This is a genomic window from Streptomyces sp. NPDC111802, from assembly GCF_055634335.1.
The window spans coordinates 1-54694 of record NZ_JBVKCZ010000047.1 but is presented as its reverse complement, the minus strand read 5'-3'; the positions used below and the strand labels follow the sequence as shown (position 1 = coordinate 54694).

The following is a 54694-nucleotide window of genomic DNA, read 5'->3' as shown; positions in this document are numbered from 1 at the left end:
ACCACCGCGTCCGGGCCAGCCACGCCCGGGGCCGGGTGGTGGCCTTCGCCCACGCCATGGCCTCGGTCAACGAGTCCTTCGGGGAGCGGGGCCTGTCCACGCAGGGCGGCTCGCGCGCCCCCGCGGCGGCCCCGCTCCCCAGCGAAAGCGGCCTGTACAACTTCGGCCGTCTCTCCGGCGACTCGGGCTCGGTCGAGCTGGCGATCCCGCTCGGCGCCTGGCGGTCGGTGGACTCCGGCACCGTACGCACCGCCGAGGAGATCGTCGTCGACGAGGTCGCCAGCAGCCTCGGCCAGGACCCGGTCGCCTTCCGCCGTACGACACTGCGGAGCAAGACCGTCAGGGCCGTACTGGACAAGGTCGCGACCGCCGGGAAATGGGGCCGGACCATGGCACCGGGCCACGCGCAGGGTGTCGCCGTGCACGAGGAGTACGACTCCTGTGTGGCCTGCCTTGTGGAGATCGACGCCGTCGATCCGAAGAACCCCCGGGTGACCAAGGTGGTGATGGCGGCCGACGTCGGAACGGCCGTCAATCCGCGCGGACTTGAGGCCCAGCTCATGGGCACCGCCGTCGACGGCATCTCCACGGTGCTGCGCGCCGGGCTGCACATCGACAAGGGTGCCGTCCGTGAGAGCAGCTTCGCCGACTTCCACTACGCCCGCGGGCGGCACGCTCCGCAGCACTTCGAGGCGCACATCATGCCGTCCCGGCGGGCCCCCGGCGGAGCCGGTGAACTCGGCGTCCCGGCCGCAGCGGGAGCCGTCGCCAACGCCTACGCCCGCGCGACCGGCACCAAGCCGCGCCGCTTCCCCCTCAACTTCTGAACCTGCCGAAAGCCTCGGAACCGCCCGAAAGCTTCTGAACCACCGAAAGCTTCTGAACCACCCGAAGAGAAGGTCTCGATGCCCTCCTACACCTTCACCCTCAACGGGAAGCAGGTCACCGTCGAGGCACCCGCCGACATGCCCCTGCTGTGGGTGCTGCGCGACCTGCTGCATGTCACCGGCCCCAAGTACGGCTGTGGCGTCGGCGCCTGCCGCGCCTGCACCAGCCATCTCGACGGCGACGAGATCCAGCCCTGCGTGGTCCCGGTCGCCGACTGCGCGGGCCGCGAAGTCACCACCATCGAAGGCCTGGCCGACGGCGACCGGCTGCACCCCGTGCAACAGGCCTGGCTCGACTGCGACGTCGCCCAGTGCGGCTTCTGCCAGCCGGGCCAGATCATGGCCACGGCCGCCCTGCTGAAGAAGACTCCCCGGCCGACGGACGCCGACATCGACGGCATCGAGAACGTCTGCCGCTGCGGCACGTACTCCCGGATCCGCGAGGCGATCAAGAAGGCCGCCGCCAACACCTGACCCGGTCGCTCAGGGCACGGCGGAGGGCCGCCGTACCCTGAGGGCCGTGCACAGCAGTTTCGAGACCCCGGGCGCCATCGCGGCGCGCTTCACCGGGCGTCCGGTGACCGGTGAACGCCGCCTTTCCGGAACGCTCGCCGAAGTCACCCTCGACGGCGGGCAAGTGGTGATCGTCAAGCGCGGCGAGGGCGACCGGGCCGCGTGGGCCGAGGGGGCCGGGCTGCGTTGGCTGGCCGAGGCCGGCGCGGTGCGTGTCCCGGTCGTGCACGGGCGGGACGCGCGGTGGCTGGTCATGGATCGGGTGGCGACCGGCCGGCCCGGTGCCGGTGCGGCGGAGCGGTTCGGCCGCGACCTGGCCGCCCTGCATGCCTCCGGCGCCCGCGCGTTCGGCGCCCCACCACCCGGCGGCCCCGAGGACGCGTACATCGGGCGCGCCCCCATGCGCAACATCACCGGGCCCGACTGGCCCCACTGGTACGCCGAGCACCGGGTCCTGCCGTATCTGCGCCGCGCGGTCGACGACGGCACGATCCACGGTTCCGAGGCACCTCTGATCGAGCGGGTCTGCGAGCGGCTCCCCGAACTGGCCGGTCCCGCCGAGCCGCCCGCCCGGCTGCACGGCGACCTCTGGAACGGCAACGTCCTGTGGGGTGCCGACGGGCACGCCTGGCTGATCGACCCGGCCGCGCACGGCGGCCACCGCGAGACCGACCTCGCCATGCTCCACCTCTTCGGCTGCCCCCACCTGGACCGGATCCTGGCCGCCTACCACGAGGCCACGCCCCTCGCCGACGGCTGGCCCGACCGCATCGGCCTCCACCAGCTGTTCCCGCTCCTGGTGCACGCCGTGCTCTTCGGCCGCGGCTACGCCGAACAGGCCCTGGCGGCGGCGGAGTCGGCGCTGACGGCATGAGGCACCGGAAGGCTTGAGGACCGGTGGCTCACACGGCGCCGCGCACCGGACGGCCCGTGAAGGCGTCCAGCAGGATCCGGTCGCCGAGCGGGCGGTCCAGCTCGACCGTGACCTTCTTGGCCAGCAGTTGCGCCGTGCAGACACCGTCCTTCGTGCCGGTCATGTAGCCGGAGAGCACCACACTGCCGTCCGTCTCCAGCACGTCCACGGCGGGTCCGTCGTCGCATGCGCCGTGGTGGGCCAGCACGGTGACGGACCGGCCGTCGGCGCCCATCTCGACCACCTTGTCGAGCTCCCACAGCTCGCCGCTGAGGGAGTCGGCCGGTCCGATGGGCGGCTTGGGCGGCTTCGAGGGGTTGAGGGCGAGCCGCTTGAGCGGGGTGTCGTAGCCCTTGATCGTGAACAGCCAGGCCGGGACGGTGGCCGGGCCGCGACTGGTGGCCAGCGTGGTCTCGCCCAGCTTCGCACCGGTCACTGTCAGGCGCGGCCCGGGGCCGTTGGTGCCGCCCAGCTTGTCGTACGCCGCCCGCGCCTCCATGAGCGGCAGTACGAGCGACTCACCGTCCCGCCATGTCACCTCGGCTTCCTTCCGCGGGGCCTTCGGGAGGTCGCCGTGCAGTTGGAAGTTCTGGGTGATGTAGGCCTCCTTGTCGGCGTCGTTGTGGAAGGCGTCCTCGGGCAGCTGCGCCGGGTCTCCCAGGGGGTGGTAGCCCTTGCGCCAGGTCTCCGCGGCCGTTGAGCCGTCCCAGGCCCCGGCCACCTTGAGCGCGCGGGGCCTGGTGTCCGGCGCCGGCTCGGATTCGTCGGCGCCTGACGTGTCGGCGCCGCATCCGGCGGCCAGCAGGGCGGTGAGCAACAGGACGGTGCGGGAAGCGGTCGTACGCATGGATACCCCCGAGCGGACGGCGATGAGCCGGGCAGGGCGGCGTCGGCGCCGCCCGGCACTGAGACGCACGAAGGACCCGCCGGGTTCGGTCAGACCAGTGACTGGGTGCCGAGTACGGCGAGCAGGGCGAGGCGTTCCGCGTCCGCAGTGCCGGGGGCGGCCGTGTAGACCATCAGGCGCAGGTCGCTGCCCGCGACCGTGAGGATGTCGCAGTCCAGGGTCAGGGGGCCGACCTGCGGGTGGTCGATGATCTTGTGGCCGGCCTCGTGGCGGCCGACCGTGCCGGTCTCCCACAGTTCGGCGAAGCGTGGGCTGTGCGTGCGCAGCTCCGCCACCAAGCGCCGCAGTCGGGGATCCGACGGATACCGGCTCGCGGTCGCGCGCAGGTCGGCGACGATGCCGGCCTCGAACGCGCGCCTGACCCGCGAGGTCTGCCGCACCCGGCTGTTCGGGGCGAGAAAGGCCCGCCACACGCCGTTGCGTTCGAAGCCGTGCCATCCGGACGGGTCGCCCATGAGCGCGGCGTAGTGGGGGTTGGCGAGGAGCAGGGTCCAGGCCGCGTCGTAGACCCCGACGGGCGTGCCGTTGAGACGGTCCAGCAGGCGCTGCACGCTCGGGGTGATGTGCGCGGGGACCTCCTCGGGGCCCGGCGGTGCGAGGCCCGCCAGCCGGAACAGGTGCCTGCGCTCGTCCGTCGACAGCCGCAGCGCCCGCGCCAGGGCCTCGACGATCTGACCGGACGGATTGCTCGCCCGGCCCTGTTCGAGACGGGTGACATAGTCGACCGAGATCCCGGCCAGCAGCGCCAGCTCCTCACGGCGCAGCCCCGCCGCACGCCGCTGCCCACCCGTCGGCAGCCCCACTACCTCGGGTGCGACCCGGTCGCGCCACCGGCGCAGGGCCTTCCCGAGTTCCGTCGCCGTCATGCCCCCAGTGAACACCGCTCCGCGGACACGTGCCTGGTACCAGCGGTCCCAGGAAGACGGGACGGCTGGCTGACGCGCTCGCCGCCGAGGACGCTGAGGACATGACGACAACACTCATCACCGGAGCGAACAAGGGACTCGGCTTCGAGACGGCCCGCCGGCTCGTCGAAGCCGGGTACACCGTCTACCTCGGCGCCCGGAACGCCGAGCGGGGCCGTGCCGCCGCCGAACGGCTCGGGGCACGGTTCGTCCAGCTCGACGTCACCGACGACGCCTCCGTGCGGGCCGCCGTGAAGACCGTCGAGGCCGAGGGCGGGCTCGACGTACTGGTCAACAACGCCGGAATCGAGGTGCGCGGCGAGAACAACGCCATCCCCGCCGCCGCGGACACCACCGCCGACGAGATGCGAACGGTGTTCGAGACGAACGTCTTCGGCGTCGTCCGCGTCATCCATGCCTTCCTGCCGCTGCTCCAGCGGTCCGAGGCCCCCGTCGTGGTGAACGTCAGCAGCGGCCTGGCCTCGCTGTCCCGGCTGTCCGACCCGGATTCACCGTCTCACTTCTACCAGGCCGTCACCTACCCGACCTCGAAGACGGCGGTCAACATGATCACCGTGCAGTACGCGAAGGCGTTCCCGAACATGCGGATCAACGCCGTGGAGCCCGGCTTCACCGCCACGGACCTCAACGGGCGCACCGGCACCCAGACCGTCGCGGAGGGCGCCGAGATCATCGTCCGGATGGCACAGGTGGGCCCCGACGGCCCGACCGGCGGCTATGTCGACGTGAACGGGCCGCTGCCCTGGTGACACCGGGCCTTGTCGGACCGCTCAGACGACGCCGTCGGCTCGCAGGGCCTCGATCTCCTGGCCGCTACGGCCGAGTTCGGCGAGGATCGCCTCCGTGTGCTCGCCCACCGCGGGCACCGGGTCCATCCGCGCGGGCACTCCCGCGAGGTCGGCCGGCGGCAGCAGGGCCTGCACCGTCGCCCCGCCGGGCACCGAGACGTCGCGCCAGCGGCCACGGGAGGCCAGGACCGGGTGATCGAGGAACGCGGCGACGTCGTTGACCCCCGCACAGGCGATGGCGACGGCCTCCAGGTCCTTGAGGATCTCCTCGGCGTCGGAGCGGGCGCAGCGCTCGGCCACGACCGCGTTGAGCTCGTCCCGGTGGGCCACCCGCGCGGAGCTCGTGGCGAAGCGCGGGTCGTCGGTCAGCTCGGGCCGGCCGAGGAACTCGGCGCACAGCACGGCCCACTCGCGCTCGTTCTGGATGGAGAACAGCACCTCCTTGCCGTCTGCGGCGGTGAAGGCGCCGTACGGAGCGAGGGTGGGGTGCTGGGTGCCCAGGCGCGGGGGCTGGACGCCGCCGTACCGCGTGTAGTTGGCGGGCTGGCCCATCCACTCGGCCAGCGCCTCGAACAGGGACACCTCCACCGGGTGGGCGGTGCCCGTGATGGCACGGGTGTACAGGGAGGTGAGGATCCCGCTGTACGCGTACATGCCGGCGGCGATGTCGGCGACGGAGATGCCGACGCGCGCGGTCTCGTCCGCGGTTCCGGTCAGTGACACCAGCCCGGTCTGGCACTGGACCAGCAGGTCGTACGACTTCCGGTCGGCCCACGGCCCGGACGTCCCGTATCCGGAGATCGTGCACGGGATGAGCCGCGGCCACCGCTCGCCGAGCGCGTCCACCCCCAGGCCGAGGCGGTCGGCGGCGCCCGGCGCCAGGTTCTGCACGAACACGTCGGCGCCGTCGAGGAGTTGGTGCAGGATCTCCTGACCCTTCGGGGCCTTGAGATCCAGCGTGAGGGACTCCTTGGACCGGTTGAGCCAGACGAAATAGCTGGACTGCCCGTGCACGGTCGTGTCGTACCGGCGGGCGAAGTCCCCGTCTCCCGGTCGCTCGACCTTGATCACCCGCGCCCCGAGATCGGCGAGCTGCCGAGTGGCGTACGGGGCGGCCACGGCCTGCTCAAGGCTGACGACGGTGACACCGGACAGGGGAAGGCGGGGGGTGCTCATAGGGGCCATGTGTACGGCCCCAGCGGAGATCACGTCAACGGCGTGGCTCCTTCGTACGACCGCTCCGCGCTGAGCCCGTGATCTACAGCGACGGCCTGGCCGACCGGATCCGCGGGCCGCGTTGCCTCAGACGGGCAGGCGAAGCGTCTCGACGGCCCTGACTAGCGGAGCCAGTTCGGGATTCTTCGCGGCCTCGTCGAGCGCCTCGCGCAACGCCGACTCGTTCGTGGGCCGGGCCTCTGCCAGGAGTTCGAGGCCGGCTTCGGTGACGTCGGTGTAGATGCCGCGGCGGTCGGTGGGGCAGAGGTAGCGCGAGAGCAGGCCGCGGTCCTCCAGGCGGGTCACGAGCCTGGTGGTGGCGCTCTGGCTGAGGACGACGGCGTCGGCGACCTGCTTCATCTGGAGGTGGCCGCCTTCGCCGTTGTGCTGGCGGCTGAGGACGTCGAGCAGGGAGTACTCGCGCACGCTCAGGTCGTGCTCGGTCTGCAGGGCGCGCTCGATGTGCGTCTCGATCCTGCCGTGCAGCAGGGAGAGGGCGCACCAGCCCTGGGCGAGGGCGGTGAGTGCGGGGTCCGTGGCGGTCATGGCGCCGGTGTCCTCCGTCCAGATGTCAATGACACTCAGGATAGGGCATCAGCGAAATTTCCAGCGGATGCGTTTATCGGGCGCCTGCAAGCAGTGCTCCGCGCGTCCGCGAGCGCGGAACCGCGCGCAGCAAGCCTCGCCTCGCCGTAAACTCCGTGGCCGCCGCCTCGGTGACCTGACTATCGTCGGCGCCCATGATCAGTCAGCCCTCCTCCACCACCACCCTGTGGCGACCCACCGGCCCCAAGGAGCTGGACCTGGTGCGCGAGCTGAACTGGCGCGCCTGGCCGCCGCGGCTGCCCGAGCAGCCGATCTTCTACCCGGTGCTCAACGAGGACTACGCGGTGAGGATCGCCCGGGACTGGAACGTCAAGCACGACGGCGCCGGCTACGTGACCCGCTTCGAGGTCGAGTCGGACTTCCTGAGCCGGTACCCCGTCCAGCAGGCCGGCGGCGAGACGATCCTCGAACTGTGGGTGCCCGCCGAGGAGCTCGACGAGTTCAACGCCCACATCGTCGGCACGATCGAGGTCGTGCACGAGTTCCGCTGACGACAGGCCCTGGGTCTCTCAAGTCCACGTCAAGTGCCGCATGGCCAGCGCCGGCCCCAGCCTGAACCGGCGCTGGGGAGTGCGCAGGGGCCGGCCCAGCAGGTGCTCGGCCTGCGACAGGCGCTCCGGTCGGAGTGATCACGGCCCTGCCGCTGCGCCACCGCCGGTGCGCGGTGCCGCCGTGCTCGCCGGGGTGCCGGCCCGGCCCGGGACTCGGCGAGCGCGCTTCGAGGAGGCAGGAGCGGGCAGCGGGCGGATGCGTGGGATCAGATGGCGGGCGAGTGCCACGGCGGTGAGCCCCGCGACCAGCGCGCACACGCCGGTCCACCCGAACCGGCCGTAGGCCCGGGCGCCCAGCCAGGAGCCCGCCGTGCCGCCGAGGTAGGCGCAGGTCATGTACGCGGTGTTGAGGCGGCTGCGGACGTCGGCGCCGAGGTCGTAGATCCGCACCTGGTTGGCCACCATCCCGGACTGCATGCCGACGTCGAGCAGCAGTGTGCCGACGACCAGCGCGGTCAGCCCGGCGGCGCCGCCCAGAGCGCCGAGCGTCAGCACCACCGCCGACGCGCCGACCACGAGGAAGCACACCAGGTTGACCCGGTCCGCGCCCCGGCGGTCCACCAGCCGTCCCGCGACCGGCGTGCACAGCATCGTCGCCGCGTTGACGAGGGCGAGCAGCCCGGCCGCCTTCGCGTCCATGCCGTAGACCGGGCCCGTGAGCAGCAGCGCCACGCCGGTCCACACGGCGGAGAACCCGGCGAACACCGTGGCCTGGTACAGGCACGAGCGCCGCAACTCCGGCTCGGTGCGCAGCAGTCGCAGGGGCGCGGCCAGCAGCGCCGGGTAGGGCGCCGAGGCGGCCGGAGGCAGCTGCGGCAGCAGCCGGGCCAGCAGGGCGGCGACCGTGAGGGACACCGCGGCGGCGAGCACGTACGGCGCCCGCCAGCCCAGCCAGTCGCCGAGGGCGCCGCCGACGGCGCGGGACAGCAGCATGCCGGCGAGACAGCCGCTCAGCAGGGTGCCGCTGACGACACCGCGCTGCTCGGCGGGCACCAGGCCGGCCGCCAGCGGTCCCGCGAGCGGGGCGATCACCGTCGCGGCGCCGACGAGGATGCTCGCCGCCACCAGCGGCCCCAGCGCCTGCGCGGTGCCGGCGGCGAGCAGACCGAGGCCGGTCAGGGTGAGCAGGGCGACGATCAGCCGGCGTGGCCGCAGCCGGTCGCCGAGCGGGACGAGCAGGAAGATTCCGGCGGCGTAGCCGAACTGGGTCGCGGTCACCACCGTGGCGGCCGCGTCGGGGGAGACACCGAGGCCCGAGGCCACCAGCGGGCCGATCGTCTGCGGGAAGTACACATTGCCCACGGCGACGCCGCACGCGACGGCGAGCAGCGCGATGGCCGAGGTAGTCTGCCGGTGGTTGTGATCCGTCATATGCCGAAGTCCACGGCAGTGACGGGCGGTTGCCAAAGGATGAAGCGGGGGGCTTAATGATCAGCTTCCTGCTCGACGTCGACGACCTCGCGGACACCCGGTTCGCCATCTCGCCGCTGCGCGAGGTGATGGGCAGCCTGCGGGCGCTGCGCGCCCCCGCCCTCTACCCCCTGCACGCCCCCTGGCGGCGCTCGGTGCTCGTCCGGCTCGACCCCGCCGACGCCCGGCTGCTGCAAGCCCTGGTGGGGCCGACCCTGACCATGCCCGACTTCCTGACCCCACGCCCGACGACCTTCGCGCCCGCGCTGGAGGACCAGCTCGCCGTCGTACGGGCGACACCCCTGGATCTCGTACGACGCGACCTGCTCGCCACCCATGCCCCGCACCCCCTCCCGGCCGCCCTGCGGCCGATCACCGCACCCGGCGAGGCGCCCGTGGCGGAGCTGCTGGAGGAGCTGTGTGAACTCCTGCTCGGATACTGGGAGTTGGCCGTACGACCGGACTGGCACCGGATACGGCTCGTGCTGGAGGCGGACATCACGCACCGCGCCCGGCAGTTGGCCATGGGCGGAGCCCAGCTGCTCTTCTCCGACCTGCACCGCAACGTGCGCTGGAACGACGGCGTGCTGCGGGTCGACCGGATGATCGGCCGGCATGAGGTGGACGGATCCGGGCGCGGACTGCGCCTGGTGCCGTCCCTGTTCGCACACAAGCCGGCGCCCCCGGTCAGCGCCGACGAACCCCCGATGCTGGCCTATCCCAGCAGGGGCGCCGCGACCCTGTGGGAACCGGAGCCCGAGCCCGACACGTCCGCCCTCACCGCGCTGCTCGGCGCACCCCGCACCACCGTCCTGCGGCTGCTCGCCGAACCGTTGCCCACGGTCGAACTCGCCCGCCGCCTCGCCGTGACGCCCAGCGCGGTCTCCCAGCATCTGAAGGTGCTGCACGCGACGGGACTGGTCACCCGGGCCCGTGACGGACGGCGCGTGCTCTACCGGCGCACCGCGCTCGGCGACCAACTGGCCGCACGGGCTTGACTTCGAGAGTGCTCGAAGTTCTAGCGTCGTCAGGGACGGGGCAAGGTCCGGGTGAACGGAGACAGGACATGCGGGTCGGCGTGCACATCAACCGGTTCGACCATCCCGGAGGAGGTCCCGCGCTCGGCACCGAACTCGCCGCCGCGGGCGCCGCCGCCGAGGCCGCCGGACTGAGCTGGCTTTCGGTGATGGACCACTACTTCCAGATGGAGTTCAACGACCGCGCCGAGGACCCCATGCTGGAGGCGTACACCACCCTCGGCTACCTCGCCGCCCACACCTCCACGGTCCGCCTCGGCGCCCTGGTGACCGGGGTGACCTACCGCCACCCCGGTCTGCTCGCCAAGATCGCCACCACGCTCGACGTGCTGTCCGGCGGCCGGGCCGCCCTCGGGATCGGCGCCGCCTGGTACGGCCGGGAGCACGAGGGGCTCGGTGTGCCCTTCCCGCCGGTCGCCGAGCGCTTCGAGCGACTGGAGGAGGCCCTGCGGATCTGCCTCCAGATGTGGGACCCGCAGGCCAACGGCCCGTTCGAGGGCAGGCACTTCCGACTGGCCGAGACCCTCTGCGTCCCGGGGCCGGTCAGCGCACCGCACCCCGAGATCATGATCGGCGGGGGCGGCGAGAAGAAGACGCTGCGGCTGGTGGCCCGGTACGGCGACGCGTGCAATCTCTTCACCAGCTCACCCGAGGAGGTCAGGCACAAGCTCGACGTGCTGCGCGGCCACTGCGACACCGAGGGGCGCGACTACGACGAGATCCGCAAGACCGTGCTCTACTCGGGCGAGGCCGCAGCGGCGGGCGACCTCGACGCGTTCACCCGGGACATCGCGGGCTACACGAAACTCGGTATCGACACGGTGATCCTCGGACCGCGCACGGGCGGACCGGCGGCGTTCATCGAGAACTTCGCGGCCGGCGCCGTGCGGCGCCTCGCCGGGCTCGACTGAGCCGCGGCGGTCAGCGGCACGGCGCGTCCCGCCGGGCATCGGCGTCGGCGGGGCGGCTGCGCGAGACGATCCGCATCCCGCGGGCGTCGACGACCCGGACCTGCAACGAGCCGCAGCCGCATCGCGTCCACACCGTGCTGCCCGCCGCCGTGGTGTGCCGGGAGATCACCTGGAAGGGCTCGGCGGCGTCGGGCCACCCGCAGTGCGGGCAGGCAATGCCGATCGTGCTGGTCATGGCGACTCCTCGTACCTCGTGACTGGTTGACCGTCGCGACACAACCAAGGGTGCGATACGCCTTTGTACACGTCCACGTTGACTTTCCGGACCTCACCTTGAAGCCTGGGCTTCATGATTGACCTGCGCCGACTGCATGTGCTGAGGGCTGTGGCGCACTACGGCACGGTCACCGCGGCCGCCCGCGCCCTGCACTTCACGCCGTCCGCCGCCTCCCAGCAGATCCGCCAGCTGGCCCGCGATCTCGGCGTCGACCTGCTGGAGCCGCAGGGCCGTGGGGTGCGGCTCACCCCGGCTGCCGAGAGCCTGCTGGCACACGCGGACGCGATCGCCACCCGCTGGGAGGAGGCGGAGATCGAACTGCGCGCCGAGTACACCGCGCCGGCCGGGCAGTTGCGCGTCAGCGGGTTTCCCAGGGCCGTGTCGGTGCTGCTGGCGCCGATGGCCGTACGGCTTCGGGAGCGGCATCCGAGGCTGGCGGTGCGCGTTCAGGAGACGAGTGTGCCGGAGAGCTTCGATCTGCTCTTCGAGGGGGAGGTCGACCTCGCCGTGGTGGAGGTGACTCCGCACAACCCGCCGCTGAGTGACGCGCGCTTCGACCAGCAGCCGCTGCTGGACGACCCCTACGACCTCGTCGTCCCCGACGACCATCCACTGGCCGGGCGCGAGAGCGTCGACCTGGCGGAGGCGGCGCACGAGGACTGGATCGCGCCGGTGCCGGACAGCCCCTGCCGCCCGTATGTGATGTCGGCGTGCGGGGCGGCCGGCTTCACCCCGAACGTGATCCACCACGCCCTGGACTGGAACGTCACCGCCCACCTGGTGGCCCACCGGCTGGGCGTCGCCCTGATCCCACGGCTGGCCCAGCTGACCCCGGACCTGCCGATCACCCGGATCCGCTGCGCGGGCGACCCCCATCGCAAGGTGCTCACCTGCACCCGCCGGGGCTGCCGGGAACGCCCCGCGGTGGCGGCGGCGCTGCGGGAGTTGCGGGAGCTGGCACCCACGGCGGTCGCCTGACAGGCGAGACCTGACGTGCGAGAAGGGGCCGGAGCGCTGGGCTCCGACCCCTCACGGCACTGTCGATCCGGCGATCAGGCGGCGACCGCCTCGCCCGCGTGACCGTGGACGCGCGCGATGACCTCGGTCAGCTGGGCGGCGACCTCGGCGTCGTCGGCCGGGTGCGTCTCGGCGAAGCGGGTCACGGAGCCGGGGATGGACAGCTTGACGTCCTCCAGCACCTTGCCGCCGGCGATGCCCACGGCCTTGCGGGTCTCGTCCTGCGCCCACACGCCGCCGAACTGGCCGAAGGCGGTGCCTACCACGGCGACCGGCTTGCCACCGAAGGCGCCGGAGCCGTACGGGCGGGACAGCCAGTCGATGGCGTTCTTCAGCACGGCCGGGATGGTGCCGTTGTACTCGGGGGCGAAGAACAGGAACGCGTCGGAGGCCTGCGCGGCCTCACGCAGCTTGGCCGCGGCGGCGGGGACGGCGCCCTCGACGTCGATGTCCTCGTTGTAGAACGGGATCTCCGCCAGGCCCTCGAAGATCACGACCTCGGCGCCCTCGGGGGCGACCTTGACGGCCGCCTCGGCCAGCTGACGGTTGTGCGAACCGGCGCGAAGGCTGCCGACGAGCGCGAGGATGCGAACAGACATGCGAACTCCAAGGGATGCTGAAACACTGCCGTTACGATCCGGACCGAGGTCCGTTTGCTTTTCTAGCAGCTAAACGGACCACGGTCCAGTTTCATTCCCCATGCTTTACTCTGGCTTCATGTCCGCCGCCCTGCCGCCTTTCCCGGAGCCCCAGGAACCCCTCGTCGCGCCCCAACTGCTGGAGGTCGGGTCCGCCCCCGACGAGCCCTGTCTGCGCGCCGACGCGGCCCGCAACCGCGCGCGACTGCTGGAGGCGGCCGCCCGGCTGGTCGCGGAGCACGGCGCGGCCGGGGTCACCATGGAGGCGGTGGCCGCCGCCGCCGGGGTGGGCAAGGGCACGGTCTTCCGCCGTTTCGGCGACCGCACCGGTCTGCTGATGGCGCTGCTGGACCACTCCGCGAGGAAGTTGCAGGCCGACTTCCTCGGCGGCCCGCCGCCGCTGGGCCCCGGGGCGCCGCCGACCGAGCGGCTGCGCGCGTTCGGCGTGGCGGCGCTGTACCGCACGGCCGAGCAGCTGGACCTTCAGCTGGCGGCCCAGACGGATCCGTCCCGCCGCTTCGACCATCCCTCGTACCGGGCGCTGCACACCCACGTCACGATGCTGCTGCGGCAGATACACCCCGGCGCCGACTGCGAGCTGCTCGCGCAGACACTCATGGCGTACCTCGACCCCGCCCTGATCAGCCACCTGACCCGGCAGTGCGCAATGCCCATGGAGCGGCTGGAGAAGGGCTGGGGCGACCTGGTCGACAGGGTGACGCGCACCCCGGCGTGAACGGGCGAGGACCCTCAACTCAGTTCCGCACACAGGTTCTGCAAGGATGCGGTACGTCATGGTGCAGATACCGAAAACGCCCGCGCCCGCTTCCTCCGCAACGCGCTCGGTACCCACGAGCGCCGATGTGGCCCGCCTGGCGGGCGTCTCGCGCGCGACCGTCTCCTACGTCCTGAACAACACCAGCGCCGTCCGGATCAGCGAGCCCACCCGCCGCCGGGTCCACGAGGCCGCCAAGGAGCTCGGCTACGTCCCGCACGCCGCGGCCCGCAGCCTGCGCGCCGGTCACAGCCGCATGGTCCTGATGCCCGCGCCGAGCTTCCCCGTCGGCCCCCTGTACAGCAAGTTCCTCAGCGATCTCCAGCTCGCCCTCGGCCGCCTCGACTACACGGTCGTACAGCACGGCAGCGTCGGCCTGCACGGCGATGAGGCCGCCCGCGCCTGGGCCGAGCTGCGCCCCGTCGCCGTGCTGGTCTCGGGCTCAGGGCTCGGCCCGAAGGGGGTGACGGTGCTCAAGCGCTCCGGCGCCCGCGCCGTGGTCAGCCTGGGCCCCGAGTCCGTCGAGGGCGCCCATGGCCTGCTGATGGACTACGAGGCCGTCGGCCACTGCGCGGGCAGTCACCTGTACGACCGCGGCAGGCGCCGGATCGGCGTCGTCGTGCCCGAGGAGGACGGCCTGGAGTCCTTCTCCGCGCCCCGCCTGGAAGGCGTGCGGCGCGCCCTCGGCGGCACGGACGCAACCGTCACCGAGCTGCCGCTCGCCTACGAGGAGGAGTCCGCCACGCGGCTCGCCGCCCGCTGGCGCGCCCTCGGCCTCGACGCAGTGTTCGCCTACAACGACGAGTACGCGATGCTGCTGATGCGCGCGTTCCAGGACGCGGGCGTCCGGGTCCCCGCCGACGTGGCCGTCATCGGCGCCGACGACCTGATGCTCGGACGGCTGCTGCGGCCTAGGCTGAGCACCGTCCACATCGAGCTGCCGTCCGGCCGCGATCTCGCGGAACTGGTCGACCGCGCGGTGCGCAACCCGGGCGCCGCGCCCGAGACGCACAAGGTGCTGGGAGCGACGGTGGTGCACCGCGAGTCCAGCTGAGGCCCCGCGAGCCCGGCCGACGTACCGTCGAAAGCCAGGGAGGCGTGGGAATGCGTACGACGGTCGGCATCATCGGCGGCGGTCCCGCCGGACTGCTCCTCGCCCGGCTGCTGCACCGCGCGGGCATCGACTGCGTGGTCCTGGAGGCCAGGACGCGGGAGTACGTCGAGCAGCGCCAGCGGGCCGGAATGCTGGAGCAGGGCACCGTCGACGCGCTGCGCGAGGCCGGCGCCGCCGACCGGCTGGCGGCCGTGGGCCTGGTGCACCAGGGCATCGAGCTGCGCTTCGAGCGGGAACGCCACCACATCGACTTCCCGGCCCTGACCGGTGGCCGTACGGTGACGATCTACGCGCAGACCGAGATCGTGAAGGACCTCGTAGCGCTGCAACTCGAGGGCGGGCCACCGCTGTTGTTCGAGGCCGAGGCGCTCGCCGTCGAGAAGCCGGAGAGCGCCACGCCCGTCGTACGGTTCCTGCACGAGGGCCGCGAGCAGACGCTGACCTGCGACTGGGTCGCGGGCTGCGACGGCTTCCACGGCATCGCCCGGGACGCGTTCCCGGGCGGAGCCGGCCGCTCGTACGCGCACGACTATCCGTACTCCTGGCTCGGCATCATGGCCGAAGTCGCCCCGTCCTGCGACGAGTTGATCTACGCGCGCGGTGAGCGCGGCTTCGCGCTGCACAGCATGCGCTCACCGTCCGTCTCCCGGCTCTACCTCCAGGTCCCCAACGGCACCGACGCCGACGACTGGCCCGACGACCGCATCTGGGACGAACTCGCCGCCCGCTTCGCGATCGACGCCGACTGGACCCTGGGCCGGGGCCCCATCACCGCCAAGTCCGTGACACCGATGCGCAGTTACGTCCATGAGCCGATGCGCCACGGACGCCTGCTGCTCGCCGGGGACGCCGCCCACATCGTGCCGCCGACGGGCGCCAAGGGCCTCAACCTCGCGGTGTCGGACGTACGCGTGCTGGCCCGCGCCTTCATCGAACTGAAGCGCACGGGGAACACCCAACTTCTCGACAGGTACTCGGAGTTGTCCCTGCGGCGTGTGTGGCAGGCCGCCCGGTTCTCGGATGACATGACTAAGATGTTGCATGCTCAACCAGACGGGGATGCGTTCGACCACCGGATGCAGCTCGCACGTCTGCGCCGGATCACCGCATCCCGTCACGCGGCCGCCGAGCTGGCGGTCAACTACTCGGGACTTCCGCTGCTTCTGTGAGTCCCACCCGGTGATCGATCGGAGAGTCGCAATGCCGTTGCTCGACCCCAATGCCTGGCAGCCCCGCTCCCTGTCGGGAGACGAGTACGCCGTCACCGAGCCCGCCACCGGCGACACGCTCGGCACCGTCACCCTGGCCACCGCCGAGGACATCGCCACGGCCGCCGAGGCCGCCCGCGCCGCCCAGACCGAGTGGGCCCGCCTCCCGCACTTCGTACGCGCCGCGGTCCTGCGCAAGGCCGGCGACCTGTTCACCGCGCACGCCGACGAGCTGCGCGAATGGCTCGTCCGAGAGTCCGGCTCCATAGCCGGCAAGGCCGACTTCGAGCTGCACGTGGCCTCCCAGGAGTGCTACGAGGCCGCCGCGCTCGCCTCGCGCCCGGCCGGGCACGTCCTGCCCACCGAGGCGCCCCGCCTGTCGTACACGCGGCGTGTCTCCGTGGGCGTCGTCGGCGTGATCGCGCCGTTCAACGCCCCGCTGATCCTCTCCATCCGCTCCGTCGCCCCGGCCCTCGCGCTCGGCAACGCCGTCGTGCTGAAGCCGGACCCCCGTACGGCGGTCTGTGGCGGAATCTCGCTGGCCGCGATCTTCGCGGAGGCGGGTCTGCCCGACGGGCTGCTGCACGTCCTGCCGGGCGGCCCCGACGCGGGCCAGGCGCTGGTCGCCGACCCCCGGGTGCCGGTCATCTCCTTCACCGGGTCCACCGCCGCGGGCCGGGCCGTAGGCGAGGCCGCCGGACGCCACCTCAAGCGGGCGCATCTGGAGCTGGGCGGCAACTCCGCCCTGATCGTGCTGGAGGACGCCGACATCGACGCGGTGATCTCCACGGCCGCCTGGGGTTCGTTCTTCCACCAGGGCCAGATCTGCATGACGACCGGCCGCCACCTCGTCCACCAGTCCCTCTACGCGGACTACGTCGAGCGCCTCGCGGCCAAGGCCGACTCCCTCGCCGTCGGCGACCCGAACCGTGCCGAGGTCCACCTCGGCCCGCTCATCGACGCCGGCCAGCTGGGCAAGGTGCACGACCTGGTGCGGTCCAGCACCTCCCGGGGCGCCAAGCTGGCCGCGGGCGGCACCCACGAGGAGCTGTTCTACCGGCCGACCGTGCTCGCGGGCGTCGACGACGAGACCCCCGCGTACGCCGAGGAGGTCTTCGGTCCGGTCGCGCCGATCCGCCCCTTCAGCACCGTCGACGAGGCCGCGGCCCTCGCCTCCGCGAGCTCCTACGGCCTGTCCCTGGGCATCGTCACCGGGGACACCGCTCGCGGTCTGGACCTCGCCGAGCGGATCCCGACCGGCATCGTGCACATCAACGACCAGACCGTGAACGACGAGGCCGTCGCGCCCTTCGGGGGCGTCGCCGCCTCCGGCACCGGCGCCCGCTTCGGCGGCGAGGCCAACCTGGAGGCCTTCACCGACGTGCGCTGGACGACGGTGCGCGGGGACGTGGCGGCGTACCCCTTCTAGAGGCACACCTTCCAGGCGTACCCCTTCTGGATCGTGTTGCCGACGGCGGTCCTACTGGCCGTTCTGTTCGGCCTGTTCCTGCTGGGCGGCCACCGCCTGGCGTACCTCGTCCATGTCGAGCTTGCGGGCCTGCCCGATGACGTCCGTCAGGGCGGCCTCGGGCAGGGCGCCCGGCTGCGCGAACACGGCGACGCGGTCACGGACGATCATCAGCGTCGGGATCGACTGGATACCGAATGCGGCGGCCAGTTCCGGCTGCGCCTCGGTGTCCACCTTGCCGAACACCAGGTCCGGGTTCTCCTCGGCGGCCTTCTCGTACACAGGGGCGAACTGACGGCACGGCCCGCACCAGGACGCCCAGAAGTCGATCAGCACGAATTCGTTCTCCGTGACCGTCTCGTCGAAGTTCTCCTTGGTGAGCTCCACGGTGCTGCTCATGGCGTAATTCCCTCTTCCTGGTGTCGGGGGCGAAGCCGTCGGCGACAACACGACCCTACGGTCACGTATTCCGCGCGCGTACCCGTGTGGCCACTGCGCACACCACCCGCAAGACTGACCCCATGACGGATACGGATTCCATCGCTTACGACGTCGTGGTGCTCGGAGCCGGGCCGGTGGGGGAGAACGTCGCGGACCGCACCCGTGCGGCCGGCCTCTCCACCGCGGTCGTGGAGAGCGAGCTGGTCGGCGGCGAATGCTCGTTCTGGGCGTGCATGCCCAGCAAGGCACTGCTGCGCCCGGTCCTCGCCCAGGCCGACGCCCGCCGCCTGCCCGGCCTCAGCCAGGCGGTGCGGGGCCCCCTGGACACGGCCGCTGTCCTCGCCCGGCGCAACGAGGTCACCTCCGACTGGAACGACGAAGGCCAGATCGAGTGGCTGAACGGCATCGGCGCCGACCTCTACCGCGGCCACGGCCGCCTCGCCGGCCCGCGAACGGTGGAGGTGAACGGCCCCGACGGCGTACGGCACGTCCTGACCGCCCGGCACGCCGTCGCCGTGTGCACCGGCACCCGGGCCGTCCTGCCCGACCTGCCCTCACTCGCCGAGGTCAAGCCCTGGACCAGCCGCGAGGCCACCAGCGCCAGGTCCGCGCCCGGCCGGCTGGTCGTGGTCGGCGGGGGAGTGGTCGCCACCGAGATGGCCACGGCCTGGCAGGCCCTCGGCTCACAGGTCACGCTCCTCGTCCGCGGCAAGGGCCTGCTGAACCGCATGGAGCCCTTCGCCGGTGAACTGGTCGCCGAGGCGCTCACCGAAGCCGGCGCCGACGTCCGCACCGGCACCTCGGTGGAGTCCGTGACCAGGGAGAACGGCACGGTCGTGGTCGTCACCGACCATGGCGACCGGATCGAGGCCGACGAGATCCTCTTCGCCACCGGGCGCGCCCCGCACACCGACGACATCGGCCTCGACACGGTCGGCCTGGAACCCGGCTCCTGGCTGGAGGTCGACGACACCCTGCGCGTCACCGGCAGCGAATGGCTCTACGCCGTCGGCGACGTCAACCACCGAGCGCTCCTCACCCACCAGGGCAAGTACCAGGCCCGCATCGCGGGCGCGGCGATCGCCGCGCGAGCCGCGGGTGAGCCCCTGCTGGACGCCGAGTGGGGCGCGCACGTGGCCACCGCCGACCGCGCCGCCGTCCCCCAGGTCGTCTTCACCGACCCCGAGGCGGCCGCCGTCGGCCTGTCCCTGGCGGAGGCGGAGCAGGCCGGCCACCGGGTCCGCGCCGTCGACCACGACCTCGCCGCTGTCGCGGGCTCGTACCTGTACGGCGAGGGGTACCGCGGACGTGCCCGCATGGTCGTCGACCTGGAGCGCGAGATCCTCCTCGGCGTCACCTTCGTCGGCCCCGGAGTCGGCGAACTCATCCACTCGGCGACCATCGCGGTCGCCGGCCAGGTGCCCATCAGCCGGCTGTGGCACGCGGTTCCGTCGTATCCGACGATCAGCGAGGTGTGGCTGCGACTGCTGGAGGCGTATCGCGACAACTGAGCACGCCCGGCGTACGCGGCAACCTGCGTAGTCAGTCCGGCAGTTCGAAGCCGAGGGCCCTCGCCGCCTCACCCGGGGCGGGCTGGGCCCAGTACTCGGCCATCGCCTGGTTCGACGACAGCGAGCGCGGCTCGGCGCGGTCCAGGTAGAGCACGCCGTCGAGGTGGTCCGTCTCGTGCTGCACGATGCGGGCGGGCCACCCGGAGAACACCTCGTCGACGGCGCGCCCGTGCTCGTCCTCACCGGTCAGCCGCACCTCGGCGGGCCGCGCCACCACCGCCTGATAGCCCGGGACGCTCAGACAGCCCTCGAAGAACGCGGCGCGGACGGCACCGACCGGCGCGTACGACGGGTTCACCAGCACCCGGAACGGCTGCGGCACCCGCCCGCGCACCAGCCGTACCTCCTCCGGCACCGGCGCCGGGTCCTCGATCACCGCGATCCGCAGCGGCACCCCGACCTGGGGTGCGGCGACTCCCACGCCCGGCGCCGCGTGCATGGTCATCCGCAGCGCCTCGACGAAGCGGGCCAGCAGCGCGGGGTCCAGCTGGCCGTCGAAGCGCTCGGTGGGACGGCGCAGCACCGGGTGTCCGGCCGCCACGATGGGCAACGGGCCCTCGCCGGCCAGGAGTTGCTCGACCTGTTCGGCCAGCGGGGCGCGATGGTTCGGAAGTGCCATCGCGCCAGGATGCCATGACGGTCGTATCACGGGCGTACTCCCTTGTGGTGTACGTCACTTGAGATGGCGGGAACTCGGCGGCTCCCCGCCCCGACTACTGGACCGCCAGAGCAGAGAAACGTCCCCACCCCGGAGAAGCCGCCGATGACCGCTCCCACGACCACCACGGCGGAGGCGACGCAGCCCGACGCCCCGGCGTCGTCGCCCCGCAGATGGGCACCACTGCGCCCGCTGATCCTGCGTCTGCACTTCTACGCCGGCGTTCTGGTGGCGCCGTTCCTGCTCGTCGCCGCGACCACCGGCTTCCTGTACGCCGGGGCGTTCCAGGCCGAGAAGATCGTGTACGCGCACGAGATGTACGTCCCGGTCGGTGACACCAAGTTGCCGATCTCGGAGCAGGTCGCCGCCGCGCGCAAGGCCCACCCCGAGGGCACGGTCTCGGCGGTACGGCCCTCCCCGGCCGACGACGAGTCCACCCGGGTCATGCTGTCCGGGGTCAAGGGCGTCGACGCCGACCATGCCCTGGCCGTGTTCGTCGACCCGTACACCGCGAAGGTGCGCGGCGCTCTCGAACAGTACGGCTCCACCGGCGCACTGCCGCTGCGCACCTGGATCGACGAGTTCCACCGCGATCTGCACCTGGGCGAGTCCGGCCGCCTCTACAGCGAACTCGCCGCCAGCTGGCTGTGGGTGATCGCGGCCGGCGGACTGGTGCTGTGGTTCTCCCGCCGCCGTGCCCTGCGCAAGGTGCGGGGCACCAGCGGCCGCCGCCGCACGCTCGGCCTGCACGGCACCGTCGGCGCCTGGGCCGCCGTCGGCTTCCTCTTCCTCTCGGCGACCGGCCTGACCTGGTCGACGTACGCCGGGGCCAACATCGACGAACTGCGCACCTCGCTGCGCCAGGCCACCCCGTCCATCTCGGCCTCGACGGGCGGCGAGCACGGCGGCCATGGCGGCGCCGCCGGCACGGGCGGCAGCGGTGAACACGGAGTCGGCCTCGACAAGGTCCTGGCCGCAGCGCGCGCCGAGGGCCTCGGCGATCCCGTGGAGATCGTGCCGCCGGCCGACGACTCGTCCGCGTACGTCGTGAAGCAGGTGCAGCGCAGCTGGCCGACCAAGCAGGACTCGGTCGCGATCGACCCGTCGACCGGCGAGATCACCGACACGCTGCGGTTCGCCGACTATCCGGTGCTCGCCAAGTTGACCCGCTGGGGCATCGACCTGCACACCGGGGTCCTCTTCGGCCTGGTCAACCAGATCGCCCTGATGGCGCTCACGCTGTGCCTGATCCTGCTGATCGTCTGGGGCTACCGCATGTGGTGGCAGCGCGGGCGCGGCTCGGCTTTCGGCCGGCCCGTACCGCGCGGCGCCTGGCAGCAGGTGCCGCCGCAGATCCTGGTGCCGCTGGTGGCGGTCGTCGCCGTGGTCGGCTACTTCGTGCCGCTGCTCGGCATCTCGCTGGCCGCGTTCATCGCCGTGGACGTCGTCCTGGGCGAGATCGCTCATCGGCGAGGGAAGCGGACGACCGCGGAAGTGAACCAGGCGGAAGTGAACTAGAGGGAAGAAAGACCTGGGGCCCGGTTCCGGGGGGAACCGGGCCCCAACGCATCACTGGAGCTGCTCGAAGTCGCCCGCCAGCGCAGAGGCGAGGCGCATGTGCGGCTCCGCCTCCTCGGGCCGTCCCTGCCGTTGCAGGGTGCGGCCCAGCATCAGCCGGGCGTACCCCTCGACGGGGTCGCGCTCGACGATCACGCGCAACTCGCTCTCGGCGCGGCGCAGTTGGGCCGAGTGGTAGAAGGAGCGCGCCAGCAGCAGCCGCGGTCCGGTCTGCTCCGGCACCTCCTCGACCAGCTTGCCCAGGACGCGCGCGGCGGCGGCGTAGTCCTTGGCGTCGAAGAACAGCTTCGCGCGCTCCCAGCGCTCGGCCGGTGTTCCGTGGTCGTAGTACGTCGTGTCCACTCGTGACCTCCTTCGAGGCCGTCAACGGAGCGCAGTGGTTCAATATTCCACTACCTGTTGCTTCCGCTACTTGCTGTTCCGTTAGTTGCTGCTCCGCTACTTGTTCATGGCGGCGAGCTCGGTGTTGGCGCGCTCGGTGATGAGGGTGAGCACTCGTCCGGCCGCGGCCAGGTCCTCCGTCGGGATGTCGGCGTAGATCCGGGCGGTGATGGGAGCGGTCTCGGCGGACGTCCTGTCGTACAGCTCCCGTCCGGCGTCCGTGATCCGCACCCGGGACGGCTCCTGAGGGGCCACCAGCTCGGTCGCGATGAGCTGGTCGACCACGGAGTGGGCCTCGGCGGCATCGATCTTCAGTGCGCCGACGACACCGTCGACGAGGTGATCCCGCTCGATCGGTTCGTCGGCGCCGGCGACGAGCCGGAGCGTGACGGACTGCTGGAACGTCGCGCCGTGGCGGGCCAGCACATTCTCGAGCAGCGCGCGGCCGGCGTAGTGGGCCAGTGCTATGACCCGGGGGCCCAGCAGGGGAGTGGTGGTGGTCATGACTGCTCCTTGTCGTTCTCACTGTCCGTGACGAAGTCGTTCTCGCTGTCCATGACGAACGGGTCAAGCGGTGCGTCGAGCAGGGTCGCCAGGTCGTTCGTGAACTCCCGGGTGCGCGCGCTGTCCAGGCCGCCGAGCGGTGCCAGCAACTGCTGGAGGAGCCCTTGGACGACCTTGATCGCCTGCAGGGTCCGCGCGCGGCCCTGCTCGGTCAGCGCCAGCTGCACCGCGCGGGGGTCGCGGGGATCCCGGGTGCGTTCGAGAAGGCCGGCGGCCTCCAGGGAGCGCGCCAGCTTGGAGACGTACAGCGGCTCCAGGCCGGTGTGGTCGGCGAGGCGCCGCTGGCTGGGGCGCTCCCCTTGGTGCTGCATGCCGTACAGCGAGGCCACCAGCGCGTATTGCGCGTGTGTGAGCCCCAGCGGGGTGACCGCTCGATCGACCGCCACCCGCCACTTCGTTGACAGGCGCCACACCAGGAACCCCGGCGTCGCGCTCTCGGAACCCTTGCTCATGGCAAATACAGTACATGGCGACTATAGCCATGGCTACTATTTTCTCGAACGCATCGAGACAGCCCCGGGTTACCGACTGACGAGGCGGCCCCGGCGGGGCTAGGTTGGGCGTTATGAGCAATCTTGATCGCGAGGCGGTGCCCGCCATCTGCGGCGGCCGCGGCTTCGTCGTGGCGGAGCCCGTACGCGAACTTCTCAGTCCGCGCCGCGTCAAGCTCGGCGAATCCACCGAGGTCCGCCGGCTGCTGCCCAATCTGGGCCGGCGCATGGTCGGCGCCTGGTGCTTCGTCGATCACTACGGCCCCGACGACATCGCCGACGAGCCCGGCATGCAGGTGCCGCCGCACCCGCACATGGGCCTGCAGACGGTGAGTTGGCTGCACGAGGGCGAGGTGCTGCACCGCGACTCGACGGGCAGCCTCCAGACGATCCACCCGCGCGAGCTGGGCCTGATGACCTCCGGCCGGGCGATCAGCCACTCGGAGGAGAGCCCCAAGTCGCACGCCCGCTTGCTGCACGGCGCCCAGCTCTGGGTCGCCCTCCCGGACGGCCACCGCCACACCGACCCGCACTTCGAGCACCACGCCGAGCTGCCGGTCGTCACGGCACCGGGCCTGCGGGCCACGCTGATCCTCGGCGGCCTCGACGGAGCGACGTCCCCCGGCACGACCTACACCCCGATCGTCGGCGCCGACCTCACCCTGTCGCGCGGCGCGGACGTACGCCTCCCGCTGGAACCGGACTTCGAGTACGCCGTCCTGTCCATGTCCGGCGAGGCCCAGGTGGACGGCGTGCCGGTACTGCCCGGCTCCATGCTCTACCTCGGCTGCGGCCGCACCGAACTCCCGCTGCGCGCCGAGTCGGACGCCGGCCTGATGCTCCTCGGCGGCGAGCCGTTCGAGGAGGAGCTGATCATGTTCTGGAACTGGATCGGGCGATCTCAGGAGGAGATCGTACAGGCGCGTCGGGACTGGATGGAGGGGACGCGGTTCGGGGAGGTGAAGGGGTACGACGGGGCGCCACTGTCCGCACCAGAACTGCCGCCGGTGCCGTTGAAACCGCGGGGAAGGGTGCGCTGACCTGCGGGAACGCGTCAGCGTTGGTGGCTGCTGAGCGGAAGGCGGGCGGGTAATTTTCACTGGCAGAACACGGAGCCGCCCGGGATGCCGGCGTCGGTCGGGAGGGCCGGCAGCAGCGGGGCCACCCGCTCCCACAGGTCGTCAGGAACAAGATCAGCACGCACTCCGGACACCTTGCCGACCAAGATCGGCGGGGTGCACCAGAAGCAGACAGAACGCCGGACGCCGCCTCCCCTCTCTGCACGCGAAGATGCCTCGTGTCAGGAGCGATCCATGGACTCATCGGTGCACTCGGCGAAGCCGTCCTTGGTGGCGGGGCCACCGTCAGAACCCATCTTTGAAGCGGGCCCTCCGAAGCAGTGCCCCTCCGCCGACGTGATCGGCTTCAGCGTCATGGGTTTTCTCGTCACTGCACAGCGCGGCCGATGAGTTTGTGGCTCTCGGCCGGTCCAAGCTCGTGACACCTAGGAAAGGACAGTGCCATGTCGGAGCTTCTCGTCGACTTCATCACCTCCCTCGACGGATACGCATCGGGAGAGGGATGGCCCGGGTTCTGGGGCCTCGAGGGCCCGGAGTACCTCGCATGGCTCGGCGAGCAGCCCGAGGCCACCTACCTGATGGGAGCGAACACCTACCGCCTGATGTCGGGCTTCGCCGCAGGCGAGGTCCCGAGTGGCCAAGACGAGTTCAGGCCCGAAGAAGAGGCGTCCGTCGACGAGCTCACGCAAGCGTCCAAGGTGGTGTTCTCCTCCTCACTCGAGGAGCCACTGACGTGGGCGAACTCCACGCTCGTCCGCGACGACGCCGTCGAGGCGGTCCGCGCCATGAAGTCGAGTGGCTCGGGGCTCCTCAGCACGATCGGCAGCCTCAGCCTGTGCCGGTCCCTGCTACGAGCCGGACTCGTCGACCGCTTCCGGGTCGTGATGTTCCCGGTGATCACCGGGGCCACGGGCGAAGAACGCATCTACGACGGCTATCCGGACGTTGCCCTCGACATGATCGAGCACCGCACCTTCGACGGCCGCATCCAGCTGGTCGAGTACAAGCCCCGCGTGCTCGAGCACCCGCCGCTCGGCGTCCCTGCGTGACGTCGCTCCGTCCGCCGGTCTGGACGGCCACCGGGCCGGCGCGGCAGGCGCGGAGCAAGACCTAGTAGGGGGGGCGGACGGCAACGTCGGGACGGCCGGTCCAGGTCGTGGCGCGGTTGGAGGACGCCTATGCCCGGCCCCGGCAGATCGTGGGCGACGGCGACGTCTTCGCGCTGTTGGTCTCCGGTAACTCCATGGTCGACGCGACGATCTGCGACGGCGACATCGTCACTGTGAAGCGGCAGGACAGCACCGACCATGGGGACAGCGTTGCCGCGCTCTTGGACTACGAGGCCACGGTGAAGGTCCTGCGCTGTCTGGGGAAGGTCGTCGGCATGCTGCGCCTTCTGGGAAGGCATCAGTTCAGGCACATCCGCACCGGCTGCCGGATGCGGCTGCCCGATAGTGGCCCTGCGGTGCCGCCGGTATGGCCGAGAGATCCGAACCGATACCGGGAATCAGGCGGCGACGAGCTCCTGCTCGCGGTCCGGCGTGTTGACCTTGGGCTTCTTGTTCGGCAGCGAAAGCCGGAAGACCTTGTGCCACGCGGAGAACACCTGCTTGGGCAGCGGGCCGGTGACGTACTCCAGCTCGTACTTCTCGAACAGCGCGCGCACCTTCACCGCGACCTCGGCGTACCGGTTGCTCGGCAGGTCCGGGAACAGGTGGTGCTCGATCTGGTGCGACAGGTTGCCGGTCATGAAGTGCATGGCCTTGCTGCCGCTGATGTTCGCCGAGCCCATCATCTGGCGCAGGTACCACTGGCCGCGCGTCTCGCCCTTGATCGACCGGCGCTCGAAGACCTGTACGCCCTCCGGGAAGTGCCCGCACATGATCACCGAGTGGGACCAGATGTTGCGGACCAGGTTCGCGGTGAACGTGGCGGCGAGCGTGGGGAGGAACGACGGGCCCGACAGCAGCGGGTGGATCACGTAGTCCTTGAGCACCTGCTTGCGGATCTTGCGGCCCACGGCCTTGGCCCGCGCGCGGAACTCCGGGTTCTTGCGGCGGCGCTTGTCCAGGTTCTTGCCGAGCTCCAGGTCGTAGGCGGCGATGCCGTACTCGAAGAAGCAGGCGTTGATGAAGTTCCACAGCGGCTGGCCGAGGTGGATCGGATGCCACCTCTGGTCCTCGTCGACGCGCATGATGCCGTAGCCGAGGTCGTTGTCCTTGCCGATCACGTTGGTGTACGTGTGGTGCAGCTCGTTGTGCGAGTGCTTCCACTGGTCGGACGGCGAGACGTGATCCCACTCCCAGGTGGTGGAGTGAATCTTCGGGTCCCGCATCCAGTCCCACTGGCCGTGCAGGACGTTGTGGCCGATCTCCATGTTGTCCATGATCTTCGCCACGGACAGCCCTGCGGTGCCGAGCAGCCAAGCGGGCGGGAAGATCGAGAACAGCAGCACACCCCTGCTGACCAGCTCGAGCTTGCGCTGCGCGGCGATGACCTTACGGATGTAGGCGGCGTCCTTCGCGCCGCGGCCGGCGATCACGTCGTCGCGGATCGCGTCCAGCTCGCGGCCTAGCTCCTCGATCTGCTCCGCGGTCAGGTGGGCGGTGGGGTCGATGGCGGTCAAGGTGCTCCTACCGTTCGATGTCGCAGGGGCCCGCCGCGGCGGACACGCAGGTCTGGATGAGGACGCCCGGCTCGGCCTCGGTGATCTCGCCGGTGCGCAGGTCGCGGACGGCGCCCGCCTTGAGCGGTGTGACGCAGCCGAAGCAGATGCCCATGCGGCACCCGGAGGGCATGAGCACGCCGGCCTCCTCGCCGATGTCCAGCAACGGCGTGGCGCCGTCCGCGTCGACGGTCTTGCCGGTGGCGCTGAACGTGACCTCGCCGCCGTCGCCGGCGACGACGATGCTGGGGCGGAAGCGTTCGGTGTGCAGGCGCTCCGGTACGCCGTGCTCGCTCCAGTGCTTTTCGGCGGCGTCGAGCAGGCCCGCGGGCCCGCAGGCCCAGGTCTCGCGCTCGGCCCAGTCGGGCACGAGTTCGTCGAGACGGGCGATGTCGAGCATGCCGTCTGTGTCGGTGTGCACCTCGGTGAGCCGCAGCTTCTTGTCCGCGACCAGGTCGTGCAGTTCGCTGCGGAAGATCACGTCTTGCGGCTGTGGCGCGCAGTGGACCATGACGACGTCGTCGAACTCGGTGTCGCGCAGCATGCCCATCACGGGCGTGATGCCGCTGCCGGCCGTCAGGTAGAGCACCTTGGCGGGCTTGGCCTGCGGCAGCACGAAGTCACCGGTTGGCTGGTCGAGCTGGATCAGCGTGCCCGGTTTCGCCCTGCGGACCAGGTGGTTGCTGACCTTGCCGTCCGGGATCGCCTTCACGGTGATCGTGACGCGGCCGTCCTGGCGGTTCGTCGGCGAGGTGAGGGAGTAGGCACGCCACAGGCGCACGCCGTCGACGTCGACCCCGATCCGCACGTACTGACCGGCCGTGTGGCCGCGCCAGCCCCTTCCCGGCCTGATCACGATCGTCGCGGCGTCACCCGTCTCGGGGTGCACGGCCTCGATGCGCCCACGCAGGTCAGCGCCCGCACGCAGCGGGCTGACCAGGTCGAGGTAGTCCGACGGCAACAGCGGCGTCGTGACCATCTCCAGCAGTTTCCACGCCCTGCTGCGGAGGGCTGTACTCGTCATGACTCCAGCTTGCTGCGCCTCAGGGCGTAAGGTCCTGTCCGTAGGACGTGAATCTGGTCGGCTGAATTGTTCGCAGGGAACAAAACATGAGCCATGCAGTCCGGAGGGCCAGCGAACTGGCCCTGGATGAGACGACGGTCACCGCACTTCGGGCCGCGGTGAAGACCACCGCCGACGAGGTCGTCCAGGCGATCATCGACGAGGTCCCTTCGTACGCCAACGCCCTTTCGGGCCACATGGGCGCCACCATCCGCCGAGCCGTCCGCACCGCCCTGGGGCACTACCTGGACCTCGCGAGCGGGAACGCCACAGGCGGCGACGCCGGTGACGCGGCCTACGAGCTGGGCCGCGGCGAGGTGCGCGACGGCCGTTCGATGGACGCCCTGCTCAGCGCCTACCGCGTCGGCGCCCGCGTGGCCTGGCGATGCCTGGCAGCGGGTGCCGTACCCGCAGGTCTGCCCGCGGCCGAGGTCGCCAAGTTCGCCGAGCTGACCTTCGCCTACATCGACGAGCTCTCCGCCGCGAGCGCCGCGGGCCACGCCGACGAACTGGCCGCCCGGGGCCGGGACCAGGAGCGCCACCTGGAACACCTGGCCCGCGACCTCCTCGCCGGCGCGAGCCCGGACGTGCTGCTGGCCTCTGTTCAACGGGCCGGGTGGCAGCCTCCGGTTTCGCTGACCGCGGTCCTGCTGCCCGCCGCCCAGGCCCGGCCTGCCTACCGCGTGCTCGACCCGAGCACCCTCGTCCTCGACGATCTGCCGGATGCCACCGGTGTGCTGCTCGTCCCCGATGCCGACCGATCACATCTCCTGCGGCAGCTGACCGACCGCACCGCCGTGGTCGGCCCGCCCCGGCCATGGACTTGTGCGTCCGCCTCGTACGCACGAGCCGTACGCGCGCGCTCCCTCTCCTCTGACATTCGCGACACCGAGGACCACCTGCCCGAGCTGGTGCTGAGCGCCGACATGGACGCGTTCGCAGACCTGCGTGCCCGAGCCCTCGCACCGTTGCGGACCTTGCCTGACGCGACCGCACGGCGGCTGGAGGAGACGTTGCGGGCGTGGCTGCTGCACCAGGGCAGGCGGGAGGAGGTGGCGGCCGCGTTGTTCGTCCATCCCCAGACAGTCCGGTACCGGATGTCGCAGCTGCGGGAGCTGTTTCCGGACCTCGCATCGCCACACCGGGTCCTTGAACTGACGCTGGCGGTCGGTCTTCGGGCCAGCTGACGCGTACTTCGACCGTCCACGACTTCGTCCGCGAGCGGTCCAGGAATCGTGCCTCGTTCTCGATGCCATCAGCTGGCTCGTGCGGCCCGGGGAAGAGCGGTATGAGCCAGCTGGGACCGGGGGTTGATGTGAAGACCGGACAAGGCCTCGGGAAGCCCGTCGGTTGCAGGCGCTTGAGGAGCTCGGGACTGCTGACGGCCCATGCCTGGACGCCGCCGGGCAGTTCGACGAGGCTCACCGGTCCGAGGTCGCGTATCAGGGCGGCCTCGCCGTGGATGTCGCGGCCGGTCGGGTCGATCACCAAGGGGCGGGGGTGTCCCATGGAGGCCTCCTGACGCTCGCAGCCTGCACTCCGCACTCCGCACGGCCCTCCTGCGAGAGAAGTCCCCCACCCTCTGACACCCGCCCCGGCCGATCCTGAGCCCGGCCGGGGCGGGATGCGCGGGGTGTCACACACCCCCTCACAGGTATCGCCCGCCGTCTGATGCCGACCCCTCTCCGTCATGTCCGCGGAGTCGGCCAGTGCACGTCGGCATACAGCTGCCGCCAAGGGGACCCGTGCGAGGGGTACTTGGGCGGACTGAAGCGGCGGCACAGAGGCGAAGCACCGCGCCCGGAGCGACATGGAGAGCCCGGAGGCTGGGGAGCTGTGCGGCCGTGCCGTCGACGGGCGGCGGCCCTGAGCACACCACATCCCCCTCCGCGGCCGGGCACGCAGTGACGGTCAGCCGACCTTGAGAAGGCCGGCTTCGACGACGGTGCGGCCGAAGGGGCTCGCGAGATCGGCGAGCCGCTCGCAGTCGGCTTCACCCAGTGCGGCGTAGGCGGGAAGGGCCAGGTGGTCGGTGCGGTCCTCGATGTGTCGGCGCAGGGTCGCGCCTTCCGGGCTGAGGGAGTCGCCGTCCAGGAGACCTCGCTCGCGCAGGCGCTCCTCGGCGGCGGCCCACTCCTCCTCGGGCCATGCGCGGCTGGCTTTGAGGAAGTCGACGGGTACGTCACCGGTGGCGGCGTGCAGGATCAGGGCTTCCAAGCCGCCGACGCCCTCGCTCAGCAGGCAGGCCACGTGGCCGTCTCCGCGGAACTCCCGGAGCAGTGTCTGGGCATGCCACAGCTGCAGTACCGGCTCCTGCGGCCAAGGCAGTGCGGCATGCGCGGCGAACAGCGGGCGGCCCTGCGCGTGTTCGCGGGCCGCCTCGGCCGCCCGGCGGGTCAGCGCCACGACCTCGCTCAGGTCGGGCAGTTCGTGGACTTTCGCCCGCCGCAGAGCCTCGCCCGCCGCGGCGTACCGCGCGTCCAGCACCTGCTGCGGCGTCGCCGTCTCCCAGACCCCGTCGACCGCCTGCCGTATGACATCGGGGTTGAAGTTGTAGAAGGTGGAGATGACCAGCTCGGCGGAGGCTCGGCCGAAGGCGGCGCTGCGGAAGGCGAAGTAGCCGGCGCGTCCGCTCAGGCCGAGCTCCGCGTACCGTCGCCTTGCCTCGGGGGCGAAGTAGATCATGGCGTGTACGGGCTCGAGGCGGCGCCAGGCCGCACGCGCAGTCTCCATGGGGGTCACCTTTTCTGAGGGTCGGCGACAGCGTTTTTGCCGCGGGTTGAGTACTCGCCGTGCGCTCGGAGATGGTCGAGCAGCAGGTGGCTCAGCGTTTCGGGCGCCTCCTCGGGGATCCAGTGGCTGACGCCCTGGAGGATCTCGAATCGGTACGGCCCGTTGACCCACCGCTCGGTCTCCTGCGCGGCTGCCGGGCCGAACGCGCTGTCGTTCGTGCTCCAGACGTACAGGGTGGGCACGTCGATGACGCCGATCGCGCCGTCGGGGCGGCCGGCGCGGTACCAGTTCAGCGCAGCGGTGAGAACGCCCGGCTGGGACAGGTGACGCACGTAGGCCTCCACACTGTCTTGCGGGACCTTCCCGGCGTAGAAATCGCGAAGCTCTTGGGCGTCGTGGGCCAGCATGCGCTCTTCGGTCGTGGGCGTTTCGCGCCAGTCGATCATGTAGTGGGAGCGTTTGCGCTGGTCCTGGTCGGTGCGCAGGGTGGTGGCCAGGGCGCCGGGGTGCGGGGTCGAGACAACCGTCAGGGTGCGCACGCGGCGGGGGTGGGCGTCAGCCGTCCACCAGGCCACCGCGCCGCCCCAGTCGTGGCCGACCAGGTCGAACGTCGCCCAGCCCAGTTCCTCCGTGATCGCGACGACGTCGTCGATGAGATGGCTGATCCGATAGTCCTCGGGCCGCTGGGGGCGGGCTCCGGGGGAGTACCCACGCTGGTCGGGTGCCACCACCCGGTAGCCACGTGCGGCCAACGCCTCGATCTGCCGCCGCCACACCACCCCCGTCTGCGGGAAGCCGTGCAGCAAGAGCACCGGGCGGCCCCCGGGCGGACCGGCCGCGATCGCGTCGAACACGCCCGCACGCGTGGAGATGCGCAGCTGAGTCACGATCCATCCCTTCGTACCGACTGGTCGGTACCCTTGCGGTAAGGGGATGGGCTGTCAATAGCCGACGACGGTTGAACCTGACGTCGAATTCACATATAACCGGTCGGAAGGCCGATACCTGTCACCCTGCGGCCATGACATGTCCTCGGATCACCCGAGGAGAGGGGCATGAGCCATATCCGCACGGCAGTTGGCGTTCGGCACCGTCTATCGGCAATCGAGCCCGGCTCACGGAGCTCGGAGTTCCGGTCCCGGAGTCCCCGGACGAACCGGACCGACAGGAAACAGTGAGGCGACATGAGGGAAGCAGTCATCGTTTCGACGGCACGGACGCCGATCGGAAAGGCCTACCGCGGCGCGTTCAACGACACCCCGGCGCAGGAACTCGCCGCCCACGCCCTTTCGCACGCGGTGCGGCGCGCCGGGCTCGAGGGAGGTGAGGTCGAGGACGTCATCTTCGGCTGCGCCGTGCAGCAAGGGTCCTCCGGTTTCAATGTGGCGCGTCAGGCCGCTCTGCGTGCCGGACTTCCGGACACCGTGTCGGGGATGTCCATCGACCGGCAGTGCTCGTCGGGCCTGATGGCCATAGCGACGGCAGCCAAGCAGATCGTCACGGACGGCATGCAGGTCGCCGTCGGCGGCGGTGTCGAGTCGATCTCCTTGGTCCAGAACGACCACATGAACACCCACCGGATGACGGATCCCTGGCTGGTCGAGCACAAGCCGGACATCTACCTGCCGATGCTGCACACGGCGGAGATCGTCGCCGAGCGCTACGGCGTGAGCCGCGAACGTCAGGACGAGTTCGCGCTGCTCTCCCAGCAGCGCACCGCGGCGGCGCAGGAGGCCGGCCGGTTCGACCAGGAGATCGTCGCGCTCAGCAGCGTCAAGAAGGTCCTCGACAAGCAATCCGGGGAAGTGCGGGACGAGGCTGCGACCCTGACCCGGGACGAGGGCAACCGCGCGTCGACCACGCTCGAGGGACTGGCCGGGTTGGCGCCGGTGCTGCCCGACGGTCAGGTGAGCGCGCATTCCAGCGTTACGGCGGGCAACTCCTCGCAGCTGTCGGACGGTGCCTCGGCGTCGGTGCTGATGGAGTCGAAGGAGGCCGAGCGCCGTGGACTGGAACCGCTGGGCGTCTACCGGGGTATGACCGTTGCCGGGTGCGGGCCGGACGAGATGGGCATCGGCCCGGTGTTCGCCATTCCGAAGCTGCTGAAGCAGCACGACCTCACCATCGACGACATCGGCCTGTGGGAACTCAACGAGGCGTTCGCCTCCCAGGCGCTGTACTGCCGGGACGAACTGCACATCGACCCGGACCGGTTCAACGTCAACGGCGGCGCCATCTCGGTCGGTCATCCGTACGGAATGACCGGTGCCCGCCTGGTGGGACATGCCCTCATCGAGGGCAAGCGCCGGGGTGTCCGGTATGTAGTGATCTCCATGTGCATCGGCGGCGGAATGGGCGCAGCCGGACTGTTCGAGGTCGCCTGAGTATGGACACGTTGTCGAACGCGGTGGAAAAGACCCGAAACGCGGTCCTGGTGGACTTCGGCGGTGTCATCACCTCCAGTGTGTTGCGGGCCTTCACCGAATTCGGCGCCTCGCTCGGCGGTGACCCGCACCTTCCGCTGGACCTCCTGAGCCGGGACCAGCCCTCACGCACCCTGCTGGCCGACCACGAGCGCGGACGCATCGACGCCGCGGCCTTCGAGCGGGGATTCGCCGAACGCCTCCGTGTCCATGGCGCGGAGGTATCGGCCGAGGGGCTCACAGCCCGGATGCAAGCGGGAATGTCGATCGACCAGGACATGCTCGGGCTGCTCGGTGAACTCCGGGCCGCCGGCCGTCCCGTGGCGCTCGTGTCCAATTCCTTCGGTACCGGAACCTACGACGGCGTCGACCTCGCCGCTGTGGCCGATGCGATCGTCATCTCCGCCGAGGTCGGGATCCGCAAGCCGTCCCGGCGGATCTACGCGATCGCATGTGAACGCCTCGGCATCGATCCCGAGGAGGCAGTCATGATCGACGATCTGCAGCAGAACCTCGACGGAGCGGCACGGATCGGAATCGGGGGCGTACTGCACACCAGCGCCGCCGAGACCCGCCGCCAACTCGCCGAACGCTTCGGGATCACCGCCTGACCGATACCCATCGACCGACCGACCGGACGCGCTGAGGTCGGTCATCCGGCCACACCGCCCGAGGACTTGATGTCGAAGCCGGGCCAAGCCAACTCGTCGGCGAGGGTGCGACCCGCACCATCACCTGCTCACATCCCGGAAGGCACCGCCCCATGACCAGCGTTTTCGATCCTGTGTGCCGCCACGCGGCCGTCACCCCGGACAACATCGCACTGCGCGGTGCCACGGATCAGTGGACCTACCTTCAGCTTCGGGACGCGAGCATGCGGTACGCGGGCGCCCTGGCAGCCGCCGGCCTGTCCCCGGGGGACCGGGTGCTGCTCGCGGCGCCGTCGGTGCCCGAGTTCGTGGTGGCCTACCTCGGTATTCAGACCGCGGGCTGTGTCGTGGTGCCGGTCAACACGATGTCCACCCGGGCTGAGGTCGAGTACGTACTCGCCGACGCCGGATGCTCATTGGCGATCGCATGGCACGCCCTGGGCCCCGCCGTCGCAGAGGCGGCCGCGGCGCTCTCGGTGCCCTCCTGGGCGTTGTCCCCGGGCGCGCCGGTCACCGCTGCCCCTGCCGACGTCGTCGACCGTGACCGCGACGAGACGGCGGCCATCCTGTACACGTCGGGCACCACGGGGCGGCCGAAGGGGGCCCAACTCACCGTCGGGAACCTGCTGTCCGCCGGGGAGATCGGCGCCGAGTGCAGCCGAGCGTCGAGCGCCGACCGCACCGGCACCGGACTCCCGCTGTTCCACGTGTTCGGCCAGGCATCGGTCATGATGGCAACCTTGACCGTGGGCGGCTCGATGTCGTTGCTGGCCCGCTTCGACCCGGCGTCGATGCTGGAGATGCTGCGCCGCGACCGGCTCACCATCATGGCCGGCGTACCGACCATGTGGAACGCGATGCTGCACGCGGCGGGGGACGCGAATCCGGCGGACTTCGCCGGGCTCCGTGTCGCCGTCTCCGGCGGCGCGTCGCTCCCCGGGGAGATCGCCCGGGCCTTCGAGGCCCGCTTCGGCTGCACGATCCTCGAAGGGTATGGGCTCACCGAGACCACCGCGTTCGGCACCTTCAACGACCTCGACCGCGGCGGCAAGACGGGGTACACCGGCAGGGCAGTACCGCGGATGCAGGTTCAGGTGCGTGACGACAACGGCAACGAGTGCCCGCCGGGTACCGTCGGCGAGGTCCACATCAAGGGGCCCACGGTGATGCGCGGCTACTGGAACCGCCCCGCGGAGACGGCCGCGGCCATCCCGTCCGATGGCTGGTTCCGCACCGGCGACCTCGGTGAAACCGACACGGACGGCGACCTGCGCATCGTCGACCGCCTCAAGGACCTGATCATCCGCGGCGGTTACAACGTCTACCCCGGTGAGGTCGAGGAAGTTCTCTACGAGCATCCGGACATCGTCGAGGCGGCCGTGATCGGTGTTCCCGACGACCACTACGGCGAGGAGGTCGCCGCGCTCGTCGCCGCCCGGCCCGGTGCGGAGCTCGGTGCCGCCGAGGTGTCGAACTGGGCACGCGAGCGGCTGTCCGCCTACAAGATCCCACGCATCGTCCGGTTCGTCGATGCCCTGCCCAAGGGGCCGACGGGGAAGATCCTCAAGCGGTCCATCGACCGTAGCGCTCTGACCCGCGACACCGCCCTCGGTGACGTTGCCGCCCGCCGCCCCTGAACCCCGGAAACCAGGACATCAGCCTGCCCTGTCTGCCCTTTGGGATTTATGACTATGGCGTCGGATTCAAGTAAAGTCCCGGGGATGGACACTTCTGCGCCCGAGGAGACCGACAGCGAGCAGGCACCGCCCGTGGCGCCCTTCTCGCAACTTCGCGAGCCGCCCACGACGCAGCGCGGAGCGCGGACCCGGGCCGCTCTGGTGAAGGCCGCGCGCAAGGTGTTCGAACGGGACGGTTACCTCGACACCCGCCTGACCGACATCACCAAAGAGGCCCGGTGCGCGGCGGGATCCTTCTACACCTACTTCGCCAACAAGGAAGAGGTGCTTGCCGCCGTCCTCCTGGAGGCGCAGGAGGACATGATGCACCCCGGCACGGGCCGGGTGCAGGGCACCGATGATCCCTACGTGGTACTCGAGGCGAGCAACCGCGCCTATCTCGCGGCGTACAAGCGGAACGCGAAGCTGATGGCACTGCTCGAGCAGGTCGCCCAGGTGGAGCCGGAGTTCCGTGAGTTCCGCAGGCGGCGCGGGGACGCGTTCATCCGCCGCAACGCCCGCGGGATCGCCGACCTGCAGGCGCGGGGTGTCGCAGACCGTGAGGTCGATCCGATGATGGCGTCCCGCGCGCTGTCGGGCATGGTCAGCGTCATGGCTTACAACGCCTTCGTGCGCAGTGAAGAGCAAGAAGAAGATGCGCCGGTGGACTTCGAGGAACTCGTGTCCACGGTCACCCGCCTCTGGGCGAACGCCCTGCGGTTCCCCGGCCACAGTTGATCCACCCGGCTCGTAGCCGCTCATACCCCCGGGGTTGGGCGGCTTTCTTCTTATGGTTCCGTGTCGGCAGCTATTGAACTTGACGTCGGATTCAATTATACAGGTGGGACACATCGCAGGCCCGGTCAACGGAGAGGGTTGCCGTGAATGTTGCAGAAAGAGTCGCCATCGTCACCGGTGGTGGCGGCGGCATCGGCAGCGCGCTGGTCGCACGGCTCGCTCGCGAGGGTGCCCGGGTCGTCGTTGCAGATCTCGACGCGGAGGCCGCGCGGGCGGTGTCGGAGACAGTCAACGCCGACCATCCGGGAAGTACGGTCAGCGCCGGCGGGGACGCGTCGGAGACCGCCCACATCCAGGAGCTGATCGCCCTGGCCGAGAGTACGTCCGGTCCGGTCGACCTCTACTTCGCGAACGCCGGCATCGCCGGCGCGCCCCGCCTCGACGCGAGTGAGCAGGAGTGGGATCTCTCGATCGACGTGAACCTGCGAGCCCACATCCGTGCGGCGAGGCTTCTGGTACCGCGATGGCTCAAGCGCGAGGAGGGCTACTTCGTCAGCACCGCCTCGGCGGCCGGGCTGCTCACTCAGATCGGCTCCGCGACGTACGCCGTCACCAAGCACGCGGCCGTCGCCTTCGCCGAGTGGCTGAGTGTCACCTACGGCGATCGCGGGGTCCGTGTCAGCTGTCTGTGCCCGATGGGCGTGAACACCAAGCTGCTGTTCTCGGGGGAGGACTCCGGGGACGCGCTGGGAAGAGCCGCGACGCGGGCCGTCACCTCCGCGGGTGACGTCCTGGAGCCGGCCGACGTCGCCGACTCCGTCCTGGCCGCGATCGAGGACGAGCGCTTCCTGATCCTGCCGCACGAAGATGTTCTCGAGATGTACCGGCAGAAGGGCTCGGACTACGACCGGTGGCTGCGCGGAATGCGTCGGTACCAGAGCACCCTGCTGGCGCAGACATGACCGGCGCGGCGGGCGAGCTCGTGCTCGCCGAGCACCGAGGGCCGGTGCTGGTGCTCACGTTCAACCGGCCCGCCAAGCTGAACGCCTGGACCGACGAACTCGAGGACCGCTATTTCGCGCTGCTCGACGCCGCCGAGGACGATCCGGACGTACGAGCCGTCGTGGTCACCGGCGCGGGACGCGGATTCTGCGCCGGAGCCGACCTGCGGCTGCTGCAGACGGCCGGCGAGGTCCCCGAGGCGGACCGGGCACGGCGCCGTCCGCGGGACGTTCCGCGGACCCTGCGCAAACCACTGATCGGAGCGATCAACGGGGCGGCCGCCGGCCTGGGCATGGTGGAGGCGCTCTACTGCGACATTCGCTTCGGCTCGCCCTCGGCCCGGTTCACCACGGCGTTCGCGCAACGCGGGCTGATCGCCGAGTACGGGATCTCCTGGCTGCTGCCCCGGCTGGTGGGGCGCAGCCGGGCGGCGGACCTGTTGCTGTCGAGTCGCATGGTGGATGCCGACGAAGCTTTCCGTGTCGGACTCCTGGACCACCTGGTCCCCACCGCCGACGTGGTGGATGCCGCTGTCGCGTACGCCGCCGATCTGGCGAGGCGCTGCTCCCCGGCATCCATGGCCGTCATCAAGAGCCAACTGAGCAACGACGCGGACGGCACCTACGCCGATTCCGTGAACCGGGCGGAAAGCCTCATGCTCCAGGCCTTCCTCGGGTCCGACGTCGTCGAAGGCGTGGCCAGTCACCTGAACAAGCGCCCGCCCAACTTTCCCTCCCTACCCGTCAGGAGTTCGGATGTCCCTGTTTGAGATGTCGGACCGCGCCGAGAAATACCGGGCGGATCTGCTCGAGTTCATGGATGCGCACGTCTACCCCGCCGAGGCGGTGTACCACGAGCAGATGCACGCGTCGGGTGACCCGCACTTCCACCCGCCGATCCTCGAGGAGCTCAAGGCCGAGGCGCGCAGGCGTGGACTGTGGAACCTGTTCCACCCGCACCCGGACTGGGGCCCCGGCCTGACCAACCTCGAGTACGCGCCGCTGGCGGAGATCATGGGCCGCAGTCACATCGCCTCCGAGGCGTGCAACTGCAACGCGCCCGACACCGGCAACATGGAGGTGCTCACGCTGTTCGGCAGCGACGAGCACAAGGAGAAGTACCTGCGGCCCCTGCTCGACGGAACGATGGCCTCGGCCTTCGCGATGACCGAGCCGCGCGTCGCCAGCTCCGACGCCACCAACATCGAGCTGCGGATGGAGCGCGACGGCGACACGTACGTGCTCAACGGCCGCAAGTGGTTCGCCTCGAACGCGATGCACAAGAACTGCAAGGTGCTCATCGTGATGGGCAAGACCGATCCCACGGCGGCCCCCCATCGCCAGCAGTCGATGATGGTCGTCCCGATCGACGCCCCCGGGGTCACTGTCGTCCGGAACCTCCCGGTGTTCGGGTACGCGGATCGCGAGGGCCATGCGGAGATCGTCTTCGAGAACGTCCGGGTGCCGGCCAAGGACCTGCTCAAGGGCGAGGGCGAGGGCTTCGCGATCAGCCAGGCCCGGCTCGGGCCCGGTCGTATCCACCACTGCATGCGGGCCATCGGCGCGGCCGAGCGGGCGCTGGAGCTGATGTGCCGGCGCGCGCAGTCACGGGTGACCTTCGGCAGTCCGGTCGCCGAACGGTCCAACATTCAGGACTGGATCGCGGAAGCGCGCATCGACATCGAGATGATCCGCCTGCTCACGCTCAAGGCCGCGTACCTGATGGACACGGTCGGGAACAAGGAAGCGCGCACCGAGATCGCGGCCATCAAGGTGGCCGCCCCGAACATCGCGTTGAAGATCATCGACCGCGCGATCCAGGTGCACGGGGGAGCGGGAGTGACCGATGACTTCCCCTTGGCGATGATGTACGCGGGTCTGCGGACGTTGCGGCTGGCCGACGGTCCTGACGAGGTCCACAAGCGGGCCATCGCCAAGCAGGAACTGCGGCAGTACCGCGACGAGGCGGCGGCGGCGGTGAGCTGAAATGTCAGGACTCGATCTCACCGGTCGCACCGCCGTCGTCACCGGGGCCTCGCGCGGTATCGGGCTGGCGATCGCCCAGGCCATCGCCGCGGCCGGCGGAAGCGTCGTCCTCACCTCCCGGTCCCAGGAGGCGGCGGAGGCCGCCGCGGCCCAGGTCGAGGGCACAGCGGTCGGCGTCGGTGCGCACGCGGTCGACGAGGAGGCGGCCCAGCGCTGTGTGGATCTGACGCTGGAGCGCTTCGGCAGCCTGGACATCCTCGTCAACAACGCGGGGACCAACCCGGCCTTCGGGCCGGTCATCGACCAGGACCACGGTCGGTTCGCGAAGACCTTCGACGTGAACCTGTGGGCGCCTGTTCTGTGGACGGGTCTGGCCACCCGGGCGTGGATGGGGGAGCACGGCGGGGCGGTCGTCAACACCGCGTCGGTGGGCGGCATGGCATCGGAGGCGAACATCGGGTTGTACAACGCCTCGAAGGCCGCGCTGATCCATCTCACCAGACAACTGGCCCTGGAACTCTCGCCGAAGGTCCGCGTCAACGCGGTGGCACCGGGGGTGGTGCGCACGAAGCTGGCCGAGGCTCTGTGGAAGGAGCACGAGCAGGCGGTGTCCGCCTCGGTGGCGTTGGGCCGCATAGGGGAGCCTGCCGACATCGCCTCCGCGGTCGCCTTTCTCGTCTCGGACGCCGCGAGTTGGATCACCGGCGAGACCATGGTGATCGACGGGGGGCAACTGCTGGGTGACGCAACCCCGTTCAGACAAGGAGTCGGCATCGGTGGCTAGAGCGGAAATCGTCGGAATCGACTCCGGGGCGGTGAGCCGCTGGTTCGCGACCCTCGGCGTCGACTTCGCCGGGCCCTTGGCCTTCGAGCGGATCGGGCTGGGCCAGTCGAATCTGACGTATCTCGTAGCGGACCAGAACGGCCGCAGATGGGTGCTGCGCCGCCCACCGCTGGGTCGACTCCTGGCGTCGGCGCACGACGTGGCCCGCGAGGCACGGATTCTGACCGCCCTGGAGAGCACCGCCGTCCCGACCCCGCGAGTGCTCGGGCTGACCGATGATCCCGCCGTGACCGACGTCCCGCTGCTGCTCATGGAGTTCGTGGACGGCGAGGTCGTCGACACGATGTCGATCGCGCGGTCGTTGACGCCCGAGCGCCGCCGGGCGATCGGAAGGTCGTTGCCGCGGACGCTGGCGAAGATCCACGCGGTCGATCTCCAGGCGACCGGGCTGACCGGCCTGGCCAGCCACAGGCCGTATGCGCAGCGTCAGCTCAAGCGGTGGTCGGCCCAGTGGGAGAGGTCCCGAACCCGCGAGCTGCCCGCTCTGGAGGACCTCACCCGGCGACTCGTCGCGGCTGTGCCGGAGCAGCGCGAACTGACGCTCGTGCACGGCAACTTCCATCTGCGCAACGTCATCACCTCCCACGACAGCGGGGAGGTGACCGCGGTGCTCGACTGGGAACTGTCGACGCTGGGGGATCCCTTGGCGGACATGGGCAGCCTGCTGGCCTACTGGCCGGCCAAGGGTGAGAACACCACGGGCGACTTCGTCGCGACGGCTCTCGACGGCTTCCCGACCCGCGAGGAACTCGTGGCGGCGTACTCGGCGGCGTCGGGACGCGACGTGACGGCGCTGGGCTACTGGCACGCGATGGGACTGTGGAAGGTCGCGATCATCGGGGAGGGCGTCATGCGCCGCGCGATGGACGAACCGCGGAACAAGGCCGCGTACGGGACGCCGACCGCAGAGCGCATCGACGCACTGGTGGCGAAGGCCCACGAAGTCGCGGACATGGCAGGAGTCTGAACAGATCGCCTGTCCACGGGATTTTGACAGGCGTGCATCGGCGGCGGCATGGGCGTGGCAGGGGGATCGGGGTGGTGTCGTGAACCCCGCAGCGCTGTTCGACGTCAGCGGAAAGACCGTGGTGGTGACCGGCGGTTCACGTGGAATCGGGCTGATGATCGCGCATGGTTTTGTGGCGGCCGGGGCCACGGTGATCATCAGTTCCCGCAAGGCCGAGGCGTGCGAGAAGGCGGCAGCTCAGTTGTCCGCGCTGACGTCCGCCGGTGCCGGAATTTGTTTGGCTCACCCGGCGGACCTGTCCACCGCCGAGGGCCTCGAGAGCCTGGCCGAGCGGGTCGCCGAGGTCGCGCCGCGGCTGAATGTCCTGGTCAACAATGCGGGAGCCGCCTGGGGTGCGCCGGGCTCGTGGTCTCCGCGTCCGACAACTTCTCCTACTCGCGAGCAAGGCGGCGGTGCACATGCTGACCCGCAAGATGGCCGCCACGCCGGCGAGTGATCACATCACCGTCAACGCCCTTGCGCCGGGGCCGTTCCCGACCAAGAGGCGCGCTGACCGGTCGCAGGTGAAGGTGATCCGCGCCACGCACAAGCCCCTCCACACTCTCTCCTGAAAGGCGGTTCGGCGGCGATGAGCTGGTTCGACGACAGGCCGTGGACGGCGCGGTACACCGAAAGGCTGCGGTGGAGGTGGAACCGGTCCCGGCCCGCACCACCCTGGAGCTGCTCCGCAGTTCATGCCGGCGCTGTTCGGTGCCTGGAAGGCGGGCGGCGCGGTCGTACCGCTGAACCCGATGTACCGGGACGAGCTCGCGCACATCCTCACCGACGCGGGGGTGTCGGCGATCGTGTGCGATGTGCGGGCCTGGACGGAACACGTCCGAGAGCGGGCCACCGCGGCCGGGGCACTCTCTATCCGTCGTGTTCACGCACGGCTGGGGAGGGGTGGATCAGCTGAGGGGCTTGGCGAGGACGGCTTTGCGGTGGCTGAAGGTCTCGATGGAGTAGCGGCCGTGGTAGCTGCCCATGCCGCTTTCGCCGACGCCGCCGAACGGCAGGTCGGAGATGGTGAGATGGGCCAGCGGCAGACCGAACCCGAGGCCGCCGGAGGAGGTTTCGGCGGCGAGCCGCTCCCGGGTGGCGTCGGAGTCGGTGAACGCGTACAGGGCCAGCGGCTTGTCGCGGTCGTTGATGAAGTCGATGGCCTCGTCGAGACCGGCCACCTCGACGATCGGGAGGATCGGGCCGAAGATCTCCTCCTGCATGACAGGCGTGTCCGGTGACACCTCGGCCAGGACGGTCGGCGCGATGTACTTCGTCTCACGGTCGTGCGCGCCGCCGGTGACCTGACGGCCGGAGTCGAGGAGAGCGGTCAGCCGGTCGAAGTGGCGTTCGTTGACGATACGGCCGTACTGCGGGGAGGCGGCGGGGTCGGACCCGTACAGGCCCTCGATGGCCTTGGCCAGGGCGGCTTCCAGAGCACGTGCGGTCCCGGGGTCGGTGAGGACGTAGTCGGGCGCGACGCAGGTCTGCCCGGCGTTGAGGAACTTACCGGCCGCGAGGCGGGCGGCGACGGTGCCCAGGTCGGTGCCCCGGTCCACGAACGCCGGGGACTTGCCGCCCAGTTCGAGGGTGACGGGCGTGAGGTGCCGGGCGGCCGCGGCCATCACGATGCGGCCGACCGTGCCGTTGCCGGTGTAGAGGATGTGGTCGAAGCGCTGCTCGAGCAGGGCGGTGGTCTCCGCAACCCCGCCTTCGACCACGGCGACCGCGTCGGTGTCGAGGTACTGCGGCACGAGGCGGGCGAGGGCGGCGGCGGTGGCCGGGGCCAGTTCGCTGGGCTTGGCGACCACCGCGTTGCCCGCGGCCAGGGCACCGGCCACCGGGGCCAGCAGCAGCTGAGCCGGGTAGTTCCAGGGGGCGATGACCAGTACGACGCCCAGGGGGTCGTACTGCGTCCAGGCACTCGCCTCGCCGATGAACGCCGGGACGGGGGCCGGTTCGGCGCGCAGCCACTCGTCGAGATGCTCCAGGGTGTGGTCGATCTCGCGTATGACGAAGTCGATCTCCGTGCGGTAAGCCTCGGCGGAGCTCTTTCCCAAGTCGGCGTGGAGCGCCGCCGCGAAGGGCTCCCCCTGCTCGGTGAGCAGGGTACGCAGCCGGTTCAGCTGCTCGGTGCGCCAGGCCACGGGCTTGGTCTTGCCGGCGCGGAAGGCGGCGCGCAGCCGGGCGACGAGCTCGGCGGGCTGCTCGGGCGCGGGGTTGTTCATGGTTCCCTCACAGGTGCGGTAGGGCGGAAAGGGGCGTCGACGGGGGATCAGCCGCGGTTCAGGGCGTAGATGACGTTCCGGGCGAGCTGCTCGGAGGAGGCGGGGTTCTGACCGGTGTGCAGATTGCGGTCCGCCACGACGTGCTCGCTGAACGGGGCCGCGGCCTGGAAGTCGGCACCCAGTTCCACCAGGCGGTCCTGGAGCAGCCACTTGGCCTTGTCGGCGAAGCCGGCCGCGGTCTCCTCGGTGTTGGTGAAGCCGGTTATGCGGTAACCGGCGAACGGCCAGCTGCCGTCCCCGCGCCGGGCGGCGAGCAGGGCCGCCGGGGCGTGGTACAGCACCGCGAGCGGCTTGCCGGAGTCCAGCGCCGCGGTGAGCAGGAGACCGGAGTCGGCGTTGACGGCGAGGTCCTCCATGGGGCCGTGGCCACCGGGGTAGAGGACGGCGGCGTGCGCGTCGAGGTCGACCTCCTCGAGCTTGACCGGGTTCTCCAGGTCGGCGCGGATGGAAGCCAGGTACGCGGCGATGGCGTCGGCCTGCTCCTTGCCGCCGGTGGACGCGGCGGCGAGGCTGACGGCGTCGACGGTCGGAGCCACGCCGCCGGGGGTGGCGATGGTGACATCGAACCCGGCCTCGCGGAACAGCCGGTGTGGTGTGGCGAGTTCCTCGGCCCAGTAGCCGGTGGGATGCGGGGTGCCGTCGGCGAGCGTCCAGTGGTCGGTGCCGGTGACGACGAACAGAATTGCGGTCACAGCTGTCTCCTTCGAAGTGCGAGCGGGCGCGCGGTGGTGGGGTGTTGTCCGGCGGGGTGCCGAGGGTGCGGCGGCGAGCGGTGGCTCAGGCGACGGCGATGACGACCTTGCCGCGGGTATGGCCCTCGCGGTTGAGGCGCTGGGCGTCGGCGGCCTGCTCGAGGGGGAACACGGCGGCCACATCCACCCGCAGCTCCCCGCGCTCGGCGAGCTCGGTGAGAGCCTCCAGGTCCCTGGCGTCGGGTCGCACGAAGACGTACCCGCCGCCGAGGCCGAGCACGGCGCCGTCCACAGCCGAGGCCAGGCGGCCGCCCTCGGCGAGCAGCCCCGGCGAGACCTTCAGGGCGTCCCCGCCGACCAGGTCGAGGACGGCATCCACGCCCTGCGGCGCGAGGGCGCGGACACGGTCGGTGAGGCCGTCGCCGTACGCGACCGGCTCCGCTCCCAGCCCGCGCAGGTAGGCGTGGTTGTACTCACTGGCGGTGCCGATTACCCGGGCGCCGAGCGACCTGGCGATCTGTACGGCCAGCGAGCCGACGCCACCCGCCGCGGCGTGCACCAGGACGGTGTCGCCGGACCGCACTCGCAGGGATCGAGTCAGCGCCTGGTATGCGGTGAGGCCGGCCAGCGGGAGGCCGGCGGCCTCCTCGAAGGAGAGGCCGGCGGGCTTGCGGGCGAGCGTACGGACCGGGGCGGCGATGTACTCGGCGAAGGTCCCGCGGGAGACGAAGTCCTCACGGACGTAGCCGATCACCTCATCGCCCGGAGCGAACTCGGTGACCCCGGCGCCGGTCTCCGCGACGATGCCCGACACGTCCCAGCCGGGGATGACGGGGAAGACGGCGTCCATGACGGCGTCCAAGTACCCCGCCTGGATCTTCCAGTCGACCGGGTTGACGGACGCGGCCTTCACCCGGACCAGCACGGTGTCCACGCCGAGCTTCGGGTTCGGCACATCGCCGTACTCCAGGACCTCCGGGCCGCCGTAGGTGCGGTAGGTGATGGCTTTCATGGTGGTGACTCCTTGGTGCAGTGGCGTAGCGGTGCAGTGGCGCAGCGGTGAAGATCGCGGTGGGGCTCGTCAGGCAGCGGTGGTGGCCGCGGCCGGCTCCGTCGCGGGCAGGTGTTCCGTACGGGGCGCCTGCTGTTCCCGCTTGAGGCCGACCAGCGAGAGGGCCAGGACGAAGGTGAAGGCGACACCGGCAAGGGCGAAGCTCAGGGTGAACTGGCTCTCGGCGGGCAGTGGGGGCACACCGGCCGGAAGGTTCTCGATGGTTCTGGAGGCGAGCAGCGAGATGATCAGCGCGCTGCCGATCGCGCTGCCGACGGACCGGGAGATGGAATTGATGCCGTTGGCGATGCCGGTCTGGTGGGGTGGCACCCCCGCGACGATGAGGGCGGGCATCGCGGCGTACCCGAGGCTGATGGCTGTGCCGACAGCCATGCCGGCGCCGATCACCGAAGGGGTTGAGGAGTGTGCGGCGGCCAGCCAAGTGAAGCCGATGATGCCGATCACCGCGCTGAGGGCGAGCGTGAGGCGTGGTCCGATCCTGCGGATCAGCACGCCACCGAACTGGGAGACGACGAGCGACGCGAGCGTGCTGGGCAGCAGGTACTCGACGGAGGCGCGGAGAACGGAGGCGCTGAAGCCGTAGCCTGCGACGTCCCTCGGCACCTGCGCCAGGTAGGAGACGCCGAGGAACTGGGCGAACATCCCGAATCCCACGAAGAGGCCCGCGAGGTTGCTGAAGAGCACCGGTCGGTGGAGGAACATCCTCATGTCGACCATGGGTTCGTGGACCCGGCTCTCGGTGAAGCTCCAGACCCCGGCCATGACGACCGCTCCGGCGAAGCTGCCCAGCGTACGGGCGGAGGTCCAGCCCCACTCGTGGCCCTGGGAGATCGGCAGCAGCAGGAGAACCAGGAAGAGGCCGAGGGTGAGGGCGCCGAGTATGTCGGTGCGTCCGCCGGTCTTGGTGCGGCTCGCCGGCACGAGCAGGACGACGGCGAGCAGGGTGACCGCTGCGAGGCCGGTGGCCAGCCAGAAGACGCGGTGGTAGTCGGCGTCCTCGCCGCGGGTCAGCAGACCGGTGGCGACCAGTGCGAAGCCGCTGCCGAACGCCAGGGTGCCGCTGACCAGCGCCATCGCTCCCGGCAGACGGCGGGCGGGGACCTCCTCGCGGAGTACCGACAGAGCGAGCGGGAAGATCGCGGTGGCGGCGCCCTGCAGCACGCGGCCGACGATCAGCCAGAGCAGCGAGTCGGTCGTGGCGGCCAGGACCGAGCCGACGATCATCACCGCCAGTACGCCGATGAGGGTCGGCTTCTTGCCGTGCTGGTCGCCGAAGCGGCCGAGCAGCGGGGTGAAGACGGCTGCCGAGAGCAGGGTCGCGGTGGTGACCCAGCTGACCTCGGCGGAGCTGGCTCCAAGGCTGCTCTGGATCAGGCCGAGGATCGGCACCACCAGTGTCTGCATCATCGACACGATCATCGCGGCGAGGCTCAGGGCAAGGACGACCGCGGTCTCGGCTCGGCGTCGGCCGTGCGGCGGAGCAAGGGGTTGTGACACGGGTGGTTTCTCCGGTGCGGGGCGGGGCGTTCTGGCGGGAACCCGGCGGTGTACTGGTCGAGAATTAGATGCTTGATGCATCCAAGCAATGGTGGAGACGGTAGACCTCAAAGGTTGAGGAAGTCAAACGTTGAGCTTCGCCTACACTTGAGGCATGGCCCACACCCCCGCCCCGCCCGCCGACCGCTCCGCCGCGCAGGACAGCGACCCTGCCCACGACGCGCTCATGGAGCGCCTGGCGCGCGCCGCTGCCGGTTACTACCGGGACCTGACAGCGGCGGCCGCAGTGCACGGGCTCACCATGACGCAGGCCAAAATGCTCATCCTGCTTCGGCAGCAACCGCTGCCCATGCGCGCCCTCGCAGGACGGCTCGCCTGCGACGCCTCCAACATCACCGGACTCGTCGACCGGCTGGAGGCGCGTGGACTGGTCTCCCGACACGCCGACGCGGCCGACCGGCGGATCAAGAACGTGGTCGTCACCGAAGAGGGAAGGGAGGCAGTCCGCCTCATCCGCGCCGACATGCGGGCCACCTCGGCGGCCTTTGCACGTCTGGACGAGGAGGGCCGCCGCAGTCTCTACGAGCTACTGGGGCGCCTGCACCCCGAGGAGACAACCTGATCCAGTTCAACGCCTACGGCTGGGACATGCTGCTTCCCGGTGTCACGCTCTCCACCGGGCCAGACGACGCCTTTCCGCTCGAGACGATGCAGCTCATGCGGTTCAAGGGCGAGCGGCGGCAGCTCTTCGGCGAGCCGGTGAACACCCGCAAGGAGTTCGGTTCCCCGGAGGACCGCCCCCGTCCCTGCGCCGTACATACCCCGCGCGCTGGTTCCGTCGGCCTGTGCTTCCTCTAGAGTCGGCCCTATGACGGAGGCACCGGCCCTGGACCGTGGCGCGCGCTCCCGTGACGCGATACTGGACACTGCCGGCGAACTGATGTCGCGTCACGGCTACGCCGCCACCTCCATCTCGATGATCTCCTCCGCATGCGGACTGCCGGTCAGCTCGATCTACTGGCACTTCGGCAGCAAGGACGGGATCTACGTCGCGGTGCTGGAGCGAGCCAGGACCGCGCTGCTGGCGGCCCTGCCCCCGGGAGAGGTGCCGGGCGCCGACGTCGCGCAGCGTCTGGACACCTTTCTCGCGCAGGTCGAGGACGCGTTCCGGCGTCACCCGCACGGTGTGAAGCTGCTGTTGGGGCTGGGCATGGTGCAGCAGGATGCCAGTGCGGCGGCCGTGGCCGAGGTACGTCACTACCGCGACGCGCTGGTCGCCTGGGCCCGGGATGCGGTCAGCTCCGTCTTCGCCTTGCGGGACCGCCCTGAAGTGGCGGACGAGTTGGCGCGCTTCACGCTGAGGATGGCGAGCGGGACCGCCGTGGCCCGGTGGTTCGAGCCGGATACCGTCCTGGAGACCGGACCACTGCGCGTGGCGCTGCTGGCGCTGGCGGCCCACCACGGCGTTCCGGTGCGGGGCGTCCCAGGCGAGGACGCCCCGTCGCGCGGCGTCACGACCAGGGAATGACGACCCGGTACTTGCCGCCCGGAGACTGCTCGGGTGGCTCGTCGGCGCGTTCGACGCGCACCTGGCCCGCGCCGTAGGCGCTGAGCAGGGCGATCATCTCCTTTCGCACCGCCGCCCACAGCCGGTCCCGATCGGCTCCGGCGGCGGACCGTATCCGCACCCGGACACAGCTGGGCGCCGTCTGGACGATCTGGAACAAGTCGATGTCCGGGATGCTCTCCAGGAGGGTTTCGAAGGCCATGGGCACGATACGGACGCTGCCGCCGTCCCGACGCGGGAAGGACAGCAGGTCGGCCGCGCGGCCGCGGACCTTGATCGCGGGGAGCGGATCTCCGCACGGACACGCGTCCGGGCGCAGCAGCACACTGTCGCCGAGGTCGTAGCGCAGGATCGGTTGCGCCCACCGGCACAAGCTGGTCAGGAGCACGGTGAAGGACTCCCGGCCCGGCGGGGTGGGGCGTAGGTCCGAGTCGACAGGCTCCAGGATCAGCCAGTCGCTGTGGACGTGGAGCCATCCGAACCCGCAGCCATAGGCCAGGGCGAGGCTCTCGTTGCAGCCGTAGGTGTCGACCAGGCGTGCCCCGAAAGCGGAGCGGATCCTCCGGTGGTCGCGGTCACTGACGCCCTCGGCCAGCAGAGACACCACGGCCGGGGCGATGCACAGCCGGCCGGCCAGCTGCTCGCCGGCGAGCAGTGCGATCACAGTGGCGTAGCCGGCCAGGAACACCGGTCGGTACCGATTGAGCTGGTCCACCAGCTCGGGCAGCGGGCTGTGCGCCGACAGCACCCGGCTGCCCCGGGTGGACAGCCGACCGGCCGCGCGGGAGCGGGCGATGACGGCGTACGCGGCCAGATGACCGCTGGTGGCCACGATGTGCGCCGACCGCATGCGGCGAGCGAGCAGCCGGGCCGTCACCGAGGGAGTGAGGGACCGCCGGGCGGCCCGCAGCGACAGGGCCCTGACCACCGCCGCCGCGTGGTCGTCGAGCAGGAACAGGCCGCGGTGGCCAGTGGTCCCGGACGTGGTGGTGACCAGGTATCTGCCCAGGAAGCGTTCGCCGACCCGTCGGCGATCCGCGACGAAGGCCTGTACCCGGTCGATGGTCACGTCGGGATCCGTGACCCAGTCGTCGAAGCGCGCCATCAGGTCCTGTTTGTGCGTGACCGGCAACAGGGCGGTGTCCTCGACGCGTTCGGGCAGAGTCCGGTACAGCTCGCGGTAGTACGGGGAGTGGGCGCGGGCGAAGTCGACCATCGAGGCCAGCCGTTCCCGCCGCCGTTGCGCCAGGGCGTCCGGGCCCTGCCGCAGGGTCCGACGCCCGTCCCGGACCAGGGCGAAGGCCGATGTCATCGCTCGGCTCCTCGGGGGCCGGGGGAGGGCTGCCAGAACGCGCAGTGGTGATCGGCCGCGAACCCGGTGGTGGGTCCTACCCGGTCCGGCGTCAGCACCTGGATGCGGTCCTCGTCGGCCGTGTAACGCGGCCAGGGCGGAGTCCCGGGCGCGTTGGGGTCGCCGGTGGCCGCGAAGCGGGCCCAGTAGGCGGTCATCGTGGCGGACAGCCGCCGCTGGGCGGGCGTCAGGGGCGGTACCGCGTCCATGGGGAAGAGATAGGCCAGTTCGGAGGCGTGGAAGGCACCCTGTGGCGTGTGCGGTGCCGGGATGAACGGCGGTGCCTGCGGGTCGTGGAACTCGTAGGAGTAGACGGGCGCCCGGTTGCCGTACAGCCGGCTGTCGGCCCGTGCGGGGCAGGCGAACCGCTGGTCCGTGCCGACGGCGGAGTACGCCAGGTTGGGGGAGGGATACGCCGAGGCGGGGTAGGTGTCGAGGACCGCGGCCGCACGGTTGCCGTGCTGGAGCTGGATCAGGGCGGCGTACGACGCGGGGGTCAGGGGGCCGCCGCCGAGCAGATCCACGTACAGTGCGGTGAAGTAGCGGTATTCGTCGTGGGTGCTGCCGCTCAGCGTCGGGACCGCGTTCACTCGTCCCTCGGCCCATGCCTCGTGCGGTGGTCGCGGCAGGACGCGCGGCCCGGTGTTCGGACTCCACAAGGACGAGGCCCCGGTACCGACGGCGCGGATGAGCTCGGTGGCGGGCACGGTGCGCAGACAGGCCGCCGCGGTCGTCGGGTCCGTGCAGCCGACCGAGGCCGCGAACTCGCTTCCCTTCCGCTCCGCCGCGTCGAGCGTGAGCGGTGTCAGACCGCCGCCCGCGGCGCAGCTTCCGCTCTGCTGGATCGCCCGGTGGAACAGGCCTTTCGCGGTCGGCGAGGCGATGTGGAGGCAGGTGTCCGCCGATCCGGCGGACTGACCCCCCAGCGTCACCCGGTTCCGGTCCCCGCCGAAGGCACCGATGTTGCGCCGCACCCAGCGCAGCGCGGCCTGCTGGTCCATCAGGCCGTAGTCACCCGAGGGGCGGTCCGCGCCCTCGGCCGACAGGGCGGGGTGGGCGAGGAACCCCAGTGCTCCGAGGCGGTAGTTGACGGTCACCACGACCACGCCCCGTGCGGCAAGCGCTGCGCCGTCGTAGTCGCTGCCCGCGCCGTAGACGTTGCCTCCGCCGTGCAGCCACACCAGCACAGGGAGGGGGCGGCCGTTGGTGCGGGCGGGTGTCCAGACGTTGAGGTACAGGCAGTCCTCCGTGGTGCTGCCGGTGCGGTTGGACTCGCCGGGCAGGACGGGGCCGCCGTCGGGGAGCAGCGTCAGCGGTAACTGGGGGCAGGGACGGGCCGGTTCGGTGGCGTCCCGTACGCCGGACCACCGCGGCGCGGGTCGCGGCGGACGCCAGCGGAGCTCACCGGTCGGCGGGGCGGCGAACGGGATCCCCTGGAAGACCCGCCCGCCGTCGTGGACGGCCGCGCCCCGCGCCCAGCCCCGGTCGGTGCGCACGACCAGGGAGTCGGAGCCGGAAGCGGCGTGGGCAGTGGGCGGGGGAACGGTCAGTGACAGCAGCAGGGCCGCGACGGCGGCTGCGGCGCGGGCCATGGCGTGGCGCAGACTCGGGGCTCTCATCCATCACTCCAGGTGCCTGTGTGGGGGTAGGGGGGTCATGGCGTTCGCTCGTAGGCGCCGATGTCGCAGGTGGCGCCCTGGGGGCGGGCGACGCCGCGCTGATCGGTGGCCGGGCAGCCGTCGGCCGCGTCCAGGGCGGGGCTGCCGGGCAGCAGCGCGACGGTGTCGGTGGGGCCGCCGTTGTCCGCGAGCGGTCCGATCAGCGGGGCGCGGCTGGGCAGATCGCCGGCCGCGCTGAGGCGGCAACTGCCGTCGCCGTCGAGGTTGTTGCCCTGCGACGCGATGGTGGCGAAGGCCTTCTTACAGTCGGCGGGCGCGCCGTCGACGGTGTTGTCCGCGATGATCGAGTTGCGCAGCGTCATGCGCCCCAGGGGCAGATCGATGATGTCGGGGATCGGTGAGGGCAGGCTGTCGAGGTAGGCAGGGGCGATGTTGATCCCGCCCCCGCCATCGGTCGAACTGTTCCGGGTGATGGTGGAGTTGAGGATCCGCACGGTTCCCAGGCCGCGGACGTCGATGCCGCCGCCGTAGCCGCCGAGGCTGCCGGGGCGGTCGCCGGGGTCCGTCACCCGGTTGTCGGCGATCGTCGAGTTCGTCACGGTGCCGCTGTCGTCGAATCTGATGCCCCCGGCCTCTCCCGCTGCGTTTCCGCTGACCGTGCTCTCCATGAGATCCAGGTGGGAGTCCGGGACGTTGAAGATGCCGCCGCCATAGCCGGCGGAGTTCCCGGTCACGGCCACCCGACGCAGCGTCAGGTGCCGTCCGTTGGCGATGCCGCCGCCACCGGTGTCGGTGAAGGGCAGTTCGCGCTGCACGGCCCGTCCCCCGGTGATCGTCACATCGGACATGTGGGTGTCCGCCCGCAGGCGGAAGACCCGGTCCAGGCGGTCCGCGTCGATGACGGTGCTCCGCGCGCCGCTGCCCTGGATCGTGGTGGGGGCGTCGACGTTCAGGTCGCCGGTGGTCGGGTCGGGATGGTCGCCGGTGATCAGTCGCGGGTCGGGCGGGATCGTGAGCCGGTAGCGGCCGGGAGGCAGCGTGATCGTACTGCCCGGCCGGGCGTTGGCGGCCATGACGGCGGCGCGCAGGCTGCACGTGCCCGACGCGGTGCGGCACCGGCCGTCCGACGGGTCGGCGTCCACCGCGTCGGAGGTGGTGTCCACGGTGAACTCCGTGGGGCCGGCGGCCCCGGGAGCGGCGGCACTGGTGGCGGGATGAGCCGCACTGGCAAGGAGGACGGCGGCGAGCGCCGCCGGGATGGCACTGACCTTCATGGGTGAACCCCTCTTGGCAAGGCATGTGGGCGTACCAGGACTCGGCTGCTGCGAGGCTTGCGTGCTGGTGCGCAATGCGCGGCTCGTGCGGAGAACGTGGCGGGGTTGCGCTGGAGCGGCGACGCCGACCGAAGAGCGCAAGGTGAACCGGCGGAGCGGGAGAACAGGTCCGCGTCTGTAGGGAGCGTTCCATTCAGAGTCGGTGATGTCTACACGCCCGCAGAGAAAAGGCCGAGCGGATCGGTGCCGCCGGAAGTCAGCTCCGCGGACTGGGGGACATGGGGTTGGCGACGGCGACCGGTTGCATGTCGCCGGTCGCCGTGCTGCCGCGGGTGGGGGTGCCGGCATGGTGGTGCGCACGCCGGGCCGGACGAGACCGTGACAGCGGTGAGGTCCGTTTCCTGCTGGTCCTGCAGGCCGGTCGACGGCTCTCGGTGTATCGGTGCCCAGACGCGCGTACCGGCGGATGTGCCGTGGTCCCCGAAGCGGTCCGACAGTGCCTCCACCAGCCGGAAACAACCGTCCGCCCTCGACAACGCCGTTGTCCTCGGTTCCGGCCGGTGCTCGCCACACACCCGTGTCGCAGACCTCGATCCACAGGTGTGACGGGCAGCGGGCGAGCCGCAGGGCCGCCTGGTGTGAGCCGCTGTGCCGGACGGCATTAGTGAAGAGCTCCGATACCACCACGCCTGCCGCTTCCGCCACCTCCCCGCCGAGCTCCCATTCGGCCGGCTGTGCCCGGGTGAACGCTCGGGCGTGGGCCGCCGCCTGTGTCTCGGTGCGCAGCGTGCAGCAGGCGAAGGCCGTGGCGTCCCGGCTCCCGGGCACGGCATCACGTGTCGTCGGATCCCCGCGCTGGTGCGGTCGTCGACGGAGGGCAAGCATGATTGCTCAACTCCCCGTGCGGTTGACCTGCTCGGTAATGCGGTAGACGTCGTCGGCGGCGATGTTGTTGAGGTTGACCGGGAACGCCTCACCGTTGCGCATGCCGCATCTGCTCATCAGGTCGGCGACCAGCAGGAAGCTGTCGTCGCACGCGGCGTATCTGCCGTGGCTGCGCGGGAGAGAGGATCACCACACGCTTGGGGTTGTACTGCGGCGGCTTGATGCCGGAGACCGGGTTGTCGTCGAACAGGCCCAGCCGATGCGCGTCCAGCAGGCCGCCTTGAGCTTGACGAAGGCGTTCGCCTGGGCGGCCGGGCCGACGCCGTTGCACTCCATGGCCTGGATGAAGTCCTCGACGACCTTGTGGTCGAAGGTGTTCATCCGCCGACTGCCCAGCAGCGGCAGCAGGTGGATCGCCAGCAGCGACCCCAGGTGCGCTACGGACGCCGGCCCCAGGTCCCGCTGGCCGGCCTTCCACTCGGCGGCGTACTCCTCGAACCGTATCGCTCCGTACCTCGCGATCCGCTCCGCCTTTGCCTGACCGCGCGGCGCCGTCTTCTTCGCGTTGCAGGTCTCGGTCAAACACCCGATGGCGTTGTCCTGCGTGGCAAACCCGGACTCCTCCAGCTGCCTCTCTGCTGCCGACCGGCACCGGATCTTGTGAGGGTGGGGGCACTTCGACCACCGCGAGCGGGGATGCTCACAGTCCTTGAAAAACGAACCCACCCCACGAACCAACGAACTGGAAGCCACGCCTTGCTGACCCTTCACGACCGATGCTGACAGTTTGCTGCCCCTCAGAGCGCTGGAACGCCGCTGACCCGCGGAAAAGCACGCAGGGGATCCGCTGCCGGCCCCCGAGCTTCCTCCGGTTCCGATGGAGCCGCGGGGCAGGGTCCGTTGGCCTGCGGGAATGCCTGAAGTCACGCGGTTGACGAGCGGGAGGCGGTCGGGCGCTGCTTCCCGCTTTTGGATCGCTGGCGCGAGCGCGGCAAAGCGGGTGTCGGGAGTGGTTTCGGGTGAGGGGCGATTCCACGGTGTGGCTGTCTGTGTGTGTTGGGGGGCAGGACGTTTGCTGACCTGATGCTGACTTTGAGACTGGGTGCGGTCTCGCCTGGGTCGAGGCGCGAGGCCCTCTTCGTGTGACGTTGCAGGGAGACGACAAGACTGCGCGATTGCCGTCGGGCGCTTCTCGAAGGGGGCTGCAGAGGCGACTGAGCGGTGCCAGCAGGTTCTTCGTCTGCTGGTGATACAGATCTCGCATGCCCCTGACCAGCGCTTCTGAAAGAGGCCGGGACCTGTGAAGCCGGAGGAATGAAGGGATCTTGTTTGAAGTCGTCCACCTGGCAGCGCTGATCTGTGACCATGATCGTCATCATGGGGATACACATCGCACCGGCCGGGGTGGCCGACTTCCACCAGGTTCTCACTGATCACCCCGTTACTGGGGCGAACGCGACCTCCGGTCGCTGCACCTTCTCGGTGCACGATGCCTGCAGCATGCATCGCCGCGAGGACCGCGCGGCATAGAGGGTGCCGGCGGTCAGCGTGTCGTAGGCAGACAAGTGCTGGGCCCGGGGCATAGGCGGTCGCCAGTCAAGGGACTTGGGTATCGGGGTTCGCCGCGAGGAATGGCAGCAGGAACCCTGCGTTCCACAGTTGAGCGGGGTTCTTGGGGGTGCGGTGAGGTATCGATGCAGGTCAGGCGGGTGTGCCTAGCGCGAAAGGCCGAAAACGCCT

At 70.7% G+C, this 54694-nt stretch carries 55 protein-coding genes and 4 pseudogenes (1 of these 59 cut by a window edge); 33 read left to right on the top strand and 26 right to left on the bottom strand.

Going from position 1 to position 54694, the window contains the following annotated elements:
- The 3 genes from ACZ7NC_RS37030 to ACZ7NC_RS37020 all read left to right on the top strand — a co-directional run.
- Nucleotides 1-827, top strand: the final stretch of a protein-coding gene (locus ACZ7NC_RS37030; RefSeq protein WP_471495123.1) for a xanthine dehydrogenase family protein molybdopterin-binding subunit. The gene continues 1258 nt to the left of window position 1, outside the view; 827 of the gene's 2085 nt are visible here — the last part of the coding sequence; the start codon falls outside the window, past its left edge; the stop codon is at nt 825-827.
- A gap of 78 nt (nt 828-905) precedes the next feature.
- Nucleotides 906-1361 (top strand): (2Fe-2S)-binding protein, encoded by a 456-nt coding sequence (locus ACZ7NC_RS37025; RefSeq protein ID WP_471495105.1) that lies wholly within the window; start codon nt 906-908, stop codon nt 1359-1361.
- A 46-nt stretch (nt 1362-1407) separates the two neighbouring features.
- Nucleotides 1408-2274 (top strand): fructosamine kinase family protein, encoded by an 867-nt coding sequence (locus tag ACZ7NC_RS37020; RefSeq protein WP_471495103.1) that lies wholly within the window; start codon nt 1408-1410, stop codon nt 2272-2274.
- 28 nt (nt 2275-2302) lie between these two features.
- Here the strand turns inward: ACZ7NC_RS37020 and ACZ7NC_RS37015 are convergent, their stop codons facing one another.
- Together ACZ7NC_RS37015 and ACZ7NC_RS37010 are read right to left on the bottom strand one after the other, a co-directional pair.
- Nucleotides 2303-3160: a hypothetical protein gene (locus tag ACZ7NC_RS37015; protein WP_471495102.1), complete on the bottom strand. Its 858-nt coding sequence runs from the start codon at nt 3158-3160 to the stop codon at nt 2303-2305.
- An 89-nt stretch (nt 3161-3249) separates the two neighbouring features.
- Entirely contained in the window at nt 3250-4086 is an 837-nt protein-coding gene (locus ACZ7NC_RS37010; RefSeq protein WP_471495101.1) for a helix-turn-helix transcriptional regulator, read from the bottom strand.
- Nucleotides 4087-4187: 101 nt separating this feature from the next.
- Between ACZ7NC_RS37010 and ACZ7NC_RS37005 the strand changes: the two genes are divergently transcribed.
- The gene (locus ACZ7NC_RS37005; RefSeq protein WP_471495099.1) at nt 4188-4895 is read left to right on the top strand and encodes an SDR family oxidoreductase; all 708 of its coding nucleotides are present in this window, start codon (nt 4188-4190) and stop codon (nt 4893-4895) included.
- A gap of 21 nt (nt 4896-4916) precedes the next feature.
- Here ACZ7NC_RS37005 and ACZ7NC_RS37000 read toward each other — a convergent pair whose 3' ends face one another.
- Together ACZ7NC_RS37000 and ACZ7NC_RS36995 are read right to left on the bottom strand one after the other, a co-directional pair.
- A complete protein-coding gene (locus ACZ7NC_RS37000) occupies nt 4917-6110 on the bottom strand; it encodes a CaiB/BaiF CoA transferase family protein (protein WP_471495097.1) in 1194 nt (397 codons plus the stop codon).
- 126 nt (nt 6111-6236) lie between these two features.
- Nucleotides 6237-6695 carry a MarR family winged helix-turn-helix transcriptional regulator gene (locus ACZ7NC_RS36995; RefSeq protein ID WP_471495095.1) on the bottom strand — a complete coding sequence of 153 codons (459 nt, stop codon included), beginning with the start codon at nt 6693-6695 and terminating at the stop codon, nt 6237-6239.
- A 194-nt stretch (nt 6696-6889) separates the two neighbouring features.
- On the opposite strand from ACZ7NC_RS36995, the gene ACZ7NC_RS36990 reads away from it, so the two are divergent.
- Nucleotides 6890-7246, top strand: coding sequence for a hypothetical protein (locus ACZ7NC_RS36990; RefSeq protein WP_471495094.1), 357 nt, complete (start codon nt 6890-6892; stop codon nt 7244-7246).
- Nucleotides 7247-7384: 138 nt separating this feature from the next.
- On the opposite strand, the gene ACZ7NC_RS36985 is transcribed toward ACZ7NC_RS36990, so the two are convergent.
- A complete protein-coding gene (locus ACZ7NC_RS36985) occupies nt 7385-8677 on the bottom strand; it encodes an MFS transporter (RefSeq protein ID WP_471495093.1) in 1293 nt (430 codons plus the stop codon).
- Between the two features lie 56 nt (nt 8678-8733).
- On the opposite strand from ACZ7NC_RS36985, the gene ACZ7NC_RS36980 reads away from it, so the two are divergent.
- Nucleotides 8734-9714 carry an ArsR/SmtB family transcription factor gene (locus tag ACZ7NC_RS36980; RefSeq protein ID WP_471495091.1) on the top strand — a complete coding sequence of 327 codons (981 nt, stop codon included), beginning with the start codon at nt 8734-8736 and terminating at the stop codon, nt 9712-9714.
- 68 nt (nt 9715-9782) lie between these two features.
- Nucleotides 9783-10664 (top strand): LLM class F420-dependent oxidoreductase, encoded by an 882-nt coding sequence (locus tag ACZ7NC_RS36975; RefSeq protein WP_471495089.1) that lies wholly within the window; start codon nt 9783-9785, stop codon nt 10662-10664.
- 10 nt (nt 10665-10674) lie between these two features.
- On the opposite strand, the gene ACZ7NC_RS36970 is transcribed toward ACZ7NC_RS36975, so the two are convergent.
- Entirely contained in the window at nt 10675-10899 is a 225-nt protein-coding gene (locus ACZ7NC_RS36970) for a hypothetical protein (RefSeq protein WP_471495087.1), read from the bottom strand.
- A 114-nt stretch (nt 10900-11013) separates the two neighbouring features.
- On the opposite strand from ACZ7NC_RS36970, the gene ACZ7NC_RS36965 reads away from it, so the two are divergent.
- Nucleotides 11014-11919, top strand: coding sequence for a LysR family transcriptional regulator (locus ACZ7NC_RS36965; protein ID WP_471495085.1), 906 nt, complete (start codon nt 11014-11016; stop codon nt 11917-11919).
- Nucleotides 11920-11993: 74 nt separating this feature from the next.
- On the opposite strand, the gene ACZ7NC_RS36960 is transcribed toward ACZ7NC_RS36965, so the two are convergent.
- Entirely contained in the window at nt 11994-12557 is a 564-nt protein-coding gene (locus ACZ7NC_RS36960) for an NAD(P)H-dependent oxidoreductase (RefSeq protein WP_471495083.1), read from the bottom strand.
- A 100-nt stretch (nt 12558-12657) separates the two neighbouring features.
- Between ACZ7NC_RS36960 and ACZ7NC_RS36955 the strand changes: the two genes are divergently transcribed.
- Genes ACZ7NC_RS36955 through ACZ7NC_RS36940 form a run of 4 tightly spaced genes read left to right on the top strand, consistent with a single transcriptional unit; the run spans nt 12658 to nt 17122 of the window.
- Nucleotides 12658-13332, top strand: a complete 675-nt coding sequence (locus tag ACZ7NC_RS36955) for a TetR/AcrR family transcriptional regulator (RefSeq protein WP_471495081.1) — start codon at nt 12658-12660, stop codon at nt 13330-13332.
- A 58-nt stretch (nt 13333-13390) separates the two neighbouring features.
- Nucleotides 13391-14425, top strand: a complete 1035-nt coding sequence (locus ACZ7NC_RS36950) for a LacI family DNA-binding transcriptional regulator (RefSeq protein WP_471495080.1) — start codon at nt 13391-13393, stop codon at nt 14423-14425.
- A 50-nt stretch (nt 14426-14475) separates the two neighbouring features.
- A complete protein-coding gene (locus ACZ7NC_RS36945; protein WP_471495078.1) occupies nt 14476-15654 on the top strand; it encodes a 4-hydroxybenzoate 3-monooxygenase in 1179 nt (392 codons plus the stop codon).
- Between the two features lie 31 nt (nt 15655-15685).
- Nucleotides 15686-17122, top strand: coding sequence for a benzaldehyde dehydrogenase (locus ACZ7NC_RS36940; protein ID WP_471495077.1), 1437 nt, complete (start codon nt 15686-15688; stop codon nt 17120-17122).
- A 51-nt stretch (nt 17123-17173) separates the two neighbouring features.
- On the opposite strand, the gene trxA is transcribed toward ACZ7NC_RS36940, so the two are convergent.
- A complete protein-coding gene (gene trxA / locus ACZ7NC_RS36935) occupies nt 17174-17560 on the bottom strand; it encodes a thioredoxin (RefSeq protein WP_471495076.1) in 387 nt (128 codons plus the stop codon).
- Nucleotides 17561-17682: 122 nt separating this feature from the next.
- Here trxA and ACZ7NC_RS36930 point away from each other — a divergent pair, with 122 nt between their 5' ends.
- On the top strand, nt 17683-19113 hold the full coding sequence (locus ACZ7NC_RS36930; protein ID WP_471495074.1) for a dihydrolipoyl dehydrogenase family protein: 1431 nt from the start codon (nt 17683-17685) through the stop codon (nt 19111-19113).
- Between the two features lie 31 nt (nt 19114-19144).
- Here ACZ7NC_RS36930 and ACZ7NC_RS36925 read toward each other — a convergent pair whose 3' ends face one another.
- Entirely contained in the window at nt 19145-19792 is a 648-nt protein-coding gene (locus tag ACZ7NC_RS36925) for a peptide deformylase (protein ID WP_471495072.1), read from the bottom strand.
- 144 nt (nt 19793-19936) lie between these two features.
- Between ACZ7NC_RS36925 and ACZ7NC_RS36920 the strand changes: the two genes are divergently transcribed.
- On the top strand, nt 19937-21349 hold the full coding sequence (locus ACZ7NC_RS36920) for a PepSY-associated TM helix domain-containing protein (protein WP_471495070.1): 1413 nt from the start codon (nt 19937-19939) through the stop codon (nt 21347-21349).
- Between the two features lie 51 nt (nt 21350-21400).
- Here ACZ7NC_RS36920 and ACZ7NC_RS36915 read toward each other — a convergent pair whose 3' ends face one another.
- From ACZ7NC_RS36915 to ACZ7NC_RS36905, 3 genes are all read right to left on the bottom strand, one after another.
- On the bottom strand, nt 21401-21751 hold the full coding sequence (locus ACZ7NC_RS36915; protein ID WP_471495068.1) for a tetratricopeptide repeat protein: 351 nt from the start codon (nt 21749-21751) through the stop codon (nt 21401-21403).
- A gap of 96 nt (nt 21752-21847) precedes the next feature.
- Nucleotides 21848-22294, bottom strand: a complete 447-nt coding sequence (locus tag ACZ7NC_RS36910; RefSeq protein WP_471495067.1) for a MarR family transcriptional regulator — start codon at nt 22292-22294, stop codon at nt 21848-21850.
- Nucleotides 22291-22806, bottom strand: coding sequence for a MarR family winged helix-turn-helix transcriptional regulator (locus ACZ7NC_RS36905; RefSeq protein ID WP_471495065.1), 516 nt, complete (start codon nt 22804-22806; stop codon nt 22291-22293). Before ACZ7NC_RS36905 ends, ACZ7NC_RS36910 begins: the two co-directional genes overlap by 4 nt.
- 113 nt (nt 22807-22919) lie before the next feature.
- Here ACZ7NC_RS36905 and ACZ7NC_RS36900 point away from each other — a divergent pair, with 113 nt between their 5' ends.
- The 3 genes and pseudogenes from ACZ7NC_RS36900 to ACZ7NC_RS36890 form a co-directional block, all read left to right on the top strand.
- Complete coding sequence (locus ACZ7NC_RS36900) at nt 22920-23885, top strand: pirin family protein (protein ID WP_471495063.1); 966 nt, start codon at nt 22920-22922, stop codon at nt 23883-23885.
- A 482-nt stretch (nt 23886-24367) separates the two neighbouring features.
- Nucleotides 24368-24973 (top strand): dihydrofolate reductase family protein, encoded by a 606-nt coding sequence (locus ACZ7NC_RS36895; RefSeq protein WP_471495061.1) that lies wholly within the window; start codon nt 24368-24370, stop codon nt 24971-24973.
- A gap of 95 nt (nt 24974-25068) precedes the next feature.
- Nucleotides 25069-25275, top strand: a pseudogene (locus tag ACZ7NC_RS36890) (S24 family peptidase); the annotation flags it as partial.
- Between the two features lie 156 nt (nt 25276-25431).
- On the opposite strand, the gene ACZ7NC_RS36885 reads toward ACZ7NC_RS36890, so the two are convergent.
- Both ACZ7NC_RS36885 and ACZ7NC_RS36880 read right to left on the bottom strand, forming a co-directional pair.
- The gene (locus ACZ7NC_RS36885; RefSeq protein ID WP_471495059.1) at nt 25432-26550 is read right to left on the bottom strand and encodes a fatty acid desaturase family protein; all 1119 of its coding nucleotides are present in this window, start codon (nt 26548-26550) and stop codon (nt 25432-25434) included.
- Between the two features lie 7 nt (nt 26551-26557).
- Nucleotides 26558-27613: a ferredoxin reductase gene (locus ACZ7NC_RS36880; RefSeq protein ID WP_471495057.1), complete on the bottom strand. Its 1056-nt coding sequence runs from the start codon at nt 27611-27613 to the stop codon at nt 26558-26560.
- 86 nt (nt 27614-27699) lie between these two features.
- Between ACZ7NC_RS36880 and ACZ7NC_RS36875 the strand changes: the two genes are divergently transcribed.
- Nucleotides 27700-28839 carry a PucR family transcriptional regulator gene (locus ACZ7NC_RS36875; protein WP_471495055.1) on the top strand — a complete coding sequence of 380 codons (1140 nt, stop codon included), beginning with the start codon at nt 27700-27702 and terminating at the stop codon, nt 28837-28839.
- A 166-nt stretch (nt 28840-29005) separates the two neighbouring features.
- Here ACZ7NC_RS36875 and ACZ7NC_RS36870 read toward each other — a convergent pair.
- The 3 genes and pseudogenes from ACZ7NC_RS36870 to ACZ7NC_RS36860 all read right to left on the bottom strand — a co-directional run.
- A pseudogene (locus tag ACZ7NC_RS36870) lies at nt 29006-29161 on the bottom strand (cytochrome P450); the annotation flags it as partial.
- 402 nt (nt 29162-29563) lie between these two features.
- On the bottom strand, nt 29564-30385 hold the full coding sequence (locus ACZ7NC_RS36865; RefSeq protein WP_471495053.1) for an SCO6745 family protein: 822 nt from the start codon (nt 30383-30385) through the stop codon (nt 29564-29566).
- A gap of 5 nt (nt 30386-30390) precedes the next feature.
- Entirely contained in the window at nt 30391-31272 is an 882-nt protein-coding gene (locus tag ACZ7NC_RS36860) for an alpha/beta fold hydrolase (RefSeq protein ID WP_471495051.1), read from the bottom strand.
- 297 nt (nt 31273-31569) lie between these two features.
- Between ACZ7NC_RS36860 and ACZ7NC_RS36855 the strand changes: the two genes are divergently transcribed.
- From ACZ7NC_RS36855 to ACZ7NC_RS36800, 12 genes and pseudogenes are all read left to right on the top strand, one after another.
- Nucleotides 31570-32769 carry an acetyl-CoA C-acyltransferase gene (locus ACZ7NC_RS36855; protein ID WP_471495050.1) on the top strand — a complete coding sequence of 400 codons (1200 nt, stop codon included), beginning with the start codon at nt 31570-31572 and terminating at the stop codon, nt 32767-32769.
- A gap of 2 nt (nt 32770-32771) precedes the next feature.
- Nucleotides 32772-33419: an HAD family hydrolase gene (locus ACZ7NC_RS36850; RefSeq protein WP_471495048.1), complete on the top strand. Its 648-nt coding sequence runs from the start codon at nt 32772-32774 to the stop codon at nt 33417-33419.
- Nucleotides 33420-33571: 152 nt separating this feature from the next.
- Nucleotides 33572-35095, top strand: a complete 1524-nt coding sequence (locus ACZ7NC_RS36845) for an AMP-binding protein (protein ID WP_471495046.1) — start codon at nt 33572-33574, stop codon at nt 35093-35095.
- Between the two features lie 84 nt (nt 35096-35179).
- Nucleotides 35180-35872 (top strand): TetR/AcrR family transcriptional regulator, encoded by a 693-nt coding sequence (locus tag ACZ7NC_RS36840; RefSeq protein WP_471495044.1) that lies wholly within the window; start codon nt 35180-35182, stop codon nt 35870-35872.
- Between the two features lie 143 nt (nt 35873-36015).
- Nucleotides 36016-36834, top strand: coding sequence for an SDR family oxidoreductase (locus tag ACZ7NC_RS36835; RefSeq protein ID WP_471495042.1), 819 nt, complete (start codon nt 36016-36018; stop codon nt 36832-36834).
- Nucleotides 36831-37643 (top strand): enoyl-CoA hydratase-related protein, encoded by an 813-nt coding sequence (locus ACZ7NC_RS36830; protein ID WP_471495040.1) that lies wholly within the window; start codon nt 36831-36833, stop codon nt 37641-37643. The genes ACZ7NC_RS36835 and ACZ7NC_RS36830 overlap by 4 nt, the downstream gene beginning before the upstream one ends.
- Nucleotides 37630-38859 (top strand): acyl-CoA dehydrogenase family protein, encoded by a 1230-nt coding sequence (locus ACZ7NC_RS36825; protein ID WP_471495038.1) that lies wholly within the window; start codon nt 37630-37632, stop codon nt 38857-38859. The genes ACZ7NC_RS36830 and ACZ7NC_RS36825 overlap by 14 nt, the downstream gene beginning before the upstream one ends.
- A gap of 1 nt (nt 38860) precedes the next feature.
- Nucleotides 38861-39643, top strand: a complete 783-nt coding sequence (locus ACZ7NC_RS36820) for an SDR family oxidoreductase (RefSeq protein WP_471495036.1) — start codon at nt 38861-38863, stop codon at nt 39641-39643.
- The gene (locus tag ACZ7NC_RS36815) at nt 39636-40670 is read left to right on the top strand and encodes a phosphotransferase family protein (protein WP_471495034.1); all 1035 of its coding nucleotides are present in this window, start codon (nt 39636-39638) and stop codon (nt 40668-40670) included. The genes ACZ7NC_RS36820 and ACZ7NC_RS36815 overlap by 8 nt, the downstream gene beginning before the upstream one ends.
- Before the next feature lie 79 nt (nt 40671-40749).
- Nucleotides 40750-41166, top strand: coding sequence for an SDR family NAD(P)-dependent oxidoreductase (locus tag ACZ7NC_RS36810; RefSeq protein WP_471495032.1), 417 nt, complete (start codon nt 40750-40752; stop codon nt 41164-41166).
- Entirely contained in the window at nt 41129-41281 is a 153-nt protein-coding gene (locus ACZ7NC_RS36805; protein ID WP_471495030.1) for a hypothetical protein, read from the top strand. Before ACZ7NC_RS36810 ends, ACZ7NC_RS36805 begins: the two co-directional genes overlap by 38 nt.
- Nucleotides 41282-41404: 123 nt before the next feature.
- Nucleotides 41405-41548: pseudogene (locus tag ACZ7NC_RS36800) on the top strand (AMP-binding protein); the annotation flags it as partial.
- Between the two features lie 69 nt (nt 41549-41617).
- On the opposite strand, the gene ACZ7NC_RS36795 reads toward ACZ7NC_RS36800, so the two are convergent.
- The 4 genes from ACZ7NC_RS36795 to ACZ7NC_RS36780 all read right to left on the bottom strand — a co-directional run bounded on the left by ACZ7NC_RS36795 (nt 41618) and on the right by ACZ7NC_RS36780 (nt 46258).
- On the bottom strand, nt 41618-42937 hold the full coding sequence (locus ACZ7NC_RS36795; RefSeq protein ID WP_471495029.1) for an aldehyde dehydrogenase family protein: 1320 nt from the start codon (nt 42935-42937) through the stop codon (nt 41618-41620).
- A gap of 47 nt (nt 42938-42984) precedes the next feature.
- Entirely contained in the window at nt 42985-43689 is a 705-nt protein-coding gene (locus ACZ7NC_RS36790) for a type 1 glutamine amidotransferase domain-containing protein (protein WP_471495027.1), read from the bottom strand.
- Nucleotides 43690-43774: 85 nt separating this feature from the next.
- Entirely contained in the window at nt 43775-44701 is a 927-nt protein-coding gene (locus tag ACZ7NC_RS36785; protein ID WP_471495025.1) for an NADP-dependent oxidoreductase, read from the bottom strand.
- Nucleotides 44702-44770: 69 nt separating this feature from the next.
- A complete protein-coding gene (locus ACZ7NC_RS36780) occupies nt 44771-46258 on the bottom strand; it encodes an MFS transporter (protein ID WP_471495023.1) in 1488 nt (495 codons plus the stop codon).
- 154 nt (nt 46259-46412) lie between these two features.
- On the opposite strand from ACZ7NC_RS36780, the gene ACZ7NC_RS36775 reads away from it, so the two are divergent.
- From ACZ7NC_RS36775 to ACZ7NC_RS36765, 3 genes are read left to right on the top strand one after another with little or no spacing between them, the layout of a single operon-like run.
- Complete coding sequence (locus ACZ7NC_RS36775) at nt 46413-46880, top strand: MarR family winged helix-turn-helix transcriptional regulator (protein WP_471495021.1); 468 nt, start codon at nt 46413-46415, stop codon at nt 46878-46880.
- Nucleotides 46881-46906: 26 nt separating this feature from the next.
- Nucleotides 46907-47116 (top strand): hypothetical protein, encoded by a 210-nt coding sequence (locus ACZ7NC_RS36770; RefSeq protein ID WP_471495020.1) that lies wholly within the window; start codon nt 46907-46909, stop codon nt 47114-47116.
- A gap of 10 nt (nt 47117-47126) precedes the next feature.
- Complete coding sequence (locus tag ACZ7NC_RS36765) at nt 47127-47786, top strand: TetR/AcrR family transcriptional regulator (RefSeq protein ID WP_471495018.1); 660 nt, start codon at nt 47127-47129, stop codon at nt 47784-47786.
- Here ACZ7NC_RS36765 and ACZ7NC_RS36760 read toward each other — a convergent pair.
- From ACZ7NC_RS36760 to ACZ7NC_RS36740, 5 genes and pseudogenes are all read right to left on the bottom strand, one after another.
- A complete protein-coding gene (locus ACZ7NC_RS36760) occupies nt 47770-49137 on the bottom strand; it encodes a phenylacetate--CoA ligase family protein (protein WP_471495016.1) in 1368 nt (455 codons plus the stop codon). The two genes, ACZ7NC_RS36765 and ACZ7NC_RS36760, sit on opposite strands and share 17 nt — an antisense overlap.
- The gene (locus ACZ7NC_RS36755) at nt 49134-50795 is read right to left on the bottom strand and encodes a carboxylesterase/lipase family protein (protein WP_471495014.1); all 1662 of its coding nucleotides are present in this window, start codon (nt 50793-50795) and stop codon (nt 49134-49136) included. The genes ACZ7NC_RS36760 and ACZ7NC_RS36755 overlap by 4 nt, the downstream gene beginning before the upstream one ends.
- A gap of 35 nt (nt 50796-50830) precedes the next feature.
- Entirely contained in the window at nt 50831-52069 is a 1239-nt protein-coding gene (locus ACZ7NC_RS36750) for a choice-of-anchor Q domain-containing protein (protein WP_471495121.1), read from the bottom strand.
- Between the two features lie 540 nt (nt 52070-52609).
- A pseudogene (locus ACZ7NC_RS36745) lies at nt 52610-52954 on the bottom strand (ATP-binding protein); the annotation flags it as partial.
- Nucleotides 52955-53140: 186 nt separating this feature from the next.
- Nucleotides 53141-53536 carry a hypothetical protein gene (locus ACZ7NC_RS36740; protein WP_471495013.1) on the bottom strand — a complete coding sequence of 132 codons (396 nt, stop codon included), beginning with the start codon at nt 53534-53536 and terminating at the stop codon, nt 53141-53143.
- Nucleotides 53537-54694 lie beyond the last annotated feature (1158 nt).

Bases quoted from the DNA above. Each gene is read 5' to 3' on its own strand.
- ACZ7NC_RS37025 (WP_471495105.1), top strand. From the start codon at position 906: ATGCCCTCCTACACCTTCACCCTCAACGGGAAGCAGGTCACCGTCGAG.
- ACZ7NC_RS37015 (WP_471495102.1), bottom strand. From the start codon at position 3,160: ATGCGTACGACCGCTTCCCGCACCGTCCTGTTGCTCACCGCCCTGCTG.
- ACZ7NC_RS37010 (WP_471495101.1), bottom strand. From the start codon at position 4,086: ATGACGGCGACGGAACTCGGGAAGGCCCTGCGCCGGTGGCGCGACCGG.
- ACZ7NC_RS37005 (WP_471495099.1), top strand. From the start codon at position 4,188: ATGACGACAACACTCATCACCGGAGCGAACAAGGGACTCGGCTTCGAG.
- ACZ7NC_RS37000 (WP_471495097.1), bottom strand. From the start codon at position 6,110: ATGAGCACCCCCCGCCTTCCCCTGTCCGGTGTCACCGTCGTCAGCCTT.
- ACZ7NC_RS36995 (WP_471495095.1), bottom strand. From the start codon at position 6,695: ATGACCGCCACGGACCCCGCACTCACCGCCCTCGCCCAGGGCTGGTGC.
- ACZ7NC_RS36990 (WP_471495094.1), top strand. From the start codon at position 6,890: ATGATCAGTCAGCCCTCCTCCACCACCACCCTGTGGCGACCCACCGGC.
- ACZ7NC_RS36985 (WP_471495093.1), bottom strand. From the start codon at position 8,677: ATGACGGATCACAACCACCGGCAGACTACCTCGGCCATCGCGCTGCTC.
- ACZ7NC_RS36980 (WP_471495091.1), top strand. From the start codon at position 8,734: ATGATCAGCTTCCTGCTCGACGTCGACGACCTCGCGGACACCCGGTTC.
- ACZ7NC_RS36975 (WP_471495089.1), top strand. From the start codon at position 9,783: ATGCGGGTCGGCGTGCACATCAACCGGTTCGACCATCCCGGAGGAGGT.
- ACZ7NC_RS36970 (WP_471495087.1), bottom strand. From the start codon at position 10,899: ATGACCAGCACGATCGGCATTGCCTGCCCGCACTGCGGGTGGCCCGAC.
- ACZ7NC_RS36965 (WP_471495085.1), top strand. From the start codon at position 11,014: ATGATTGACCTGCGCCGACTGCATGTGCTGAGGGCTGTGGCGCACTAC.
- ACZ7NC_RS36960 (WP_471495083.1), bottom strand. From the start codon at position 12,557: ATGTCTGTTCGCATCCTCGCGCTCGTCGGCAGCCTTCGCGCCGGTTCG.
- ACZ7NC_RS36955 (WP_471495081.1), top strand. From the start codon at position 12,658: ATGCTTTACTCTGGCTTCATGTCCGCCGCCCTGCCGCCTTTCCCGGAG.
- ACZ7NC_RS36950 (WP_471495080.1), top strand. From the start codon at position 13,391: ATGGTGCAGATACCGAAAACGCCCGCGCCCGCTTCCTCCGCAACGCGC.
- ACZ7NC_RS36945 (WP_471495078.1), top strand. From the start codon at position 14,476: ATGCGTACGACGGTCGGCATCATCGGCGGCGGTCCCGCCGGACTGCTC.
- ACZ7NC_RS36940 (WP_471495077.1), top strand. From the start codon at position 15,686: ATGCCGTTGCTCGACCCCAATGCCTGGCAGCCCCGCTCCCTGTCGGGA.
- trxA (WP_471495076.1), bottom strand. From the start codon at position 17,560: ATGAGCAGCACCGTGGAGCTCACCAAGGAGAACTTCGACGAGACGGTC.
- ACZ7NC_RS36930 (WP_471495074.1), top strand. From the start codon at position 17,683: ATGACGGATACGGATTCCATCGCTTACGACGTCGTGGTGCTCGGAGCC.
- ACZ7NC_RS36925 (WP_471495072.1), bottom strand. From the start codon at position 19,792: ATGGCACTTCCGAACCATCGCGCCCCGCTGGCCGAACAGGTCGAGCAA.
- ACZ7NC_RS36920 (WP_471495070.1), top strand. From the start codon at position 19,937: ATGACCGCTCCCACGACCACCACGGCGGAGGCGACGCAGCCCGACGCC.
- ACZ7NC_RS36910 (WP_471495067.1), bottom strand. From the start codon at position 22,294: ATGACCACCACCACTCCCCTGCTGGGCCCCCGGGTCATAGCACTGGCC.
- ACZ7NC_RS36905 (WP_471495065.1), bottom strand. From the start codon at position 22,806: ATGAGCAAGGGTTCCGAGAGCGCGACGCCGGGGTTCCTGGTGTGGCGC.
- ACZ7NC_RS36900 (WP_471495063.1), top strand. From the start codon at position 22,920: ATGAGCAATCTTGATCGCGAGGCGGTGCCCGCCATCTGCGGCGGCCGC.
- ACZ7NC_RS36895 (WP_471495061.1), top strand. From the start codon at position 24,368: ATGTCGGAGCTTCTCGTCGACTTCATCACCTCCCTCGACGGATACGCA.
- ACZ7NC_RS36880 (WP_471495057.1), bottom strand. From the start codon at position 27,613: ATGACGAGTACAGCCCTCCGCAGCAGGGCGTGGAAACTGCTGGAGATG.
- ACZ7NC_RS36875 (WP_471495055.1), top strand. From the start codon at position 27,700: ATGAGCCATGCAGTCCGGAGGGCCAGCGAACTGGCCCTGGATGAGACG.
- ACZ7NC_RS36865 (WP_471495053.1), bottom strand. From the start codon at position 30,385: ATGGAGACTGCGCGTGCGGCCTGGCGCCGCCTCGAGCCCGTACACGCC.
- ACZ7NC_RS36855 (WP_471495050.1), top strand. From the start codon at position 31,570: ATGAGGGAAGCAGTCATCGTTTCGACGGCACGGACGCCGATCGGAAAG.
- ACZ7NC_RS36850 (WP_471495048.1), top strand. From the start codon at position 32,772: ATGGACACGTTGTCGAACGCGGTGGAAAAGACCCGAAACGCGGTCCTG.
- ACZ7NC_RS36845 (WP_471495046.1), top strand. From the start codon at position 33,572: ATGACCAGCGTTTTCGATCCTGTGTGCCGCCACGCGGCCGTCACCCCG.
- ACZ7NC_RS36840 (WP_471495044.1), top strand. From the start codon at position 35,180: ATGGACACTTCTGCGCCCGAGGAGACCGACAGCGAGCAGGCACCGCCC.
- ACZ7NC_RS36830 (WP_471495040.1), top strand. From the start codon at position 36,831: ATGACCGGCGCGGCGGGCGAGCTCGTGCTCGCCGAGCACCGAGGGCCG.
- ACZ7NC_RS36825 (WP_471495038.1), top strand. From the start codon at position 37,630: ATGTCCCTGTTTGAGATGTCGGACCGCGCCGAGAAATACCGGGCGGAT.
- ACZ7NC_RS36820 (WP_471495036.1), top strand. From the start codon at position 38,861: ATGTCAGGACTCGATCTCACCGGTCGCACCGCCGTCGTCACCGGGGCC.
- ACZ7NC_RS36805 (WP_471495030.1), top strand. From the start codon at position 41,129: ATGCTGACCCGCAAGATGGCCGCCACGCCGGCGAGTGATCACATCACC.
- ACZ7NC_RS36795 (WP_471495029.1), bottom strand. From the start codon at position 42,937: ATGAACAACCCCGCGCCCGAGCAGCCCGCCGAGCTCGTCGCCCGGCTG.
- ACZ7NC_RS36785 (WP_471495025.1), bottom strand. From the start codon at position 44,701: ATGAAAGCCATCACCTACCGCACCTACGGCGGCCCGGAGGTCCTGGAG.
- ACZ7NC_RS36775 (WP_471495021.1), top strand. From the start codon at position 46,413: ATGGCCCACACCCCCGCCCCGCCCGCCGACCGCTCCGCCGCGCAGGAC.
- ACZ7NC_RS36770 (WP_471495020.1), top strand. From the start codon at position 46,907: ATGCTGCTTCCCGGTGTCACGCTCTCCACCGGGCCAGACGACGCCTTT.
- ACZ7NC_RS36765 (WP_471495018.1), top strand. From the start codon at position 47,127: ATGACGGAGGCACCGGCCCTGGACCGTGGCGCGCGCTCCCGTGACGCG.
- ACZ7NC_RS36760 (WP_471495016.1), bottom strand. From the start codon at position 49,137: ATGACATCGGCCTTCGCCCTGGTCCGGGACGGGCGTCGGACCCTGCGG.
- ACZ7NC_RS36755 (WP_471495014.1), bottom strand. From the start codon at position 50,795: ATGAGAGCCCCGAGTCTGCGCCACGCCATGGCCCGCGCCGCAGCCGCC.
- ACZ7NC_RS36750 (WP_471495121.1), bottom strand. From the start codon at position 52,069: ATGAAGGTCAGTGCCATCCCGGCGGCGCTCGCCGCCGTCCTCCTTGCC.